Raw genomic sequence first — 57,671 nt, forward strand, 5'->3', positions numbered from 1 at the left:
GGCCCCTGCCGTCCGCTCCCGCCGCACCGTCGTGTGCGCACGGTCCATCACCGCTCGAGCCTTTCTCCGGCCCGCCGCCGGACCGTGGGGGAAGTATCCGGACAGCGGCCGGCCATCGCCGGCGCACACAGGACAAGGGAGGGGCGATGGCCGAGCAGAGCTTCCAGCTCTACGACACGACCCTGCGCGACGGCACTCAGCAGGAAGGCATGGTGCTGACGGTCGAGGACAAGCTCGCCGTCGCACGCCGGCTCGACGACCTCGGGGTGGGCTTCATCGAGGGGGGCTGGCCGGGGGCCGTACCGAAGGACACCGAGTTCTTCCGTCGCGCCCGCACCGAACTCGACCTGAAGAACGCCGTGCTCGCCGCCTTCGGCGCCACCCGCCGGCCCGGCGTACCCGCCTCCCTGGACCCGCAGGTACGCGCCCTGCTGGAGGCCGAGACCCCGGTGGTGACCCTGGTGGCCAAGAGCCACACAGGCCATGTGCGCAACGCGCTGCGCACCACGCTCGCCGAGAACCTCGCCATGATCAGCGGGACGGTACGCCACCTGGTGCACGCCGGCCGGCGGGTGTTCGTCGACGCCGAGCACTACTTCGACGGCTACCAGCTCAACCGCGAGTACGCGCTCGCCGTGGTCCGCGCCGCGGCCGAGGCCGGCGCCGAGACCGTCGTCCTCTGCGACACCAACGGCGGCTCACTGCCCGACGAGGTGCGGTCCGTCGTCGCCGAGACACTCGCCCTGACCGGCGTGCAGCTCGGCATCCACTGCCACAACGACACCGGCTGCGCCGTCGCCAACACCATGGCGGCGGTGGACGCGGGAGCCGTCCAGGCGCAGGGCACCGCACACGGCTACGGCGAACGGTGCGGCAACGCCGACCTGTTCACCGTCATCGCGAACCTCGTACTCAAGCGGGGCCGCGAGGTCGTCCCGCTGGAGAATCTGCGGGAACTGGCCGCGACCGGCCGGGCCGTCACCGAGCTGACCCAGGTGGCCGGCAACGTCGCCGCACCGTACATCGGCGGCTCGGCCTTCACCCACAAGGCCGGACTGCACGCCTCCGCGCTGCGGGTCGACCCCGACCTCTACCAGCACACCACCCCGGAGCTGGTCGGCAACACCATGCGCACCCTCGTCTCCGACATGGGCGGACGCTCGTCGATCGAACTCAAGGCGCGCGAACTCGGGTACGACGTGGAAGCGGGCTCCGACGCAGTGGCCCGCGCCGCGACCCGGGTGAAGGACCTGGAGAACAGCGGCTACAGCTTCGAGTCCGCCGACGCCTCGTTCGAACTGCTGCTGCGCGAGGAACTCGCCGGCGGCCCCGGGCCCCGCCCCTTCGAGGTCGAGTCCTGGTCCGTCGGGGTGTTCGGGGTGCTGAGCGGCGAGGTCCGCACCGAGGCCACCGTACGGCTCCTGGTGCAGGGCCGCAGCGTCACCGCGACCGGGCACGGCAACGGCCCCGTCAACGCCCTGGACACCGCCCTGCACACGGCCCTGGACCCCTGCTTCCCGGCCCTCGCCCGACTCGAACTGGTGGACTACCGGGTGCGGGTCCTCAGCGGGGAGACCGGCAGCGGCGCCGCGGCCCGGGTGCTCATCTCCTACCGGGACGGGGAGCGCCGCTGGGGCACCGTCGGCGTGGACGGCAACACGACCGCGGCCAGCTGGCAGGCGCTGCTGGACGCCGTCCACTACGTCCTGCTCGACGGACCGCCCGGCCTGGTCCACGACACCGCGCCCCTGGCCGCCGCCGCAACGGGCTAAGAGGCTGCCGGGTGACCTCGGACCGGGCGGCCACGCCCTGGCACGCACGCTTCCGGCGTTGTCGTCGGTCGGCGACGCTCCGCGTCGCCTCCCTCCTCCGCCTTGGAATCGCACGCACCAGACCGCGTCCGCTTTCCGGTCCGAGGTCCCCCGACAGCCTCTGCCCCGACCTTCCTTGGAGTGACAGTGCGTCTGGAAGACGTCTACATACGGGGGACCTCCACACGGCTTCCCTCCCGCATCCCGGTGGCCGACGCCGTCGCCTCCGGGGCGTGCCCGCCCCGGGTGGCAGCGGCCACCGGCATGGAATCGGTGGCGTACTCGCCCCACGAGTCGGCGGCCGAGATGGCAGCGGCCGCCGCCCGGACCGCCCTGGAGCGGGCCGGCACCCACGGCGGCGATGTCGATCTGCTGCTGCACGCGGACACCTACCACCAGGGCCAGGACCTGTGGCCCGTCGCCTCCTACATCCAGCGCGAAGCCCTCGGCAACACGTGCCAGGCCATCGAGATCCGCCAGATGTCCAACGGCGGGCTCGCCGCTCTCGACCTGGCCTCCGCCTACCTCACCGCGGGCCACGGGCACAGCGACGCGCTGCTCACCACCGCCGACCGCTTCTGCGCCCCCGGCATCGACCGCTGGAACACCGACCCCGGCACCCCGTACGCCGACGGCGCCACCTCGCTCGTGCTCTCCCGGCGCGGCGGCTTCGCCCGGCTGGTCTCGCTCGCGATGTACGCGGACCCCGAGCTGGAACCGCTGCACCGCGGCGACGACCCCTTCACCACCGCGCCGTTCGGCCACCGCATGCCCGTGGACTTCGAGGCCGCGAAACGGTCCTTCGTCGGCCGCGCCGGGATCTCGTACGCCATCACCCGGGCGCACAACGGCCAGCAGACGGTCATCAAACAGGCGCTCGCCGACGCCGGCAGCGAACTCTCCGAAGCCGACTGGGTGGTGCTGCCGCACTTCGGGAAGCGGCGCCTGACCTCCATCTACTACAAGCCGTTCGGCATCGATCCCGCGCGCACCACCTGGGACTTCAGCCGCACGGTCGGACACCTCGGCGCCGGCGACCAGTTCGCCGGCCTGGACCACCTGATGGTCTCCGGCCGGGCGGCGCCCGGCGACCGGTGCGTCCTGGTCAGCGTCGGCGCCGGATACAGCTGGGGCTGCGCCGTTTTGGACATCCTCGAACGCCCCGACTGGGCCGCCGCGTAGGCGGGTCCACCGGTTCTCCAGTTTCGCTTGAGCACTTCATGTCAGCCTTGTGATCCGCCTTGCTGCGGACTGTCGAAGGGAAGGTCTGCCGTGGCGCCGACCGCTACGTCCGAAACCGAAGCACTCCATGTCACGGAGCACTCCATCACCGTGGCGGCAGCACCTGAAGCCGTCTACGCGCTGGTGGCCGATGTCGCCGAGTGGCCCCAGGTGTTCGGCCCCACCGTCCACGTCGAGGTGCTGGAGGAGGCCCCCGCCGACGGCGGCGAGCAGCTCCTGCGCATCTGGGCCGTCGCCGGTGACAAGGTCCGCACGTGGACCTCGCGCCGGGTCCTGGACCCGGCGGCCCGCACCATCACCTTCCGCCAGGTCGTCACGGCCGCCCCCGTCGCCTCGATGGGCGGCGAGTGGCGTGTCCAGGAGCTCGAGGACGGCACCACGCGGGTCACGCTGCTGCACGACTACCGGGCCGTCGACGGCGACCCGGCCGCCGAGGAGCTCATCGAGAGCGCCGTCGACGGGAACAGCCGCGCCGAGCTCCTCGCCCTGAAGAACACCGCCGAGCAGGGCGACGCACGCGAGGAACTCCACTTCACCTTCAGTGACTCCGAGACCGTGTTCGGGGCGGCCGGCGACGTGTTCGCCTTCCTGGACCGCGCCGACCTGTGGCCCGAGCGGCTCCCGCACGTGGCACGCCTCGACCTCACCGAGGACGAGCCGGGCATCCAGCACATGGACATGGACACCCGCAGCCCGGACGGCTCCACCCACAACACGACTTCGGTCCGGGTCTGCTTCGCGGACCGCGACGTCATCGTCTACAAGCAGCTCCGGGTACCGGTCGCGATGGCCGGGCACACGGGCCGCTGGGTGATCGAGTCCCTGGGGGACGGTACGGTCAGGGCCACCTCGTGGCACACCGTGACCCTGGACCCCGCGGGCGTACGCACCGCGCTCGGCCCGCAGGCCACCCTTGCCGAGGCACGCGCACTGGTGCGCAAGGCACTCGGTACGAACAGCTCCACCACTTTGCGTCATGCCAAGCAGTTCGCGGAGGAAGCGCGTGCACAGTCGTAGTCAGGACACACCCGTCACCGTGGTCAACCGGTTCGAGGTGAAGGGCGACACCGAGCGGTTCGAGCGAGAGTTCAGGGATCACTCCCAGTACCTGCGCAGACGCCAGGACTTCGACTTCCTGGTGACCGTGCAGCTCGTCGAGAACCCCGCGGTGTTCGTCAACCTCGGACACTGGCGGACCATGCGGGGCTTCCTGAACACCGTCCACGACGACACCTTCCAGGCCCACGTCAAACAGCTCGGCCCGATGGTCGACACCGAGGTGGACCAGGCCGTCAGCGTGGCGCGGGTACTGAAGGAGGACGCCGTGGTCGGGGCGGAGAACGTCGTCCTGACCCGGGCCCGGATCCATCGCGACCCGGCGCTCTTCGAGCGGCGCTTCGCCGAGGCGGACGAGCACTTCGGCCGGCTCGGCGGCTTCGGCGGCAGCGATCTGCTGCGCTCCACCCTCCGCCCCGACGTGTACACGGGCATCCAGTGGTGGCGCGACACCGACGACTGCGAACGCGCCCTGGCCGACGCCGGATACACCGCCCTGACCCGGCAGATGCGGGAGAGCGCGGACGTCGTCGTGGAACGCACCCGTCACCTCGCGTACGAACGCGTCCTGGGCTGACACCCCGTACCGCCTCCACCCGCGCCGGAGCCGAGGGCCACCAGGTCCTCGGCTCCGGCGCGTCCCGGGCGCGAGCCCGCTTCGAGCAGGTGGGAGCAGGCTGTCGTCATGGCGAATCCGATGCGCATCACCGTGCTCCGTGGCCGGCCCGACGAGGCCGAGCTGGCGGCCGTGACCGCCGTACTGCTCGCCCTGGTCCGCCGCTCCGGCGAACCGGACGAGGAGACCAGGGCGGCCTACGCCGGATGGACCGTCAAGCGCGGCGGCTACCGGCCCCCGGTCACCTGGACCGCGCCGTGACGCGGAATTCGCCGTACATCCACGGGCGAGGTCGAGGACCCCTCAAGGGTCCACCCCTACCTTGCCCACAGCAGAGCCAGCCGTGGCCCGTCCCCGGGGACGGCGCCACGACATTGGGAGGGGGAGGCGTGAGAGGTCACCGGACCTTTACGGAACACATCCAAGCCCAGGCCGCCGAGACGCCGGACCGGGAGGCGCTGATCCTCCTCACCGAGCGCGACGGCAGCCTGTGGCCGCAGACGATCGCGTACGCGGAACTCGACCGCTCGGCCCGCACCCTGGCGACCGCACTGCGCCGTCATGTGGAGCCGGGGGAGCGGGTGCTGATCGCGCACCGCTCACGCGCCCTGTTCGTCACCGGCTTCCTGGCCTGCCTGTACGCGGGAGCCGTCGCCGTACCCGTCGCCCCGCCCGGCGGACGCGGCCACCACGACGACCGCATCGCCGGGATCGTCAAGGAGGCCGCCGCCGTGTGCGTGCTCACCTCCACCGACGAGGCCGCGGAGGTCTCCCAGCTCCTCGCCCGCACCGGACACGGCGACGTCGTCTGCCTCCTGGCCGACGGCCCCGCCGCCACCCACGCCCCCGAGCCCTGGCAGCCCTTCGTGCCCGGACCGGACACGGTCGCCTACCTCCAGTACACCTCCGGCTCCACCCGCGACCCACGCGGCGTGGTCGTCACCCACCGCAGTCTGCTCGCCAACCAGCGGGCCATCCAGGAAGCGCTCGGCACCCGCCCCGGCATCCGGATGGGCGGCTGGCTGCCGCTCCACCACGACATGGGACTCGTCGGCCAGCTCCTGCACGCCCTGTGGCTCGGCGGCACCGCCGTGCTCATGTCGCCGGCCGCGTTCGTCAAGCGGCCCGCGAACTGGCTGGAGGCCGTCTCGCGGTACGGGCTGACGGTCAGCGGAGCCCCGGACTTCGCGTACGAGCTGTGCGTGCGCAGGATCAACGACTCGCAGCTCGCGGGCCTGGACCTGTCCCGCTGGGAGGTCGCCGTCAACGGTGGCGAGCCCATCGACCCCGCCACCCTGACCCAGTTCGCCGAGCGCTTCGCCCCGGCCGGACTGCGCCCCGGTGCCCTGGCGCCCTGCTACGGCCTGGCCGAGGCGACCCTCCTCGTCTCCGGCACCCGCACCGCCCCGGCCGCCGCCGCCCGCACCGTCGACGCCGGCGCCCTGGAGGCCGGCCGGCTCACCGCTCCCACCGGACCCGGCCGCACCCTCGCGCACTGCGGTCCCGCCGCGTCCGCCGAGCTGCGCATCGTCGACCCGGAGACCTGCCGCGAGCTGCCGGACGGCCGGATCGGGGAGATCTGGGTCCGCGGCGAGAGCGTGGGACCCGGCTACTGGGCCCGGCCCGCGGAGACCGCGGCGGCCTTCGACTGCCGCATCGACGGCGGTGGCGGCGGCTATCTCCGCACCGGTGACCTCGGGGCCCTGCACGACGGCCTGCTGCACGTCACCGGCCGGCTCAAGGACATGATCGTCGTCGCCGGGCGCAATCTCTATCCGCAGGACCTGGAACGCACGGTTCAGCAGGTCAGCGGCCTCTTCGGGGCCGCCACCGCCTTCGCGGTGCCCGGCGCCCGCGAACGCATCGTCATCGTCCAGGAGCTGCGGGCCCGGAGCCGGTACGACATAGACCTCGCGGCCCTCGCCGCCGCCGTCCAGCAGCGACTCAGCGAGGAGTACGAGGTCCGTACCGCCGGGGTGCTGCTCGTACGGCCCGGCACGGTACGCCGGACGACGAGCGGCAAGGTGGAGCGGGCTGCCATGCGCCGGCTGTTCCTGCGCGGTGAGCTCACGCCGCTGCACCAGCGGATCGAGCCCGAGGTCGAGCTGCTGCTGGCAGCGGGGAGGCAGCGATGACCACGGCAGAGGAGCGGATCGACACCCTGGAGCGGGCGTTCGGTCCCCTCGACGATCCCGCGAACCCGCTCGGCACCGCCGCCCTGCTCGCCGCCGACGCGGCGGGGGAGGTGCTGCCCGAGGCCGAACAGGTGCTGGACGCGTTCGACCTCAACGCCGAGTTCGTGCCCGCCGACGTGGGCGGCCGGCTGGAGCGGATGGACGTGCTCGGACGGATCCTCCGCCCCGTCTTCCGCCGGGACGCCTCCCTCGGCTTCGGCTACGGGCTCAACTGCTTCTTCGCCACCACCCCGGTGTGGACCGCGGGCGACCCCGGACAGCGCAGCCACGCCGCCCGGCTGCTCCTCGGCGGCCGGCGCGTCGCCGTGGCCCGGCACGAGGTCGCGCACGGCAACGACTTCGTACGTGACGAGTTCACCGCACGCACCGTTCCCGGCGGTCTGGTCCTCGACGGCAGCAAGTCCGCCATCGCCAACGCCTCACGCGCCACCGGCCTCGTCATCTTCGCCCGCACGGAGGGCGCCGCCCGCGGGCGCAGCCACACGGTGCTGCTGCTCGACCGTGACGAACTGCCCGCCGACCGGGTCGAGGACCTGGCCCGCCGCACCACCACGGGCATGCGCAGCGCGGAGTTCGGCGGACTGCGGATCACCGACTGCCCCGTACCGGGGAGCGCCGTGCTCGGCGAGATCGGCGACGGCTACGAACTGTCGCTGCGCTCCTCGCTGCTCATCCGGGGACTGATCCCGTCCATCGTGCTGGCGGGCGCCGACACCGCGCTGCGCACCGTCGCCCGGTTCGCCAACCGGACCAGGGAGGACGGCCGTTCGTCCCTGGACGTGCAGCACGTGCGCGACGTGCTCACGGGCGGATTCCTCGACCTGCTGGTCATCGACTGCCTCGCCCTGGTCGCGACCAGGGCGCTGCACCTGCTGCCCCGGCAGATGAGCGCCTACGCGGCGGCCGCCGCCTATCTGGCACCCAAGCTCGTGGCCGAGAGCATGGACGAGATGTCGTCGGTGCTGGGAGAGGAAACGTTCGCCCAGGACGGCGCGTACGGAATGTTCCAGAAGCAGCGCCGCGACCTGCCGGTCACCTCGCTGGGCCACGCCGGCAGCGCCGGCCGGCAGGTCAGCATCCTGCCCCAGCTCCCGTACTTCGCACGGCACGCCTGGTTCGCGGATCCCGAGCCGCCCCCCGGCCTGTTCCGCCCGCACGAGCCGCTGCCGCCGCTGGACCTGTCCCAGCCGGTCCTGCTCGGCGACGGTGACCCGCTCGCCGCGACCCTCGTCGCCTGCACGGACCTGCTCGAAGCGGCAGGGGGGCAGGGCGAGGAGGGGGAGGGCGGCCCCACCCTGCGCTTCCTGGCCAGGGCGCTCACGGGGGAGCTCGTCGAGCTGAAGAAGGCGTTCGAGAAGGTGCAGCAGGGCGACCGGGACGCGCTCTCCAGCCCGTACAGCTTCGGTCTCGCGGACCGCTACACCCTGGTGCTCGCCGGGGCGGCGGCGCTCGGGGTGTGGCGCGAACAGCGGCATGCGCCCGCCGATCGTGTCGATTCCTTCCTGGCCGCCCCGGCCTGGGCCACCGCGGTGCTGTACCGGCTGGTCAGACGGCTCGGCCTGCCGCTGCCCGACCGCCCGGCCGACTGCGAGCGCCTCGCGCTCGACGAGGTCATGGCCCGGCTGCACAACCGCCGCAGCTACGACCTCTACAGCTCGCCGCTCGCCTGAACACCCCCGGCAGCCACCCCCCGTACCCCCGACCGCCCCGGGCGCCCCCCGCCCCAGAGCCCGACAGGGAGCAGACTCATGCAGGACCAACCGCCCCGCGCCCAGGACGACTTCGCGGTGGCCCACCGCGAGTGGCTGAGCGAACGGGTCGCGCACTACATCGGCCGTCCGGTCCAGGACACCGTGCCGCTGGCCGAGGAGGGTCTCGACTCGGTGGCCGCGCTCAGCCTCTACGGCGACATCGAGGAGGAGTTCGGACCCCTCATCGAGCCCGACGACATCTGGGCCTACCCCACCGTGCGCCAGCTCGCCGACTTCCTCGCGATGCGGGACGTGAACCAGGGCGGCAGCCAGGTCCGCGCTGCGTTCGTCTTCACCGGACAGGGCTCCCAGCACCCCGGGATGACCTCCGGGCTCTACCTGAACTCCACCGGCTACCGCGCCTTCCTCGACGAGGCCGACGCCGCGATCACGCCGTGGACCAAGCAGTCCGTCGTGAAGCTGATCCTCGCCGACGACCCGGCCGTCCACCGCACGGCGCTGACCCAGCCCGCCCTGTTCGCGGTCGAGTACGCCCTGGCCAGGACCCTGGAGGAGGCCGGAGTGCGTCCGGTGGCCGTACTCGGCCACGGCATCGGGGAGTTCGCGGCCGCCACGGTCGCCGGGGCGCTCACCCTGGCCGACGCCGCGAAGCTCGTGTCGATGCGCGGCGCCTTCATGCAATACCTGCCGCCGGGCGGCGGCATGATGGCCATCTGCATCACACCGTACGAGGCCGCAGAGCTCGTCGCCGCCGAACCCGCCGTGGGCATCAGCGCCATCAACGCGGCGAAGGCGATCGTCCTGTCCGGCGACCGTGCCGCCCTGGAGCGCATCGAGGTCCGGCTCGGCGAGCGCGGCATCCGCTGCCGCCACCTGGCCGTGTCGCACGCCTTCCACTCCCCGCTGATGGCCCCCGTGGTCCCCAAGTTCGAGGCGATCGTCCGACGGATGCCCGGCGGAGCCGCCCGGGTGCCGTTCTACTCGACGGTGTACGGCCGGCTGGCCACCGAGCCGCTCTACGCCCCGTACTGGACCGAGCAGATCACCGCACCCGTCCGGTTCGCCGACGCCGCGCGCAGCCTGCTGGCGCAGCAGGCACCGACGCATGTCGTCGAGATCGGGCCCCAGGCCGTGCTCACGCCGTACCTGCGCCGGATGGGCGGCGGACCGCGCGGTCCCGTCTGCCTGCCGGTGTGCCAGGGGCCGGCGAGTGACGCCGTGGACCTGGCAGGGGTGATCTCCGCCCTCGACGCCGGGCCGCTGGCCGCAGCCCTCTCCGGAGCCTGAGGTGAGGGAACGGGTGGGGCGCCCGTTGCTTGCCGAAGGCCCCGGCGGCCCCTGGGGCGACATCCACGGGGAACTGTCCCGTACGGGCAGCGTCGTGATGTACGCGACGATGCCCGCCTGGGTTCCGCGGGGAGACACCGAGGCCGAGCTGCGCCGGCAGCTGGGACGGGACTGGCGTCGCTACGAGAGCCTCTCCCAGCCCCGTATGCGCGAGAGGTTCGTCGCCTCCCGGCTGTTCCTGCGGCATGCCGCGGCCGCGGTCCTGCGCACGGGCCCCGACCTGGTGGACCTGGCCTACCAGCCGGGCGGGCGGCCGTACGTGCGCGGCTGCGACCAGATCGACGTCAGCCTCAGCCACACCGAGGAGATGATGGTCGTCGGCATCACCCGCAGGGGACGCATCGGCGTCGATGTGGAGCGCGCCGACCGGCGGCTCGCGCACACCGGTTCCGAGCGCCAGGCGTGCACTCCGTACGAGAAGGAGCGGCTGGACGCCGGCGGGGACGGGGCGCGCAACGACACCATGGTGCGGCTGTGGACGCTCAAGGAGGCGTACAGCAAGGCACTGGGCCAGGGACTGCGCTTCCGCTTCACCGAGTTCGGCTTCGCCCTGGACGGTCACAGGGGCGGCGACGGCGCCCAACTGGTCCGCCCGGACGGGTCACCCGTCCCGGGCTCGGAGTGGCAGTTCGGTACGTTCCGGGCAGGGGAGGGCTACGTCGTGAGCGTCGCGGTCTGCGACACCGGCTTCGGTGAGCTGGCGGACCTGTCGGTGGGCACCACGCTGGACGACGGCATGCTCGACACGCTGCTGGGCGCGCCCGGTGCGGACCGCCGGCCCGCGCGGGCACGGTCAGGGGAGCCAGCCGGCTTCCTCGGCGATCCGGATGGCGTCGATGCGGTTGCGCGCGCCGAGCTTGCCGACGATGGCCGTGAGGTAGTTGCGGACCGTGCCCTTGGACAGGTACAGACAGCCGGCGATCTCGGCGGCGTCGGCGCCGCGGGTGGCGAGCCGTAGGACCTCGAGCTCCCGCGGGGACAGCGGGTTCTCCGGCGAGTCCCAGGCGGTCAGCGCCAGTTGGGGGTCCACGACCCGGCGTCCGGTGGCCACCGACCGTACGGCGAGCGCGAGCTGGTCCGGCGGCGAGTCCTTGAGCAGGAAGCCCGAGACATGGGCGGACAGGGCGCGCCGCAGGGTGCCGGGGCGTCCCAGGCTCGTGAGGATCAGGGTGCGGCAGCTGGGCAGCTGCTCGTGCAGCTCGGCTGCCGCCGTCAGACCGTCGATGCCGGGGAGATCGATGTCGATCACCGCGACGTCCGGCTTGGACGCGAGCGCCGTAGCCACGATCGTGTCACCCCGGTCCACCGCGGCGACCACATGGAGATCCGGCTCCAGCTGGAGCAGCGCCACCAGCGCGCCACGGATCATGTGAACATCCTCGGCGAGGAGGATTCTCACGGACAGCATCGTTACCCCCGGTCAGATGATGAAGTCAGGCTACGGCGGATCTCTCCGGGGCCGCGGGCTCCAGCACCAGCAGTTCGTTCTCGTTGGTCTGGGGCCTGAGCGGTGCCCAGACCTCGAGATGGAACCGGCCGTCGCTCCGAAGCCCCGCGGTCAGCCCGCCGCCGATCGCGGCGAACCGGCACCTCAGGTTGTCCAGTCCGCTGCCGCCGCCGGCCCGCGCGGAGAAGACGTCCGTCTGTTCGTGCGGGTGGTCGTTGGTCAGGCCGAGACGGACCGTTTCTTCGTCCAGCTCCGCCTTGATGGTGCAGACCCGGACCCCGCTGTGCCGCAGGATGTTGGTGACCCCTTCGCGCAGGGCGGTGGCGAGCACCGTGTCGACGACCGGATGCAGCCGCCCGCACTCCACCGTGACATCCGCCCTGATGTCCGCGGCGGCGAGCACGGTTCCCGCCGATTCCGCCTCCTCGGACAGCGACATGTCGCGGTACCCACTGGACACCAGCCGTACGTCGGCCAGGGCCTGGCGCGCCACCCGCAGCACCGAGGCGGTCTCGTCGCGTGCCTTGTCCGGGCGGCTGCTGATGAGCCGCTGGATCAGTTCCCCCTTCAGCGTGATGGCGGAGAGGCTGTAGCCGAGCAGGTCGTGCAGATCCCGCGCGAACCTCAGCCGTTCCTGCGTCACGGCCATCCGGGCCAGTTCCTCCCGGGTGGCGTGCACCTCGTGCACGAGGTCGGTGAGACGGGTCAGGCCGTAGATGACGAGTCCGGTGAGGATGCCGGCGATCGTGAAGTACAGGATCAGGTCGACCGTCGCCCCGGCCATCAGGTTGTACACCGGGATGAAGGCGATCAGCAGCCCGTAGCTCGGCCAGGCCCAGCGCGCCGGAAGCGTGAGCAGCAGCGAGGCGGCGAGCGGCCCCTCCATGCTGCCCCAGTTCGTACCGAACCAGACGAGTGGTGCGAAGGTGAGCACCGCCTGCAGGATCAGAACAAGCGCTTTCCGGCCGGTCGGCCAACGACGGGCTTGCGGGGACGAGACGGCCAACTGCACGCCGAACACCGCGAGAACCAGTCCGACGCAGATGATGAGCTGAGTTGTTCCGGGCCGGGTCCGCACCACATTGAGCACCGTCATGGTGCCGTAACAAACAAGAGCCACCACGATAATCGCGCGGGCCAGCCGTGGGGCCGGCGCCTGCGACCGGGGTGAGAACGGAACGACGTTCCTCGTCGGCATCGCCGCCTCCTCGCCAAGGACCAACAGTGGCGGACGCATGCTATGTCTTCCTGTTGTCCGTGAGCTAGCGGATGCGGACGGCAGCCGGATTCAGACGAACAGCGGTACGGGGTTGATTTGTTCGTAAGGGACCGGGTGTTCAAGTCGTCCGAGTTTCAATGGTGTGTCGAAGAGGCGGCCCGGGGCGAATCGCGCCCAGAAGTGCCGCATCCCCGGAATGATCACCTTCACTACGGGAAGTCCCACGTCGGGCCGGGTTTGGTCGAGAATGAGCATCTCCATCCCATGACTCCGTACGAGGGTTTCGGCCAACTCGATGTCATCGCGCAGATCGCCTCGGGCGGTGAAGGAGTAGCAGCCGGGGGTGCGTGGGCTTTCGGCTGGATCCGCCAGGAGGTATGGCTGATTTTCCACCGTCGCCCCATGCCACCAGGCGTAGAGATCCCGGTCGGCGGAAAGGAGTTCGGGAGAGTTCTCTTCCGGAGGCAGCAACTGGGCCATCTCCGTCACCGCTCTGCGCAGTGCCAGCCGGGGATCGAAATGAGCCCCGAAACCGAAGGAAATTCCTTCGGCACTCCCGTCGGTGCGCCGGGACAATGCCGCCATCACGGGTATGCCGAAGTCCGCGGTGAGGTCGAGCACCCAGATGTCCCTGTGCAGCCGCCCGTACGCCTGCCGGGTCCGGGTCAGCCACGGCTCGTCGAACGCGTCGAGGTCCACCGCCGGCTGCCGGGTGCGGTTGTACCACCACAGGGCGACGGCGTCCCGCTCGACCACCTCCAGGAATCCCTGGACGACGGCGTCCTCCGGACTGCTGCCCGCCGCGTTGCCGTTGGAGTCGGCCCACGGAGCGGCCGGTACGCCATCCGGTCCGGGGCCGAAGTAGAGCATGGAGGTGGGCAGCAGCCGCTGGGTGCCCGACGTGAGTGACCAGACAGGGGTCCAGTCGGCCGGTGCCTGCGGGTCGAACGGTGGCGGGACCTGCTGGAAGCGGGAGTGCCGGGCGTTCCAGCGGTCCCTGTCCCGGAACTGCCGGCCGGCGAACAGCTGGCAGGAATTGGGGTGCAGGGCCGCGTCCCCGAGCCCGGTCAGGGTGTCGCGGACGGTGGGCTCATCGCCCTGACGGGTGCCGCAGTAACGTTCCAGCGCCTCGCACAGGGCGCCCACCTCGGCCTCCTGCGGCGTCGTACCCTTGCCGCCGCTCTGCCCCCGCAGGCCGCCCCGCAGACCGGCCAGTGAACGGCTGTCGCCCAGAGCCATGTTGCGCCCGGCGACGTACCGGTTCAGTCCCTCGGGCGAGCCGGGCGCCGGGCGGAGTCCGGAGACGATGCCGGTGACCGGATCGGCCAGGTGCCGGTAGCGCGCCAGTACCGTCTCCGCGCTCTGCGCCCGGTGGTTGCCCCCCACGGTGTGCACCTTCTGGCTGGACCTCGGTACGAAGGGTCTTCGTACCCGCTCGGGGACGAGCTCCGGATCCCCGCACGTCGAGCACTGCGGGCGGCGGGCCACCGGATGCCGGCTGGTGTGCAGGGTGCGGGTGTCCAGCGTGCAGACCGCCTGCTGGCCCTCGTACCGCATGCCGGCCACCCACTTCGTGGCCTCCAGCACCGCCGTGTGCAGCCCGAGGGCCCGCACGGTGGCGAACGACGCCTCCGGGACCTGGACCGTGCCCGCGAGCCCGAGGGCGTGCAGAACCGGTGCCCGGGAGGCCCGGTGGCCGCGCAGCCGGTGTGCCAGACACTCCCAGCAGGCACCCTGCTCCGACCCGAACACCGGGCCCACCCAGGTCTCCGCGCCGCTCGGCTTGGCCAGCAGCCAGGCCCTGCCCGACTCCCGGTGCCGGGCGCCGACCTCGGCCAGCCGGGGGTCCAGGTAGTCGTCGCACAGGACGAGGGAGAGTGCTGCCGGCTCCCCCTCGTCCGGTCCGGTCACCCGCAGTCCGGCGGCCAGGCACTCGGCCCTCGCCGCCCCGGGGTCGGCCCGTCCGAGGGTCACCAGCTCCACCGCCGTCGTGCGGAACGACGCGGAGGCGCTGGGACCGTCGATGCCGGCGAACTCCCAGTACGCCTCCGTACAGGCGTCGGTGGCCGGGTCGTGGTAGCCGATCAGATCGGCCCGCGCGAGTTCCGCGATCATGCGGGCCGCAGTGGCGGGAGACAGCGTCGGCGCTGCGTCCCGCAGCACCCCGGCCAAGGTCCTGGTGCCGTCCAGCAGGGCCGCGAGCTCCTGAACCTCACGCCCCTGCAAGGCTGTTGTCCCCTGTTCCGACAGCAGGTAGACGGCGTCCCCCTCGATCGCCTCCACCCGCAGATGCCTCTTGAACCCCACGGGCAGCTCGGTGCCCGTCCCCCCGGTCATGGTCATGCAAGCGCCGTCCCGGCCTCTTCCCCGGGCAGGGGCGCCATGCCGCTGTAGCACCCGTAGAGCGTGGCGGTACCCGGCCGGTCCAGGTGGTCGATCACCAGGTCCCGCCCCGAAGCACCGGCCGTGCCGTTCTTGAACGCGTCGCCGAACAGCTCCCCGAACATGTCCCCGTAGACCGGCTCCGTCGCCGGGAGGCCGAACTCCGCGAGTACGGAGACCGGGTCGCTCGTGTAACGCTGCGCCAGCTCGGGCTCGAGGCCGGCCCGTGCCGTCAGCAGGGCGAGGCGGTGGTCGGACGTGAGCGGCTGGGTGGCCGTAGCGGCCGGGGCGTCGTGCGCGGAGACGTGCATGGTGATGTTCATGGAGTTCCCCCTCCAGGGTCCGTGAATACGAGACCGGATGCGTTTCCGTCGTTCACTCGTTTCCCGAGTGCCAGGATTCTGCGTCCCGCCGCGTCGCACCGCACAGTGCGAGGCTCACCACCGGGGCATGACATTTTCATGTGCGCCCTCGTGACCACCTCACTGGGACTCGAACGTCGCAGGTGTCAGGCTCGGCCCAGACTCCGCAAGCTCATGCCGGTCCACCACCGGGCCGGCCGCGCAGCGCACGAAAGGGAGGGCGCAATCATGGAGATCAAAGTCCTGGGACCGCTGACAGCCCGTGAGAACGGGGTGTCCGTCGTCCCCACCGCGGCCAAGCCGCGCCAGATCCTGTCCCTGCTCGCCCTGCAGGCCGACCGCGTCGTGACCGTGGCGACGCTGATGGAGGAGATCTGGGGCGAGGACATCCCGCGCAGCGCGGCCACCACCCTGCAGACCTACATCCTCCAGCTCCGCCGCAAGATCGCGGCAGCGCTCGACGGGGACCCGGCCCGCCAGGCCAAGGACGTTTTGATCACCCAGCACGGCGGCTACCTGCTCCAGGTGCAGCCGGGCCAGGTGGACGCCCACGAGTTCAGCCAGCTCACGGCCTCCGGGCGGGCGGCGCACGAGGCGGGCGACCACTACGCCGCCTCCGACCTGCTGGGACGTGCCCTCAAGATGTGGCAGGGCTCCGCACTCGTCGACGTACGCATCGGCACGGTGCTCGAGCTCGAGGTGCTCCGCATGGAGGAGGACCGGATGGCCGCCCTGGAGCGGCGCATCGACGCCGACCTCATAATCGGCCGGCACACGGAGATCGTGCCCGAACTGCGGGTGCTGGTCGCCAGGCACCCGATGCACGAGAACTTCTGCGCCCAGCTGATGACCGCACTGCACCGCTCGGGCGGCGCCTGGCGGGCACTCGAGGCGTACCAGCGGCTGCGCGTCACGCTGGTCGACGAGCTCGGACTGGAGCCCTCGGCCCGGCTGCAACGCCTCCACCAGGCCGTTCTCTCCGCGGACCCCGCGCTCGACCTCCCCGTCCCGGCCTCCGGCTGACCTCCTGGCGCGAGCACTCCCGTACGTCCCTGTCAGGAGCTCTCCAGTAGGTCTCAAGCAGGCGTTCCTACGTTCGGCCGATGACGATCCTTGACGACCTGACGGTCGCACCGGCCGCACCCGACCTGCGACGCGCCGCCGCTGAACTGCGCCGGCTCAAGGAGGAAGTGAGCCGCGGGCCGGACCCCGCAGCCACCCGGCGGCAGCACGAGAAGAACAAACTCACCGCACACGAACGGCTGGAACTCCTCTTCGACGAGGACACGTTCACCGAGATCGAGCCGCTGCGCCGGCACCGGGCCTCCGGCTTCGGTCTCGAAGCCCGCAAACCGCACGGCGACGGCGTCGTGATCGGCTGGGGGCTGGTCCACGGCCGGACGGTGTTCGCCTACGCGCACGACTTCCGCGTCTTCGCCGGTGCCCTGGGCGAGGCGCACGCCGCGAAGGTCCACAAGGTGATGGACCTCGCGGAGGCGGCCGGCGCACCGCTGGTGAGCCTCAACGACGGGGCGGGCGCCCGGATCCAGGAGGGTGTGACGGCGCTCGCGGGCTACGGAGGGATCTTCCGCCGCAACGTCGCGGCCTCCGGGGTCATCCCGCAGATCAGTGTGATGCTCGGTCCGTGCGCCGGGGGAGCCGCCTACTCGCCGGCGCTCACCGACTACGTCTTCATGGTCCGTGACTCGGCGCAGATGTTCATCACGGGACCCGACGTCGTACAGGCGGTGACGGGCGAGAAGATCACCCACAACGGCCTGGGCGGCGCCGATGTGCACGCGAGCGTGTCGGGCGTCAGCCACTTCGCGTACGACGACGAGGCGACCTGCCTGGAGGACGTGCGGTTCCTCATCGCGCTGCTGCCGTCCAACAACCGCGAGATGCCCCCGGTGGTGGCCTGCGAGGACCCCGCCGACCGGCGCACCGACGCCCTCGCGGACCTCGTGCCTGCCGACCCGGGCCGCAGCTACGACATCCGTACGGTGATCGAGGAGATCGTCGACGACGGGGAGAGCTTCGAGGTCCACGAGGCGTGGGCGCCCAACATCGTGTGCGCGCTCGCACGTCTGGACGGCCACCCGGTGGGCATCGTCGCCAACCAGCCCGCGGCCCTGGCCGGCGTCCTGGACATCCATGCCAGCGAGAAGGCCGCCCGCTTCGTCTCGACGTGCGACTCCTTCAACATCCCGCTGGTCACCCTCGTCGACGTGCCCGGCTTCCTGCCCGGCGTCGACCAGGAGCACAACGGCATCATCCGGCACGGCGCCAAGCTCCTGTACGCGTACTGCAACGCGACCGTGCCGCGCATCTCCCTCGTCCTGCGCAAGGCCTACGGCGGCGCGTACATCGTCATGGACTCCCGGTCCATCGGCGCCGACCTGGCCTTCGCCTGGCCGACGAACGAGATCGCCGTGATGGGGGCGGAGGGCGCCGCCAACGTCATCTTCCGCCGGGAGATCGCCGCGTCCGACGACCCGGAGGCGCTGCGGGCGCAGCGCATCGACGAGTACAGGACCGAGCTGATGCACCCGTACTACGCGGCCGAACGAGGCCTCGTGGACGACGTGATCGACCCGGGGGACACCCGTCGGATCCTCATCCGTTCGCTGGCCATGCTGCGCTCCAAGCACGCCGAAGTGCCGTCCCGTAAGCACGGGAATATCCCCACATAGTGGGGCGATTCGACAGATCCACGCACACGCGAGTCCCGGTCTAGGGCACAGACGTTCCATGGCTGCACCGGAAACGGCGGCCCGCTACGAGCGAGCGGCCGACCGGTCCGGCCGGCCGGGGGGTTCCCAACCCGAACCGCCCCGGCCGCCGATATCGACTTGACGATCAGCAGTGACACGGACGAAGGGATCGACAGTGACCCCCACAGTGCCAACCGGCAGGTGCGCAGAGCCGCACCCGGCCCCGTCGAAGGCCAGGTAGACCATGCGCAGAGTCGCCATCACCGGCCTGGGCGTCGTGGCCCCCGGTGGGGTCGGTGTCAAGGAGTACTGGAACCTGCTCACGGCGGGCCGTACCGCCACCCGCAGGATCTCCTTCTACGACCCCTCGCCGTTCCGTTCGCAGGTCGCCGCGGAGTGCGACTTCGACCCCCTGGCCGCCGGACTCTCCCACCAGGAGATCCGCAGACTCGACCGGGCCTCCCAGTTCGCGGTCGTCTCCACCCGGGAGGCCCTGGCCGACAGCGGCCTCGACCTCTCCGCCCTCGACCCGGGCCGCATAGGCACCGCGGTGGGCAGCGCGGTCGGCTGCACCACCAGCCTGGAACGCGAGTACGCCGTCGTCAGCGACGGCGGCCGCAAGTGGAACGTGGACCACGAGTACGCCGTACCCGAGCTGTACCGCCACTTCGTACCCAGCTCCATCGCCGCCGAAGTCGGCCTGGCGGCAGGTGCGGAGGGCCCGGCAGCGGTCGTCTCCACCGGATGCACCTCCGGTCTCGACTCGCTGGGCCACGCGGTCGAACTCATCCGCGAAGGCACCACCGACATCATGATCGCCGGGGCCACCGAGGCCCCGATCTCGCCGATCACCTCGGCCTGCTTCGACGCCATCCACGCCACCACCCCTCGCAACGACACCCCGGAGAGCTCCTGCCGGCCCTTCGACCGGACCCGCAGCGGACTCGTCCTCGGCGAGGGCGCGGCGATCCTGGTCCTGGAGGAGCTGGAGAGCGCGCGGCGGCGCGGCGCCCACATCTACGCCGAGATCGCGGGCTTCGCCTCCCGCTGCAACGCGTACCACATGACCGGCCTCAAGCCGGAGGGCCTGGAGATGGCGGAAGCCATCGACGTCGCCCTGGCCGAGGCCCGTCTCGCACCGGACACCGTCGACTACATCAACGCACACGGCTCGGGCACCAAGATGAACGACCGCCACGAGACCGGTGCGTTCAAGCGCAGCCTCGGGGAGCACGCGTACCGCACCCCGATCAGCTCCATCAAGTCGATGATCGGGCACTCGCTCGGCGCCATCGGCTCCCTGGAGATCGCCGCCTGCGCCCTCGCGATGGAGCACAGCATCCTGCCGCCCACCGCGAACCTCCACGAGCCCGACCCCGAGCTCGACCTCGACTACATACCGCTGACCGCCCGCGAGAAGAAGACCGACGTGGTCCTCAGCGTGGGCAGCGGCTTCGGCGGATTCCAGAGCGCCATGGTGCTGGCCCGCCCGGAGAGGAGCACTTCATGACCACCGCAGTGGTGACCGGCCTGGGCATCACCGCCCCCAACGGCCTGGGAACCGAGGACTACTGGAAGGCGACGCTGGCCGGCGAGTCCGGTCTCGGACCCGTCACCCGCTTCGACGCCACCCAGTACCCCTCCCGGATCGCAGGGGAGGTCAGCGACTACGTCGCCGAGGACCACATCCCCAGCAGGCTGATGCCGCAGACCGACCACATGACGCGCCTCGCGCTGACCGCGGCCGACTGGGCACTGGCCGACGCGGGCATCGACACCACCGAACTGCCGGAGTACGGCATCGGCGTGGTCACGGCCGCGTCCGGCGGAGCCGTCGAGTTCGGCCAGCGGGAACTGCAGAACCTCTGGAGCAAGGGCAAGGAGTACGTCAGCGCCTACCAGTCGTTCGCCTGGTTCTACGCCGTCAACACCGGCCAGATCTCCATCCGGCACAAGCTGCGCGGACCCAGCGGCGTGCTGCTCACGGAACAGGCCGGCGGTATCGACGCCCTCGGCCACGCCCGCCGCCACATCCGCAAGGGCTTCCCGGCCGTCATCTCCGGCGGCATCGACGCGGCCATCTGCCCCTGGGGCTGGGTACCGCAGATCGCCTCCGGCCTGATGAGCACAGTCAACGACCCGGCCCGCGCCTATCTGCCCTTCTCCGAGGATGCCGGCGGATACGTACCCGGCGAGGGCGGAGCGATCCTCCTCGTCGAGGACGCCGAGTCGGCCCGTGCCCGCGGTGCCGCCACGGTCTACGGGGAGATCGCGGGATACGCGGCGACCCTCGACCCGGCCCCCGGAACGGGCAGACCGCCCGGTTTGCGCAGGGCCGCCGAGAACGCCCTCGCCGACGCGGGGATCACCGCCGCCGACATCGACGTCGTCTTCGCCGACGCCGCCGGCGTACCCGAGCTCGACCGGGCCGAGGCCCAGGCCCTCACCGAGATCTTCGGTCCGAACGGTGTCCCCGTCACCGCACCCAAGACCATGACGGGGCGGCTGCTCGCCGGGGGCGCCGCCCTCGACGCGGCAACCGCACTGCTCGCCCTGCGCGACGGTGTCATCCCGCCCACCGCCAACGTCGGCGCCGCCGCCGCGGGCTACACCATCGACCTGGTGACCGAGGCACGCGAGGCCGGACTGCGCAACGCGCTCGTCCTCGCGCGCGGCCACGGCGGCTTCAACGCGGCACTCGTCGTACGCCGCCCGGGCTGAACAGCCACACGAACCCCACGCACCACAGGCACCCCCACCAGCACCACCGGCACACCCGATCAACCCATACGCCCAACCGAGAGGACGGCACCGACCATGAGCACCACGACCGCCACAGTGACCCTGGCCGACCTGACCCGCATGCTGCGCGAGAGCGCAGGCGAGGAGGAGGGCATCGACCTCGACGGTGACGTCATCGACACCCCGTTCATGGAGCTCGGCTACGACTCCCTCGCCCTGCTCCAGGTCATCGGACAGATCCAGCGCGAGTACGGCATCGAGATCCCCGACGACGCCGTCGTCGACGCCGAGACCCCGGGTGCCCTCCTCGCCCTCATCAACTCCGGCCAGGCGTCCGCCGCCTGAGCCGGCCCCATACGGCCGCCCCGCCTTCCGTCCCCCCGGGGCGGGGCGGCCGTCACTGCGCCGAACCATCTGAATCACCCCTTCATTGCCCCCGTACTGCCCCCTTACGCACCGAATGGGGCCGGAGCCGCGGCCCACGAGGAGGGAACCATGTCGCTCACGAACCGGAGTGCGGTGGTCCGCCGGCTGATCGTCAGCCCAGGCTCCGCGCCCCAGCAGCACGCACGAGCCGTGGCCTCGGCCGCCGGCGTATCGGCGGTGCTGCGCGCCTTCGGCCGTCCTCCCGAGGACCTGCCCGCCCGTACCGTCGTCCTCCTCGGCGCGGCCGCCTTCGAACCCGGCATCAGGCCCGAACACGAGGGCTTCACCGTCCGCACCGCATCCACCCCCGGCCGCGCGCTGCGCCAGGCCCACCGGGAACTCCACGAGGGAACCGCCGACCTGGCCCTCGTCGCCGGCTTCGGTGAACCCGACCCCCAGACCATCACCGTGTACGCGGTCAAACGCGCCGCCGAAGCGGTGGCGGAGGGCGACTCGGTTCTCGGCGTACTCGATGTCACCGCCCCCGCCGACGAGGACACCGCCCCGGCGCTGCGCCCGATGCACCAGAACCCGCGAGGCACCGACCCCGACCGGCACCGCCTCATCCTCTGGTCGGGCCAAAACGCCGCCGACGAGGAGCGGGTACGCGGCGAACTCCTGCCGATGCTCAGCGGAGTGCACCGCGAGATCTTCCCCGCCCTGCCGACCACGGTGCCCTGCGGCACCGCCCCCGGCCCGGTTCGCGGAGCGGCCGTCACCGTCTCGGCCCTCGCCTCCCGTGCCGTGCACAAGGCCCGCACCACCGACGCCGCTCGGCCCCGGCCCATCGCCCTGCTCTTCCCGGGCCAGGGATCCCAGCACGCCGGGATGGCAGCGGGCCTCTACCGTCGCGAACCCGTCTTCACGGCGGCGGTCGACGCGGCCCTCTCCCACATGGGTGAGGAGGGCCCCCGCATCCGCGCCGACTGGCTCGACCCCGCACGTGCCTCCATCGGCATCGACGACGTACGCCGGGCCCAGCCCCTCCTGTTCGCGATCGACTACGCGCTCGGCCGCCTCGTACTCAGCTGGGGCGTCCGCCCGACGGCCTTCCTCGGCCACAGCGCGGGGGAGCTCGTCGCCGCGACCTTCGCCGGGGTCGTATCCCTGAGCGACGCGGCCCGGATGGTGCAGGCCCGGGTCCGGGAAGCCGTGAAGATACCGGCGGGCGGCATGCTCGCGGTCGCCGCGAGCGAGGAGCAGCTGCTCCCGTACCTGACCGAGGACGTCGGCATCGCAGCCGTCAACGCCAACCAGCAGGTGATGCTCGCGGGTTCGAAGGGACCTCTCACCGAGGTCGCCGCCCGTCTCAAGGCGGACGGCCACACCGTTGTCACGGTGCCCGCCACCAGCCCCTTCCACTCCCCGGCGATGGCTCCCGCCTCCGACGCGGTGGAGATCGCCTACCGAGACGTCCCACTGCGGGAGCCGAAGCTGCCCCTCTACTCCGGCTACACCGGGGCCCTGATGAGCCCCGACGAGGCGCGCAGCCCCCGCTTCTGGGCCCGCCAGATCACCGACACGGTCTACTTCCGCAACGCCCTGGACGAACTCCTGGCCGCCGACGACGTCCTGCTCGTCGAGGCGGGCCCCCGCCAGACACTCACCGCCTTCGCCCGCAGGCACCGCTCGCTCCGCCTGGGCGCCGGCGCGGTGACCCCGCTCCTCCCGGCCCGCGCCGGTACGCCCGAGGCCGACCGCCAGTCGGTGCTCACGGCGGCGGCCCGCATCTGGACCGAGGGCCACGACCTGGACCTGAACGCGGTGGCCAGGCTGTGGACCTGGAGCGAGGACGAGCAGTCCGCGGGCACCGCGGCACCCCGTATCCAGGCAGAGGCGGAGGTACAGCTCGCATGAAGTACGTGAAGAGAGCCCTGCGCGAGATCTACAGCTCGCTGACCGCGGCGGGCTGGATCTGGCTGGGCCTCCCCACGATGGGACCGCCGGTACCGATGGTGGCGACGCGCCTGCAGGAACCGCCCGAGGGCCATCCGGAAAGGCTCTGCCCGGATATACCGCTGACCCGTACCGAAATCGCTCTGCAAAAGCAGCTCATGGCACCGATCGGGGAGCGGGAGTGAACGAGATTCGCCGTCTGGACCGGGTGATCATCCGTTTCGCGGGTGACTCGGGTGATGGCATGCAGTTGACGGGTGACCGGTTCACGTCGGAGACGGCGTCGTTCGGGAACGACCTGTCGACGCTGCCGAACTTCCCGGCCGAGATCCGGGCGCCTGCCGGCACGCTGCCGGGTGTGTCGTCGTTCCAGCTGCACTTCGCGGACCACGACATCCTGACTCCCGGCGACGCGCCGAACGTCCTGGTCGCGATGAACCCCGCCGCACTCAAGGCCAATATGGAGGACGTGCCGCGGGGCGCCGAGATCATCGTGAACACCGATGAATTCACCAAGCGCCCCATGGCGAAGGTCGGTTACGACACCTCCCCGTTGGAGGACGGCTCTCTCGACGGTTACCACGTGCATCCGGTGCCGTTGACGACGTTGACGATCGAGGCTTTGAAGGAGTTCGGGCTTTCCCGTAAAGAGGCCGAGCGGTCGAAGAATATGTTTGCGCTCGGGTTGTTGTCGTGGATGTACAACCGTCCGACGGAGGGTACGGAGAAGTTTCTCCGGTCGAAGTTCGCGAAGAAGCCGGTCATTGCCGAGGCGAATGTGGCGGCGTTCCGGGCGGGCTGGAATTTCGGTGAGACGACGGAGGACTTCGCTGTCTCGTATGAGGTGGCTCCTGCGACGCAGGCGTTCCCGACGGGTACGTACCGCAATATTTCTGGGAATCTCGCGTTGTCGTACGGGTTGATCGCGGCGGGCCGGCTGGCGGATCTTCCGGTGTATCTGGGTTCGTATCCGATCACTCCCGCTTCGGACATCCTGCATGAGCTGTCGCGTCACAAGAACTTCGGTGTGCGCACGTTCCAGGCGGAGGACGAGATCGCGGGGATCGGGGCGGCGCTGGGTGCGGCGTTCGGTGGTTCCCTCGGGGTGACGACGACGTCGGGTCCGGGGGTGGCGCTGAAGTCGGAGACGATCGGCCTGGCGGTGTCTTTGGAGCTGCCGTTGCTGATCATCGACATCCAGCGGGGCGGCCCCTCGACGGGGCTGCCGACGAAGACGGAGCAGGCGGATCTGCTGCAGGCGATGTACGGGCGCAACGGTGAGGCGCCGGTGCCGATCGTGGCTCCCAGGACACCGGCGGACTGCTTCGACGCGACGCTGGACGCGGTGAGGATCGCGTTGACGTACCGGACTCCGGTGTTCCTGCTGTCGGACGGGTATCTGGCCAACGGTTCGGAGCCGTGGCGGATCCCGGAGACCGACAGCCTCCCGGACCTGCGGACACAGTTCGCGACCGGCCCGAACCATGAACTCGCCGACGGTACGGAGGTGTTCTGGCCCTACAAGCGGGATCCGCAGACGCTGGCCCGTCCGTGGGCGGTTCCCGGGACACCGGGGCTGGAGCACCGGATCGGCGGGATCGAGAAGCAGGACGGCACCGGGAACATCTCCTACGACCCGGCCAACCACGACTTCATGGTCCGCACCCGCCAGGCCAAGATCGACGGCATCACCGTCCCGGACCTCGAGGTCGATGACCCGGCGGGGGCCACCACCCTGGTCCTCGGGTGGGGTTCCACGTACGGGCCGATCACCGCTGCGGTGCGCCGGCTGCGGGCGGCCGGTGAGCCGATCGCGCAGGCCCATCTGCGTCACCTCAACCCGTTCCCGAAGAACCTCGGCGAGGTGCTGAAGGGCTACGACAAGGTCGTCGTCCCGGAGATGAACCTCGGCCAGCTCGCCATGCTCATCCGGGCCAAGTACCTGATCGACGCCCGCAGTTTCACCCAGGTCAACGGAATGCCCTTCAAGGCCGAGCAGCTCGCCACAGCCCTCAAGGAGACCATCGATGTCCAGTGAGGTCCTGTCGCTCGTCCCGAAGAGCGAAGCTTCCCTGAGCGCCCGTGATTTCAAGTCCGACCAGGAGGTGCGCTGGTGCCCGGGCTGCGGTGACTACGCGGTTCTCGCGGCGGTGCAGGGGTTCATGCCCGAACTCGGGCTGGCGAAGGAGAACATCACCTTCGTCTCCGGCATCGGCTGCTCATCACGCTTCCCGTACTACATGAACACCTACGGGATGCACTCCATCCACGGCCGCGCCCCCTCCATCGCGACCGGACTGGCCACCTCACGCCGTGACCTGTCGGTCTGGGTCGTCACCGGCGACGGAGACGCCCTGTCCATCGGCGGGAACCACCTCATCCACGCCCTGCGCCGCAACGTCAACCTCAAGATCCTCCTGTTCAACAACAGGATCTACGGACTGACCAAGGGCCAGTACAGCCCCACCTCCGAAGTCGGCAAGATCACCAAGTCCACGCCGATGGGCTCACTCGACGCCCCCTTCAACCCCGTCTCCCTCGCCCTGGGCGCCGAGGCGTCCTTCGTCGCCCGCACCGTCGACTCCGACCGCAAACACCTCACCAGCGTGCTGCGCGCCGCGGCCGACCACCCGGGCACCGCACTTGTGGAGATCTACCAGAACTGCAACATCTTCAACGACGGCGCCTTCGACGCCCTCAAGGACAAGGACCGGGCCGACGAAGCCGTCATCCGCCTCGAACACGGCCGGCCCATCCGCTTCGGCGCCGACGGCCACAAGGGCGTCGTACGCGACCCGATCACCGGCGACCTCGAAGTCGTCGCCGTCACCGAGGACAACCAGTCCCGCATCCTCGTCCACGACGCCCACAACCCCAGCCCCACCACCGCCTTCGCCCTCTCCCGCCTCGCCGACGCCGACACCCTCCACCACACCCCCATCGGCGTCCTGCGCAGCGTCGAACGACCCGTCTACGACACCCTCATGTCCGACCAGCTCGACACCGCCGTCGAACAACACGGCAAGGGGGAACTGGACATGCTCCTCGCCGGCAAGGACACCTGGACCGTCGTGGGCTGACCCGCTTCTCCGTATCGTGGGCCTCGGCGGCCAGTCGGCCTCCGCGAACAGAGAGGCCACGGAGTGCACCCGCTCACCGACGACCCGATGACTGTCGCGATGGCCGAGATCCCCGGCGGCACCGTCGACCTCCGGGACGACCGCCGGGGCACCCGCTGGCAGGCGGAGATCGCGCCCTTCCTGCTCGGCCGGTACCCGGTCACCGTCGGACAGCACGGCGCCGTCACCGGAACGGACCCCGCCCCCTCCGCGAGCAGTTCCGCGCCCGTCACGAACATCAGCTGGCTCGACGCCGTCGACGTGTGCAACCTGATCTCGGCGCGGGCCGGTCTCGGCCAGGCCTACTCCCATGACGTACGGAGCGGGGAAGTGACCTGGGACCGGACATCCGACGGTTACCGCCTGCCGACCGAGGCCGAGTGGCAGTACGCCTGCAAGGCGGGGACCACCGGATACCGGTACGGCGGGATCGACGAGATCGCCTGGTACGAGGCCAACTCCGAGGGCCGCGCCCACGACGTCGGCGGCCGGACGCCCAACGCATGGGGGCTGCACGACATGCTGGGCAACGTCTGGGAGTGGTGCTGGGACCTCTACGACGAGGAGATCTACGGCGCGTACCGCATCTTCCGCGGAGGCGGCTGGGCCGAGTCGGAGCGCGGCTGCGGCGCCACGGTACGCCGCCGCAGCCACCCCACGTTCACCATCGACGACCTCGGCTTCCGGCTGGCCCGCGGCGCGGCCTGAGGGCCGGTGGGCCGCACCGAAGGCGTTGTCGACCCGGAGTTCGTCCCCGATGTCTTCAGCCGCGACGCCCGCCTCCTCGTCCAGCCCTACGGCCTTGGTGAAGAAAGCGGCCTCGATCTCTGGGACACCGCCACTGGAGACGCACTGGGCAGCTGGAGCCTGGCGGGGCAGGGGGCAGCCGGGCCCGATGCGCCCGTCGACGTCGTCGAGGCCCCCGGCGGTGGCCTTCTCACGCGAGGCTGGGACGGATCGCTCGTCCGGCGCTCGCTGGGGGTCGCGGAGTGGCGGACGACCCTGTGCGGACTGGTCGCCGACCCTCTGCCGCAGGCCGACTACGACCGCTACCTCGGCGACCTGGACGCGGAGGTGCCCTGCAAGGCCCAAACGAAATACTGATCGTTCCGCGTTGCCGCGCGACCCCGACCCCTATCGCATTTTAAATGCCATAATGGGGTTCATGAGTGATCCCGATTTCTTGCCCGGCGACGGGCCCAGTAGCGGCATCTCCGTCACGCTGGCCGCAGGAACTCTGCAGGCGATTCGTGAGCGCGTCGGCAAGCGAGGTGTTTCTGCCTATCTGGAGAGAGCGGCGCAGCGCCAGATCGAGCGTGACAGCCTGGATGAGTTGATTGCGGACTTCGACGAGGTGAACGGGCCGGCCGACCCTGCGGCTGTGGCTGCCAAGCGGGCCAGGCTCACCGGTCAGCAGTCCGGTTCCGAGGCCGCCGCATGAGCGGAGCCTTGATCCTGGACAGCGAGGGCTTGGCCAAGGCGGTGCAGCGTGACCGGGAGGTTCATGAATGGCTGGCAGCGGCGCGCGAGGCCGACCTCCCGGCCGTCACGTCGGCCGCTGTTCTGGTCGAGGTCATTCATCCCAGGGTCAATGACTCCGCGCTGAAGTGGACGCTCTCCAGGCTGCGCGTGGAGCCGGTCACGCAGGCTCTGGCTCAATCCGCCGCAGCCCTGTTGCGGGCCGCTGGCCTGCACGGCCACAAGTACGCCATCGACGCCATGCTGTGTGCGACCGCGTTGGGGCTGCCTGGGCGGGTGACAATCCTGACATCCGATGTGGAGGACATCGCAATGCTCACCGCCGGGCATTCCCGTGTCCTTGTCGAGAAGGTCTGAGCTCAGCCTGCCGACGCGTGAGCCGGAGCGAACCGCTCTCGGGTAGTCAGCTGCCGCACCACCATCTCGTGCGCTACGGCAGGGCCGCACCGATCCGTCCGGTGGCGCGAATAACCGTGCGGACGATCGACACCCGGTGAGGTACGTTCCTCTGGTCCGAAGGGGGGCGAAGTGGCGAAGCTCAACCAGATCATCGCCGTGGAAAAGGGTGTCAAGAGCAAGTCGCTCCAGGACATCACCGCGGCACACCACAAGGTGCAGAAGCCCGTACAGCTGGCCGGCATCTCGCGTACGTACCAGCCGAAGGACGAGGAGGGCGAGCAGCTGCCGCCCGAGTCCACGCGCGTACAGGTCAAGACCGAGGACGTGCTGCGTGAGATGTCCGCGTCGCTGACCCGGCTGTTCGACGTGACCGCCACCAAGGACTGGGCCAACTGCTCCGCCCGCGCGGACGTCACCGTCGACGGACGGACGGTCGTCCGCGAAGTGCCGGTCAGCTACCTGCTCTTCCTGGAGAAGCAGCTCACCGACCTGCACACCTTCGTGAAGAAGCTCCCCGTACTCGACGCCTCCGAGTCCTGGTCGCTCGACCCGTCGACGGACTGGTGGAAGACCGACCCGGTCCGCACGATCCGGACGAAGAAGGTCCCGCGCAACCACGTCAAGGCCGAGGCGACCGAGAAGCACCCGGCGCAGGTCGACGTGTACTACGAGGACGTGCCGATCGGGTACTGGACGACCGTGAAGTTCTCCGGATCGCTTCCGGCGAAGCGGGTGAACGAGCTGCTGGAGCGGGTCGAGAAGCTGCAGCACGCGGTGAAGTTCGCCCGCGAGGAGGCCAACGGCGCCGAGGTCACCGACCAGCGGGTCGGCGACGCGGTGTTCGGCTACCTGTTCGGCTAGCACCGGACGCAGGTAGCATCCACAAACGCCCCCGCGCACTGTCGTGGGGGTGCGCACCATCACACGGCCGGTTGAGGTCCGGTCCGTGTGACGAGCGCAGACTGAAACTGACGTTCAGCCTGAAGACGCGGCACAGGTGAAGGTTCGAGTCCTTCCCCCGGCACCACTGGCCGGGGTGGCCCAACATGGCAGAGGCAACCGCGATCACACTCAGACTCTCGCTCAAGCTTCAGTATTGCCACCGACTGCCAGATCGACCGAGTACGGACGAACACCGTTGAATGCTGGTTCGAATCCGGCCTGCACCTCTTCATGGCGCGGTAGTTCAATGGAAGAACGCGACGGTCTGACGACTGATCCGCACTCTTAAACGGCGCTGGCAAGCGCAATTGGGTGGCATCCCCAGGGGCCCGGGAGCTGGATACGACTCCCGGGCTCCGCCACGTCCGGAACCTGATGGGTGTGGTGTTCCCGGCCCTAACAGGTGCGGGCCCGTGCATGTACTCGATGTATTCCGGTTGCCCGGCGTACACCGTCCCGCCGATGGCCTCGGGCGACCGCGTAGGTCACGGAGCCGGTGAGTGTGGTCATCCTTGCGGACTGGCGCCTTTCGCGCATCCGTCGGAGGATCCGACAGCGGCCATCTGTGGCCGTGCTCAGGCGGTCAGGCTGGTGAACCTCACGTGTTCACGCAGGGCTGCGGTCGCCCCGTCCATGTCCGCCATGCGCGCTGCGAGCGTCGCCTCGGCCAGATGCGGAGGAAGAGCCGCACTGAACTTCAGTCCGTTCAAGGCACGAGGGTCCACCGACGGCAAGCACAGGTGCTCTTCGGCGTCGGTCCTTGCCTGCTTCCACTCCTGCACGGTGAGATCTTCGCGGAGCCGCACATACATGTCCGTGGGTCGCTGCAAAGGGTCGGCCACCGAAGCGAGAGTGACTGCCAGCGTTGCATTGGCCTTGTAGCCGGCCCAGGTCCACCAGCGCACGTTCGTGTCGCGGCCGCCGCGAAGGAGCACGGCGCCGTCGGGGTCGACCAGTTCGCCTCCCTTCTCACGCAGCTGATCGAGCGCACCGGCGGCACGACGTGTAAGCAAAACACCAGGAGTCGAGCCGAGCACGACCTCTCGTGCAGCCCGGGTCAGTGCGTAGGAGGCCGTACGGGAGAGGCCGACGCCGCCCCAGCGTGCCTTTCCACCACCGTCGACCGGCTCTACGAAACATCGGCGGCGCGACCAGTCGATGTAGGTCACCTGCCAACTACGCCCGGCGAGCAAGAGGCGTCGCGGGCCCATGACCCTTTCGGTGAGCAGGGCAGGATCCGTCGTACCGATCTCCGTGCGGCCGGCCAGGACGGTGAACTCCGGAGCGGCGGTGAACACGGCGGTCAGGTCCATGAAGTGCCGGTAGCCGAAACGCTGTTCCGCCTCGGGGCCGATGAACATCAGGCCGGCTTCGCGGTTCAGGAACCCGGCTTCCAGTAGATGACGCACAAGAGGCTCGGACGCCGGGCCGAATGGCCCCAGTCCGCCCCACCAGTCCTGCCACAGCCGGTCCCCCACCCGGTGCTCCTGCAGACAGAGTGCAAGGATCTGCTGCGCGACGATATGGCGCGGTTCCGGCGGAGCGACGACAGGCTACGGCATCACCCGTCCCGGCTCTCACACGGACGACGGTGTGGGGATGATCCGGCAGCCTTCGAGGATGAACCCGGCTGGTGCAGATCACTGAGCGCCAGGGAGATCGCAGCCCAGGACTACGACGTTCTGCAGTGGAGACCGTGGAGAAGAAGTCGGCAGTCAACACACGCATCGCGGAGTGCGCTATGTCGTTGAGCGACGCATTGTTCGACGTCGAGGCACAGGGCAGGAGTGTCTGGCCTGAACGATCTTTCGGAGAATTGGCCCTACTGCGTGCGGGGCATGCGTCGCGCTCTCGCGGGGAGGACGCCCCCCGAAGGGCAGGGCTGCTCCCTGGGAACGGCGTCCCGTACGTTGCGCCTGCGGACGTACTGCGCAAGGGGCTGCCGTACGTTTCCCGGACAGGTGCGTGGTTCGTCTCTCCCAAACAAGACGCGGTGTGCGCTGCGCAGTCTCTTCTGTTGGCGACCAGGGAGGACGGTGTGCATGCCATTGTGAACGAGGTGCCCGTGGCACCCGGGCGGGGCGTCCTCGTCATGCAGCCTGAGGAATCGGCCGACCGCTACTGGTTGCTGCACGAAGTCCGCTCCCGAAGTGGCGAGCTGACTGCCGCGGCCCAAGGCCCGGGCGGGCGTGAACTGAGCCGGAACGCGGTAGAGGCCACGGCTGTCCGATGGCCCCCGTCCTCCGTGCGTGAGCGGTTCGGGCAACTCGTCGGCAGGCTCCACAAGCGAGCTGTAGCCGCTCATGTGGAGAACGCGATGCTCGACCGGTTGAGAGATAGCCTTTTGGGGGACTTCCTCGACGGCCCGCCTGGCACCGTAAGCGCCGAGCGGTCTCCCTAGGTCGCCGAGAAGGTGGCTTTCTTACGGAGAATGCACGATGCCTGGAAGCCCGTGGCGGTGGCCCCGCCAGCACCTGACGTGTGCGCAGTGTCGGTATGTCCAGTTCTGAGGTCGCGACTTCGAATCGTCCTGAAGGCAAGTCCGTTGTTAGTGCGGCTAGTTAGCCTGACAGTATGAAGATGGAAAGTGTTGTCACGCTTCCTGGCATGGGGGACGCAGATTTTCGGGGCCTGGGTGGAAGCAGCGCCCGCTTCTCCGGGGATGTAGGGGCGCAGTGGGTGCTCCAGCCGAGAGGCACGGCTCGGGTGCGGGGGCCGCAACATTTCAGGCACTCGGTACGTGAAGGTGTTCGGCTCTCCGAGTACGAGCATGTCCTGGGCTCGGACAGGGACGCACTCAAGCAGCTCTTCCCTGCAGGCGTGGCACGACTCTGGGGATCCACACCCCCCGTCCGGGAGAGGTCGGCGAAAGTCACAGCCTTGGAGGAGCGCCGGGTGGGCGACGAAGTGCTGTTCTACGCCGGCAAGAAGTTCGTCGCCAAGGCCAGGATTCTCGGCCTCCTCCGTAACCGTCCACTCGCCAAGGCTGTCTGGGGCGTGGATGAGGACCACAAGACCTGGGAACACATCATGGCGCTCGGTGATGTAGCCGAGTTCGAGGTGCCCGCAGAACCCATTCTTCGAGGCCTTCGAATCCCCGTACCGCTGCGCTCGCTCACTCTTGTACATGCGGAAGAGAGGCGCCGGCTTTTGGGCATGGCCGATCTCGCGGAGTCCTCGCGGCCGGAGCGGGACAGCACCCGCCCAGAACGAGGGCCGACCCTGAATAGGGAGGGGCTGTTCCGTTCCCTGTCCAGCTTGAAGACTCACATCAAGGAGCGCCGCCCTTCACGGCACAAGCCGATCACACTTTTGTGGGCTATCGGGCGCCTAGCCGCCCAGCAGGAGCGCATGGTGGGGTGGGAGACATTCAGGAGTGAGGTCGCACCTCTGCTACAGGACTTTGGGCTGTCGGGCTCCAAGGTCACTCCTGAGTACCCCTTCTGGCATCTGCGCAGCAGCGGGCTGTGGAGTGTCGAAGGGATTGATCAACCGTCTACACCTACTCCGTCACAGTTGGCCGCTTCGCGTGCCAGAGCTGGTCTCACCACGGATGCGGCGAAGGTCCTCCGCCGTTCCCTGGCCCGTGCCGAGGCCATCGGCCTGCTGTGCTCGAGATATCTCGGCGACGTGGATCGGGACGAGCTCCTTGAACGTGTGGGGCTCGCCGGATATACGAGAGCGAGTGGCGAACAGCCGGACAGTGGCCGTAGCGGAGGCAGGGCGCCACGCCGACCGGTCACCTCGTCGCAGCCTGACCGTGATCAGAGGCTCGTCGAGCAGATAAAGGTGATGTACGGGCACGAGTGTCAGGTCTGCGGATCCCGAGTTGAGACCAGATACAGCCACTACAGCGAAGCGGCGCATATCAGGGGTGTGGGAAGGCCTCACGAGGGACCCGACGAACTGGCCAACCTACTGTGCCTCTGCCCCAATCATCATGTCGAGTTCGACAGGCTCGCCATCTACATCGACGAGAACTGGGCAGTCAGGCGAAACTCTACGGGCGCTGTCGAGTACCAGCTGAAGCTGCACGCCGACCACGATATCGAGCAGGAGTATCTGCGTTATCACCGTGGGCTGTGCGGACGCCTTTGAGCCGGTCTCGCTGCCGACTGCCAGATCGACCGGGTACGGACGAACACCGTTGAATGCTGGTTCGTATCCGGCCTGCACCTCTTCATGGCGCGGTAGTTCAATGGAAGAACGCGACGGTCTGACGACTGATCCGCACTCTTAAACGGCGCTGGCAAGCGCAATTGGGTGGCATCCCCAGGGGCCCGGGAGCTGGATACGACTCCCGGGCTCCGCCACGTCCGGTGGGTTGTGGCTCTACGCTCTGCCCAGCCGGGCGATGATCCCGTCCAGGTCTCTTCGGAACAGGTCGGGGCGCACGAAGTGCCCGCCGGGTACCTCGTGCCACTCGTGCGGGATGCCGGCTGCGGCGAGGCCGGCCCGGAACTCCCGCTGGCCCGCGAGCACTTGCGTCTCGTTGACCGTGTCGAACCAGTTGACCGGGTCGGGACTGGTGCCGGCGACCAGGAGGACCCGCTTGTTCCGGTAGCTCTCGATGCGCTGCACGGGATTGTCGGCGGTGACCCTCGCCTCGTCCCAGAGCGGAGCCCCGTAGACGGTGCCCCCACCCAGTTCCACGGCTGCGGAGGAGGCGTTGGCCCAGTGGGTGACCAGGCCGAAGTCGCGGCGCAGGCTGGCCGGTCCGGAGTGGGCGCTCACCGAGGCGAAATGGCCGTAGTACTTGGCCGCGTACTTCAGCGCCCCGAAGCCTCCCATCGAGAAGCCCGAGACGGCTCGGCCGTTGTACTCGGCGTACGTCCGGAAGTTGGCGTCGATCCACGGGAGCAGCTGGGCGATGTGGAACGTCTCCCAGTTGCGGGGGCCGGTGTTGGAGCTGACCGGGTTGGAGTACCAGCCCGCGTGGCCACCGTCGGGCATCACGACGATGACCGGCTTTCCGGCGGTCCAGGCGCGGATGCCCATGCGGTCGAACGTGATGAAGTCCTGGTCGGTGCCTCCGCCGTGGAAGAGGTAGAGGACCGGATAGGAGCGTCCGCCGGTGTGGTAGCCGTCGGGGAGCAGGACGTTGACGCCCGGATCCCAGCCGATCGCGTCTGTCGCGAAGCGGTAGTACCACATACGGGGGTCGCTCTCGTTGCGGTCCACGATGCGTAACCCGAAGCCGTCGCCCGCAGCAGCGGCCGCCGATGCGGACGCCAGGACGCTCCCTGCGCCGAGGGCTGTCGCCGTGGTGAGTCCGGCGACGGCCTTGATGACGCTTCTGCGGGTGGGGCGGTGCGTACTCAACATGATCTCCTGGGGGGAAGTGGGACAGGCCGAGTCACGCGGAGTACCCCTTCGGCGGGATCAGCGTGGCGAGCTGGTCGAAGGAGATCCAGTAGATCTGGTTGCCGCTGAAGGAAGCGGGGTCGGCGATGAGGACGGTGCGGTCCACCTCGTCGTAGCCGAAGACCGTGAAGTAGTGGTAGATCGTCTGGTCAGACGGGTACCCGGGCGGCTGGTTGCCCGGCGGGGCGACGATGTTGGCCACCAGCGGATAGTTGCGGTCGATGTCGAACACGATGTCGTACCAGAGCAGGTCCCGCTGTCCCTGGGTGGGCGGATCGTTCGGCATCTCCTTGGTCTCGTACCAGCCCCCGCCCAGGTTCGCGTTGAGGACGCGCGTCACCTGGCCGATGTGGTCGGTGCCCGCCTCGGTGGTGCCGAGCTGCCAGGCGAGATCGCCCTGGCTGGGCGGGGCGGTCCGGGCGGAGAGCGCGATGCGGGTGGCGGCCGGACCGCACCAGTAGCCGGTCTCCTGGACCTGGTAGTCGATCTGGAGCCAGTGCGCGCTCCGGGTGCGCCCGGAGTCGACCTTCAGCCGGCTGCCCGGCTCGTTGAACCCGCTGACGACGGCCGTACCGGCCTTCGAACCGTGGGCGAGTACGGACACCTGAGGGACGGACGGTGCGGGCGACGCGTGCGCCATGCCGGGCTGCAGGAGAGCTCCGACGGCGACGGCTGCGATCGCTGCGGACACAAGTCTCTTACGCATGAAGGCTCCTGGGGGGACGGGCCCTTGCGGGAAGTGGCGATGTGGGGGAATTCCCGGTTCGTGTGCGAGAGCGGGGACCAGCGTGATTCCTGACCGCTGCGGGCGCAAGCGTCGAAAGTTCAGGCTTACCGGGGGACTTGGGCGCCCCCGGCGCACAGCCTCAGGGCCTCGGCCCGCCCCGCTCTTCGGTGGCGAGCAGGGCGCGGCCCTCCGCGGTCGCGACGTGGAAGGACCGGCCGGCCCTGCGGACCGTGGTGATCAGACCGGCCGCGCGCAGCACGTTCACGTGCTGGCTGACGGCGGGGTGGGTCACCTGCAGGAGGCGGGCGGCCTCGCCGGTGGAACAGCCGGTGCGGGCCGCGCGCAGAATGCCGGCACGGGTGTGCCCCAGCAGCGGCCCCAGAGGGCCGGAGCCTTGAGAGGGGCGGGCATCGGGAGCGGGCTCGGCCCAGTCGGCGGCGTGGTGGATGGGGTACACGAGAACGGGCGGCAATTCACCGTCCGCCAGGGTGGTCGGCGTGGGCCAGCAGAAGAACGACGGCTGCAGCACGAGGCCCCGGCCGCCCAGATGAAGCTGCTGATCCACCGGGTACGTGACCTCCAGTACGGGCGCCCGCCAGCGGATGTGCGGACCCAGTCCGGCCAGCAGACCCTCGGTGCCCCGGTCGAGGAGGCTGTCCAGCCGGACCGCACGGTCGGCCTCGATGTGTGCGCGGACACGCGGCCAGTACGGTGCGAGCGCCTCCAGCTGATAGGTGTGGAGGGCGTCGCCGAGACGGCGGAGGGCATCGCTGTCGCCCGAGGCCAGGGAGCTGACCCAGCCGGGCACGTGCGGCGAGGACGCCAGATGCGCCAGATCGGTGCGCAGCCGTGGGTGCGGAGTGCTCATCAGGGTGTCGAGGGACGCCTGCAAGGTGGTGCGGTCGCCCGACGTGGGGGTGAGGAAGTCAGGGGAGTAGCCGCGGGGCGGCAGCAGGCCGGCCAGCAGTGTGCGGCTGCCGGAGAGCCTCGGCCGCGCCCAGTGGCGCCACGCGCCGAACACGCTCTCGCCGTCGCGGCGCTGCAGGGTCTGGACGCTGTTGCTGATCTCCCAGAGGAAGTCAGGTCCTGGGGCCACCCGAACCCGCGCCAGGTCCTCGGATGTGAAGTACACCCGCAACATGGTTTCTCCAGCGAGAGATGAAGGTGCGCCGATGCTGACCGCGGGCACGTCCGGCGGGTCAACAGGCTTGTGGGCGCCGGTAGTTCGCGAACCGTCGCCGCACCCCGCCGGGTGCCTCCGGGCAGCGTACCCTCGCGCGATCGCCGCGTGGCCCGGGGCGGGGGAGTGACCGTTCGCACGTGACGTCCGCCATGTGTCGGCTCCGGCCCGGGCAGGGTCAGACCGGTCGGCCCGGCCGGCGTGCCCAGCGCAGGGACCCGGCCTCCTCGGGAGGCAGGAGGCCCGTGGCGACCAGCGCCGCCCGGCCTGCCTGCCGGCCCGCGATCCGGTAGCCGTACTCGGACGAGTCGACCTCGCTGAACGAGCCTTCCGTGATCAGGACCGCCGCCGCCACCCCGTCCAGCCCTTCAAGCAGCCCCGCCCGCAGGGCAGGCAGGTACTCCGCCGGCAGCTGCCTCTCCGGGGCCACGCTGACCAGCTCGAACTCGCCGCCCGGGCCGGGCGGTTCGAAGTGCGCCACGACGTGCGCGTACGGCCCGCAGGCGCCGATGCTCATCAGCACGCGGACGCAGACGTCGGGTACGGGGGAGGGGAGGCCGGTCATCGGCACGCACCGTGCCGCTTACGCGACGCCGTCCCGCCACACGGGGTTGTGGTGGCCCGAGGAGTCGGACTTGTAGATGTACATCCGGATGGGGGTCCCTTCGGGCAGGTCGAGGTACTTCCACGGGGTGCAGTAGGGCGCGTAGTTCCCCTTGGTGGTGGCCGAGGAGTCGAAGTCGCCGTCCCGGCCTATGTCGATACGGACGTAGATGGCGTAGCCGTCGGATTTGATGTCGCAAGCCTGGAAGGAGTCGCCCAGGAGGTCGCCGGACGGATCCTGCTGCCACTCGCCGTACCCGCCGCCCTCGTAGGCGCCGTAGGTCCAGGCGCTCGCGGGGCTGGACATCGCGAGGGTGAGACCCAGTGAGGCGAGCATGACAGCTGCGGCCTTGGTCTTGCGCAGACGCATGTGAGTCCTTCGAGGGAGGCGGCAAAGCCCCGTGCCGGGGCGGCGATCCGGCGAGCTGCCGTGATCACCGAGCAGCCTAGTACGCCACTCACCGCTCACTCGCGATCAATGGGGTAAACGACAAAGAACCGGACCCAGTGAGACTGGGTCCGGCTCTTGAAGTCTGGCACTTCGCCTGCGCAGCGAGTTGATCGCTTCGCTCCGACGGAAGTGCCCCCGGCAGGATTCGAACCTGCGCACCCGGCTCCGGAGGCCGATGCTCTATCCCCTGAGCTACGGGGGCGACATCGCTGCACTTGGCGGCGACGAGTGAAACCCTACCAGCTTCGGTGGGGTGTCCGGGAACAGGTATTTCCGCGTCGGCGCACCGGTTCTCCGACGGCCGCGACGCCGGCTCGGGGGGAGCGACGCGGAGACCGGGCGTCGCCTCCCGAGGACCGTGCGCCGAATTCGGGCCGTGGGTCGCCGGGCCATCACTCCGGGGCGGAAGTGGGCAAAACCCGGACGCAGCCCCTCCGGCGGACCTACTCTCGAAGGGTGTCAGGGGCGTACGGCCGCGTGCTTGTTGTGGACGACAACAAGGTCATCCGGCAGCTGATCAGGGTCAATCTCGAGCTGGAGGGCTTCGAGGTCGTGACCGCGGCCGATGGTGTCGAGTGTCTGGATCTGGTCCACCGGGTCTGCCCGGATGTGATCACGCTCGATGTGGTGATGCCCCGGCTCGACGGAATCCAGACCGCCGTCCGGCTGCGCGCCGATCCGCGGACCCGCCACCTGCCCGTCGCCGTTGTCAGTGCCTGCACGCCGTACGAGGTGGACTCGGGGGTGGCCGCCGGGATCGACGCCTTCCTGGCGAAGCCGTTCGAGCCGAGCGACCTGGTGCGGATCGTCCACAGCCTGATGCGCAGGAAGGACTCGCCGTCGGTCGACGGCAGACACGGCGCCGGGAGGGCCGGGAGTACGGCCGGATGACGGCATGACCGACCACTGCCCGCCCGCATCCCGGGCCGCGCGGGTGACCGGATGGCGAAACGGGGTCGCGAAGTGCCCCCCTCCCTCCCATACGCTTGTCCCGTGACCCCCGCAGAGCTCTCCCGAACCGTGCTGCGCGCTGTGCGCCGCGCGGTCGACGAGGACGTCCTGCACGCGCCCGTCCCCGCGCGCGTGCGGGTGGAGCGGACACGGCCCGGCGGCAGCGGCGACTACGCCTGCGCCGTCGCCCTCGAGCTGGCCGGTCCCGCCGCGCTCCCGGCCCGGGAGGTCGCGAGCATCCTGCGCGACCGGGTGGCGGTGGCCCCCGGCATCGGACGGGTGGACATCACCGGCCCCGGTTTTCTGAACTTCACGCTCGACGCGTCCGCCGACACGGCCGCCCGCGCCGCGCTCGTACGCGACGTACGGGAGCAGGGCCTCCGGTACGGACGGTGCACCACCGACGCCGGGCGGCTCCACCGGCTCCACCACCCTTCCGAGGTCCGGGCCGCGGTCCACGCCCAGGCAGTCGGGCGCCTCCTGAGGACGCAGGGCGGCCAGGTGCTCATCGGCTGCACCGGAGCGACCGACCCCGGCTGGGAACGGCTGGGCATCGTGGTCGGCCCCCGCCACGGGCCGGAGGAGAGCCTCGAGATCCGTCCCGTACCCGCCCGTGCCACCGCCGCCGAGCTGCTGGAGCGCCTCGGGCGGGACGCCGCGCTGTGGGGTCTGCTGCGGCCCGCGGCCCATGACCACGCCCCGCTGGGCGCCGAGCTCCTCGTACAGGGCGAGGCCAATCCGCTCTTCCTGGTCCGCTACGCCCACGCGCGCGCCCGCGCCCTCACAAGGAGCGCGGAGCAGCTCGGCTTCGCCGGCGCGTACGACGAGGACGTGGACGCGCCCGCACTGCACGCCGCGCTCGCCGACCACCCCGGCGCACTCGCCTCCGCCGCCCGCCACCACGCTCCCGACCGGGTCGCCCGGCACCTGGAGACGGTGGCGCGCGCCTTCTTCGACCTCCACGACACGAACCCGCCGCTCCCCGTCGGCGACGAGAAACCCTCGGCCGCCCACCGCTCCCGGCTGGCTCTTGCCGAAGCCGCCGGGAGGGTGCTGGCAGGCGGCCTGTTCCTGCTCGGCATCAGCGCGCCCGAACACCTCTGAGACCTGAGAGAACAGAACGATGAGCCGATCCGCACACCCCGCCGGGCCCCGTCACGCCGATGTCCTCACCGAGGGGCACTACAGCGCCCCCGCGAAGGACCTGAACGTGCTGGACGAGAAGGTCTGGGCCCGCACCGTCACCCGCGACACGGACGGTGCGCTCACCGTCGGCGGCATCGAAGTCGCGCGGCTGGCCGAGGAGTTCGGCACCCCTGCGTACTTCCTCGACGAAAGTGACTTCCGGGCGCGCTGCCGCGCCTGGGCCGAGGCCTTCGGGCCGGACGCCGATGTGTTCTACGCCGGGAAGGCCTTCCTGTCGCGTGCCGTCGTGCGCTGGCTCCAGGAAGAGGGACTGAACCTCGACGTGTGCTCCGGCGGCGAGCTCGTCACCGCGCTGGACGCAGGGATGCCCGCCGAGCGCATCGCCTTCCACGGCAACAACAAGAGCGTCGCCGAGATCGAGCGTGCCGTCGAAGCCGGTGTCGGGCGGATCGTGCTCGACTCCTTCCAGGAGATCGTCCGCGTCTCGCACGTCGCCCAGCAGCTGGGGAAGCGCCAGCGCGTGCAGATCCGCGTGACGGTCGGCGTCGAGGCCCACACCCACGAGTTCATCGCGACCGCGCACGAGGACCAGAAGTTCGGTATCGCGCTGGCCGACGGACAGGCCGCCGAGGCGGTGCGCAGGGCGCTCACCCTCGACGGGCTCGAGCTCATCGGCATCCACTCGCACATCGGCTCGCAGATCTTCGACATGGCCGGATTCGAGGTCTCCGCCCGGCGCGTGGTGCAGCTGCTCGCCGAGATCCGCGACGAGCACGGCATCGAGCTCCCCGAGATCGACCTCGGCGGCGGCCTCGGCATCGCGTACACCTCCGAGGACGACCCCCGCGAGCCGCACGAGATCGCCAAGGCGCTCAGCGACATCGTGACCCGCGAGTGCGAGTCGGCGAAGCTGCGGACCCCGCGCATCTCCGTCGAGCCGGGGCGCGCCATCGTCGGACCCACCGCGTTCACGCTGTACGAGGTCGGCACCATCAAGCCCCTCGAGGGGCTGCGCACCTACGTCAGTGTCGACGGCGGCATGTCGGACAACATCCGCACCGCGCTGTACGACGCCGAGTACAGCGTCTCCCTCGTCTCGCGCAGCTCGGACGCCGAGCCCATGCTCGTGCGCGTCGTCGGCAAGCACTGCGAGAGCGGCGACATCGTGGTCAAGGACGCCTTCCTGCCCTCGGACCTGGCCCCCGGCGACCTGATCGCCGTGCCGGCCACCGGGGCGTACTGCCGCTCCATGGCGAGCAACTACAACCACGCCCTGCGCCCCCCGGTCGTCGCCGTGCGCGACGGCGAGGCGCGGGTGATCGTCCGGCGCGAGACGGAGGAAGATCTTCTGCGTCTCGATGTCGGCTGATGAAATAAGGGTCTCAGGATCCGGACGGGTGACAGAAACTCCCGTCCGGTGAGTGAGACTGTTCCACACATCTGAAGTATGAGAAACGAGGTCGGATGATGCGTACGCGTCCGCTGAAGGTGGCGCTGCTGGGCTGTGGAGTGGTCGGCTCAGAGGTGGCTCGCATCATGACGACGCACGCCGACGACCTTGCCGCGCGCATCGGTGCGCCGGTCGAGCTCGCGGGTGTCGCCGTCCGCCGTCCCTCCAAGGTGCGGGAGGGCATCGACCCCGCGCTCATCACCACCGATGCGACCGCCCTGGTCAAACGGGGTGACATCGACGTCGTCGTCGAGGTCATCGGGGGCATCGAGCCCGCCAGGTCGCTCATCACCACCGCCTTCGAGCACGGTGCGAGCGTCGTCTCCGCGAACAAGGCACTGCTCGCCGAGGACGGCGCCGCCCTCCACGCCACCGCGGGGAAGTACGGCCGGGACCTCTACTACGAGGCCGCCGTGGCCGGTGCCATTCCGCTCGTACGTCCGCTGCGCGAGTCGCTCGCCGGGGACAAGGTCAACCGGGTGCTCGGCATCGTCAACGGCACGACCAACTTCATCCTCGACAAGATGGACACGAGCGGAGCGGGCTACTCCGAGGCGCTCGACGAGGCCACCGCGCTCGGCTACGCCGAGGCCGACCCGACCGCGGACGTCGAGGGCTTCGACGCCGCGGCCAAGGCCGCGATCCTCGCGGGGATCGCCTTCCACACCCGGGTGAAGATCGGCGAGGTGCACCGCGAGGGCATCACCGAGGTCACCGCCGCCGACATCGCCTCCGCCCGACGCATGGGCTGCACCGTCAAGCTCCTCGCCATCTGCGAGCGCGCCGCCGACGGCAGGTCCGTCACCGCCCGCGTGCACCCCGCGATGATCCCGCTCAGCCACCCGCTGGCCTCCGTCCGCGAGGCGTACAACGCGGTCTTCGTCGAGGCCGAGGCGGCCGGGCAGCTGATGTTCTACGGTCCCGGCGCCGGTGGCGCCCCGACCGCGTCCGCGGTCCTCGGCGACCTGGTCGCCGTCTGCCGCAACAAGATCGGCGGGACCACCGGCCCCGGTGAGTCCGCGTACACGCGTCTGCCGGTCAGCCCCATGGGCGAGGTCGTCACGCGGTACCACATCAGTCTCGACGTGGCCGACAAGCCTGGCGTACTCGCCCAGGTGGCAACGGTCTTCGCCGAACAGGGCGTATCCATCGATACGGTCCGCCAGCAGAGCCGACAGGACGGAGACGGCGAGGCATCCCTCGTCGTCGTCACCCACCGCGCGCCCGACGCAGCCCTCTCCGGGACCGTCGAAGCGCTGCGCAAGCTGGACACCGTGCGCGGTGTCGCCAGCATCATGCGTGTTGAAGGGGAGTAAGGACCCATGACCAGCAAGGGCACCCACCAGTGGCGCGGCATCATCGAGGAGTACCGGGACCGTCTTCCCGTCACGAGCACGACGCCGGTCGTCACACTCCGTGAGGGTGGCACGCCGCTCGTTCCGGCGCAGGTCCTCTCCGAGCGCACGGGCTGCGAGGTGCACCTCAAGGTCGAGGGCGCCAACCCCACGGGGTCGTTCAAGGACCGCGGCATGACGATGGCGATCACCCGGGCCAAGGAGGAGGGCGCGCAGGCCGTCATCTGCGCCTCCACCGGCAACACCTCCGCGTCCGCCGCGGCGTACGCGGTGCGGGCCGGCATGGTCTGCGCCGTGCTCGTACCGCAGGGCAAGATCGCGCTCGGCAAGATGGGGCAGGCCCTCGTCCACGGCGCGAAGATCCTCCAGGTCGACGGCAACTTCGACGACTGCCTGACCCTGGCCCGCAGCCTCTCGGACAACTACCCGGTGGCGCTGGTCAATTCGGTCAACCCGGTCCGGATCGAGGGCCAGAAGACCGCCGCGTTCGAGATCGTCGACGCGCTCGGCGACGCCCCCGACATCCATGTCCTGCCGGTCGGCAACGCGGGCAACATCACGGCCTACTGGAAGGGCTACAAGGAGTACGCGGGGGACGGGCTGTCCACGCACACCCCGCGCATGTGGGGCTTCCAGGCGTCCGGCTCCGCGCCCATCGTGCGCGGCGAGATCGTCAAGGACCCGGCGACCATCGCCACCGCGATCCGCATCGGGAACCCGGCCTCCTGGCAGTTCGCCCTGGACGCCCGGGACGAATCGGGTGGTTTCATCGATGAGGTGACGGACCGGCAGATTCTGTCCGCCTACCGCCTGTTGGCCTCCCAGGAGGGTGTGTTCGTCGAGCCCGCGTCCGCCGCCTCCGTGGCCGGTCTGCTCAAGGCCGCCGAAGAGGGCAAGGTCGATCCCGGCCAGAAGATCGTCTGCACCGTCACGGGGAACGGCCTCAAGGACCCCGACTGGGCCGTCGCGGGCGCACCGCAGCCGGTCACGGTCCCTGTGGACGCGGTCACCGCCGCCCAGAAGCTGGGTCTGGTGTAACCGGCACTTCGCAGCTCAGCCGCCCTTTTCGGGCGGAGAGCGCATAGGAGGCGTGCGACACGCATCGTGCGCCTCCTGTGCGCCCTATGTCGCCACAGAACCTTCCTTCGATAAGCTGTAGTCAACCCGCCCCGCGCATGCGCCGCGGTGCAGTCGCCGTAGTGGCTGCCGGGTACCCCATTCCGGCACTTCGGCACCCCACGCACGCCGAGGGCCCCGCCCCCCGCATCACCCCGCACGACATCCCCGCCGCCGTACAGGAAGAGTCGTCCAACCGATGGCCGGTCCCGCGTTCCGAGCTGCCGCCGTCCGGGTGCGCGTCCCCGCAACCAGCGCCAACCTCGGCCCCGGTTTCGACGCCCTGGGCCTCTCGCTGGGGCTCTACGACGACGTCGTCGTCCGGGTCGCCGACTCCGGGCTGCACATCGATATCGCGGGTGAGGGCGCCGAGACGCTGCCCCGCGACGAGAGCCACCTGCTCGTACGCTCCCTGCGCACGGCCTTCGACCTGCTCGGCGGACAGCCCCGCGGCCTCGAGATCGTCTGCGCCAACCGCATCCCGCACGGCCGGGGCATGGGCTCCTCGTCCGCCGCGATCTGCGCCGGCATCGTCGCCGCGCGTGCGGTGACGACGGGCGGCGACGCCCGACTCGACGACGCGGCCCTGCTGGAGCTGGCCACCGAGATCGAAGGGCACCCCGACAACGTCGCGGCCTGCCTCCTCGGCGGTTTCACGCTCGCGTGGATGGACGGCGGAGCGGCCAGGGCCATCAGGATGGATCCCGCGGATTCCGTCGTTCCGGTGGTTTTCGTCCCGGCCACGCCGGTACTCACCGAGACGGCACGCGGTCTGCTGCCGCGCACGGTTCCGCACGTGGACGCCGCTGCCAACGCCGGTCGTGCGGCCCTCCTCGTGGAGGCCCTGACCCGGCGCCCCGAGCTGCTGCTCGCCGCCACCGAGGACCGGATCCACCAGGAGTACCGGGCGCCCGCGATGCCGCAGAGCGTGGAACTCGTGAACCGGCTGCGCGCCGACGGCGTCCCTGCTGTCATCTCCGGAGCGGGGCCGACCGTGCTCGCTCTGACGGAGGAAGGCTCGGCCGACAAGGTCACCCGCCTGGCGGGTGAGGGATGGGCCGCGAACCGGCTCGCGCTCGACACCACGGGCGCGAGCGTGTTGCCGCTCGCTGCGTAAGCGCACGTGATTGCCGGTGCATGAGAGGGGGAATGTTTGTTGGAGCCGGTAGTGTTAACCTCAAGTCAGCAATCGACGTCTTTGTGGCGCGTTGCTTCGTGTCCCCCTTCGGGACCACCACTCTTCCGGGAGCCTCCCCGACTGCCTGAGCAGCCTGCCTGAGCAGTTTCGAGCACGCTCCGGAACCGGCACGACACCCTCTTGCTCGTCCAGGAGTGGGCCGAGCAGGGGGATCTCGAGCCGGAACCCCGCACATTCATCTCTCCGCCGTACCCGGCGGACCACCGCCCCGGCAAGGTCCGCGATCGAAAAGATCAACAGACCGTAGTCGGACAGCACAACCGGTCGCCGAGCCAGAAGGCCGACGTCCGCTCCAGGGAAGGACCCTTCGTGAGCGACACCACCGATCTGATGGGCGTGACTGCCGACAAGAGCGTCGACAGCTCTGCGCCCGCCGAAGGTGCTGCCACTGGCACCACCGCACGGCGCCGCCGCTCCGGCACCGGCCTCGAGGGCATGGTCCTGGCCGAGCTGCAGCAGGTCGCGTCCGGCCTCGGCATCAGGGGAACTGCGCGGATGCGCAAGAGCCAGCTGATCGAGGTCATCAAGGAGGCGCAGGCCGGGAGCTCCTCCGCACCCAAGACTTCCTCCAAGGCTGCTGCCGCCCCCGCTGCTACGGACGCCGAGAGCAAGCCCAAGCGGCGTGCCACGTCCAAGTCGCGTACGGGTGACGAGTCCGCCGCCGCGGCCGAGAAGCCCGCGGCCCAGCAGCAGATCGACATCCCCGGTCAGCCGGCCAGTGACGACCAGCCCACGGGCGAGCGTCGTCGTCGCCGGGCGACCGCGCAGGCGGGCAGCCCCGACACCAAGGGCGACGTCAAGGCCGAGGCCAGGACGGAGCCGCAGGCCGAGCCGAAGACCGAGGGCCGTCAGGACCGCGGCGACGAGCGCGGCGAGGCGAAGGGTGACGCGAAGGCCGAGTCCGCCGCCGACACCGCCGAGGGCCGCCGCGGCGACCGCCAGGACCGCGGCCAGCGCGGTGAGCGTGGCGAGCGCGGTGACCGCCGTGACCGCCAGCGCGACCGGCGCGGCAAGGGCGACGACCAGGGCCAGCAGGGCGGCGGTCAGCGCCGTCAGGGTCAGGGCCAGAGCCAGAGCCAGGGCCAGGGTGGTCAGGGCCAGAGCCAGGGCCAGCAGGGCGGCGGCGGTCAGCAGGACGACGCCTACGACGACGAGGGCGGCCGGCGTGGCCGTCGGGGCCGTTACCGCGACCGCCGTGGCCGTCGTGGCCGCGACGACTTCGCGACCGACGTCCAGGTGGCCGACGACGACGTCCTGATCCCTGTCGCGGGCATCCTGGACATCCTCGACAACTACGCGTTCATCAGGACCTCCGGCTACCTGCCGGGACCGAACGACGTGTACGTCTCGCTCGCCCAGGTCCGCAAGAACGGCCTGCGCAAGGGTGACCACGTCACCGGTGCGGTGCGCCAGCCCAAGGACGGCGAGCGCCGCGAGAAGTTCAACGCGCTCGTCCGCCTCGACTCGGTGAACGGCATGGCGCCCGAGAGCGGCCGCGGCCGTCCCGAGTTCCAGAAGCTGACCCCGCTGTACCCGCAGGACAGGCTCCGTCTGGAGACCGACTCCAACGTCCTGACCACCCGGATCATCGACCTGGTCGCCCCGATCGGCAAGGGCCAGCGAGGCCTGATCGTGGCCCCGCCGAAGACCGGTAAGACCATGATCCTGCAGGCCATCGCCAACGCGATCACGGTCAACAGTCCCGAGTGCCACCTGATGGTCGTCCTCGTCGACGAGCGTCCGGAAGAGGTCACGGACATGCAGCGGTCGGTGAAGGGCGAGGTCATCTCCTCGACCTTCGACCGTCCCGCCGAGGACCACACCACGGTCGCCGAGCTGGCCATCGAGCGCGCGAAGCGTCTCGTGGAGCTGGGTCACGACGTGGTCGTCCTGCTGGACTCGATCACCCGTCTGGGCCGTGCGTACAACCTGGCGGCGCCCGCCTCGGGCCGCATCCTGTCCGGTGGTGTCGACTCGACCGCGCTGTACCCGCCGAAGCGCTTCTTCGGTGCCGCGCGGAACATCGAGGACGGCGGTTCGCTGACGATCCTGGCCACCGCGCTCGTCGAGACCGGCTCGCGCATGGACGAGGTGATCTTCGAGGAGTTCAAGGGCACCGGCAACATGGAGCTCAAGCTCGACCGGAAGCTCTCGGACAAGCGCATCTTCCCGGCGGTGGACGTGGACGCGTCCAGCACCCGTAAGGAAGAGATCCTGCTCGGCAGCGACGAGCTGGCGGTTGTCTGGAAGCTGCGCCGGGTGCTGCACGCACTCGACCAGCAGCAGGCGATCGAGCTTCTCCTGGACCGCATGAAGAAGACGCAGTCCAACGCGGAGTTCCTGCTCCAGATCCAGAAGACCACGCCCGGCAACGGGAATGACTGACTGAACACCTGAATCAGGACAGTTCAACCACCCCTGGAATCCGCCTCGTTACTTCGGTGACGGGGCGGATTTCTACGTGTAATATCAACGGGCCGTCACTCTCCCCCCACAAACGGCACAAATTCTTCGAATGCCCTTGAACAAACGGGAGACTTGCGTGCGCATATCGCGTCATGCCGGACCGGTACGAAAGCTTCGCAGACTGATAGCCACCGGCGCAGCGACGCTGGCACTGATCGGTGGCGGTCTGGTGGTAAATGCCCAGGCCGACGATGGCGGCGAAAGGTTCCTGCCGCCCAAGGGCGCCGATGTGGTCAGCCCGCAGAAGGCGTCCTCGCGCATCATCGGCGGCACCAGCACAGCATTCACCAGTGCGCCCTGGATGGTCCAGCTCCTCTTCGAGTTCGACAACGACGGTCTGTACTACTTCACTTGTGGCGGCACGCTTGTCGCGCCCAACAAGGTGATGACGGCGGCGCATTGCGTGACCGACGAAAACGGCAATGCGCTGAACATGGTCGGGCAGGGTCTCGTGCTCGCCGGAACGGCCAAGCTCGGCGGCGGCCCCAACGACGAGGGCACCGCGGTCAGCATTACCCGCTCCTATTTCGCGGGTACGTACAACGCGGACGCCATCGACAATGATGTCGCCCTCCTGACGCTCTCCAAGCCGCTGTCGTACACGCCGGCCCAGCCCGCCTCGTACGGCGACAACGCGCGCTACACCGCGGGCACCGTCGCCACCACGTACGGCTGGGGAATGACCGGCTCCGACTGGGACAACTCGACGTTGTCGGACACGCTGATGCGTCTCGACCAGCCGCTGCGTTCGGACGCCGAGTGCTCCGAGAACCTCGACACCGCCGTCAACATCCCCGGTGCATACAAGCCCGGCCACATGATCTGCGCGGGCGTGGGCGGAACCGGCAACGACAGCACGGGCAAGGGCACATGCCCCGGTGACTCGGGCAGCCCGATGTTCGTCTCGGGTCGCGTCATCGGCATCACCTCCTGGGGTGTCGCCAGCGACTTCGAGGCCTGCAACATGCAGGGCACGTACGACGTCTACACCAAGGTCGCGACGTACTACCGTTCGATCCAGCCCCGGATCGACGACACCAGCTTCAGCCGTGACCACCGTGCGGACCTGTTCGCCCGGACCACCGGCGCCACCGGTTACACCTTCAACTCCACCGGCGAGAAGCTGGCCGCGCGCACGACCTTCGCCGGCTCGTACAGCGCGTACAACCTGATCGTGCAGACGGACATCAACCGCGACGGTTACGAGGACCTGATCGCCCGTGAGTCCGCGACGGGCGACGTGTACTGGCTGCACCGCTCCGCGACCAGCTCGACCTACGCGAAGACGAAGATGTTCAGCGGCTGGAAGACCGTGCGGGCGATCGTCGCCCCGGGTGACGTCAACAACGACGGCAAGGGCGACGTCCTGGCCGTCACCTCGGCCGGCGACCTGATGGTGTACCCGAGCTACGGCAACGGCAAGTTCAACACCGCGGTCAAGGCGGCGGCCGGATACCAGGTCTACAACCAGGTCCGCGGCCACGGTGACTTCACCTACGACGGCAAGAACGACCTGCTCCTGCGCCGCGGCGGCGACAACGACCTGTACCTCGCCAAGGGCACCGGCAAGTCCACCGCCCCGTTCGAGACCCCGGTCAAGGTCCGCAGCAACTGGTCCGCCTACAACCTCCTGGTCACGCCGGGTGACGTCAACGGCGACGCCAAGTCCGACCTCGTGGCGCGCTCCACCGCGGGCGACCTGTACCTCCTCAAGGGGACGGGTCAGGCCACCTCGGAGATCTTCGCCACACAGGTGAAGCTCGGAACCGGCTGGAACAGCTACTACACCGTCGGCTGAAACCCCAGGTGAGCGCCGGGTGACCGGACAGCCGCCCACCCTTGCTGTGGCCCCCGTCCCCGGACGGGGGCCACAGCTCGTTGTGCAACGCTTCTCGCTGCTCCGGCGTCCCACCGAGTGACGCCGGACCGTGCCGGTGAGTCACGGCAGGGGGTAGCAGCGAGCAACAACGAGGGAGCCGTATGAGCGAGCAGAGCAGGAGCGCCGGCCGAATACGTGGCACCGGCAGCCGCCGCAGGAAACCCTCGCGGGGCCGCCGGGTGAAGACCGTGGCGCTGTGGACCGCCGCAGCGGTGGTCGTGGCCGGAGGATCCGGGCTCGGTTACGCGTACTTCACGCTCAACGGCAACCTCAAGGGCGTCAACATCAACGCCGCACTCGGTACGCAGCGCCCCGACGACGTGGACAACGGTTCGCAGGACATCCTGGTGCTGGGATCGGACTCCCGCTCCGGCGCGAACTCCGGGTACGGCGCCGACGAAGGCTCCGCGCGGGCGGACACCGCGATGATCGTCCACGTCAACGAGGGGCACACCTCCGCGAGCGTGGTCTCGGTCCCGCGGGACACCCTCGTCGACCGTCCCGCCTGCACGAGCGACACGACCGGGAAGCAGGTCGGCGCGGAGCACGGGACGATGTTCAACTCCGCCTACCAGGTCGGCGGACCCGCCTGCGCGGTGAAGACCGTCGAGTCGATGTCGGGCATCCGCATGGACCACTACGTCGAGGTCGACTTCACCGGGTTCAAGAAGCTCGTCGACGAGCTCGGCGGCGTCAGGATCACCACCTCGCAGGCGATCGACGACCCCGACAGCCATCTCGCGCTGAAGCCCGGTGCGCACACCCTGAGCGGGGAGCAGTCGCTCGGCCTCGTCCGTACGCGCCACGACGTCGGCGACGGCAGCGACCTGGGCCGCATCCAGCTCCAGCAGGCCTTCGTGAAGGCGCTGATGGACCAGGCGAAGAGCGTCGGGGTGTTCTCGAACCCCAAGACGCTCTTCGGCCTCGCCGACACCGCGACGAAGGCCGTCACCACCGACTCGGAGCTGGCGTCGGTCAAGAAGCTCACGGGCTTCGCGAACGGACTGAAGGGCCTCGGCTCCGAAAACGTCCACATGGTCACGCTGCCCGTCGAGTACGACCCGGCCGACCCGAACCGTGTGCTGCCGCAGGAGAAGGCGGACCAACAGGTGTGGGCGGCCCTCAAGCAGGACCTGCCGATCCCCGCGTCCGCCCTCGCGAAGTCGGCCGGCGACAAGGGCGAAGCGGGAGACGTCGTACGGTAACGGCGCTTTCCGTCACCGGCCGGTCGCGGAGTGTTCCCGGAAAGCGTGGGGAATATGCGCGGCCGGTCCTCCGTTTTGGGAGATACGGCCGGTCCTGGCAGACTGGTACGTCGGCCCCGGTTCACGGACGCGCAATCCGCGCGTACGACCCGGCGCCCTCCCGAAACTAGGAGACACCTTGAAGCGCGACATTCACCCCCAGTACGTCGAGACCCAGGTCAGCTGTACCTGCGGTGCGTCGTTCACCACCCGGAGCACCATCGACAACGGTGCGATCCGCGCCGACGTCTGCTCCGAGTGCCACCCGTTCTACACGGGCAAGCAGAAGATCCTCGACACCGGTGGCCGTGTGGCCCGCTTCGAGGCCCGCTTCGGCAAGGCTGCCGGCTCCGCCGCCAAGTAGCGAGCCATTGCGCCGGTTCCCGGCGCCCTCTTGCGGGGGCGCCGGGGCCGGCGTTTTTTCCGGCTGTGCGGTCCCGGGGCGTCCTCGGGACGCACGGCCGGCAGCACGCCGTCCAGCAGGCCCGCAGACGTATGACGCACGGAACCAGGAGCCCGAAGATGTTCGAGGCGGTCGAGGAACTGATCGGCGAACACGCCGATCTCGAGAAGAAGCTCGCCGACCCGTCGGTCCACGCCGACCAGGCCAACGCGCGCAAGCTCAACAAGCGCTACGCGGAGCTGACCCCGATCGTCTCCACGTACAGGTCCTGGAAGCGGACCGGTGACGACATCGGAACCGCCCGCGAGTTCGCCGCCGACGACCCCGACTTCGCCGCCGAGGTCAAGGTCCTGGAGAAGCAGCGCGAAGAGATCACCGAGAAGCTCCGGCTCCTCCTGGTCCCGCGCGACCCCAGCGACGACAAGGACGTGCTCCTGGAGATCAAGGCGGGCGCGGGCGGCGACGAGTCGGCCCTGTTCGCCGGCGATCTGCTGCGCATGTACCTGCGGTACGCGGAGCGCGTCGGCTGGAAGACGGAGATCATCGACTCCACCGAGTCCGAGCTCGGCGGTTACAAGGACGTCCAGGTCGCCGTGAAGACCAAGGGCGGCAACGGTGCGACCGAGCCCGGCCAGGGTGTCTGGGCCCGGATGAAGTACGAGGGCGGCGTGCACCGCGTGCAGCGCGTGCCCTCCACCGAGTCGCAGGGCCGTATCCACACCTCCGCCGCCGGTGTGCTCGTCACGCCCGAGGCGGAGGAGGTCGACGTCGAGATCCTCGCCAACGACCTGCGCATCGACGTCTACCGCTCCTCGGGACCCGGCGGCCAGTCCGTCAACACCACCGACTCCGCGGTCCGCATCACGCACCTGCCGACCGGCGTCGTCGCCTCCTGCCAGAACGAGAAGAGCCAGCTCCAGAACAAGGAGCAGGCCATGCGCATCCTGCGGTCCCGGCTGCTGGCCGCGGCCCAGGAAGCGGCCGAGCAGGAAGCCTCCGACGTCCGCCGCAGCCAGGTCCGTACCGTCGACCGGTCCGAGAAGATCCGCACGTACAACTTCCCGGAAAACCGGATCTCGGACCACCGCGTCGGCTTCAAGGCGTACAACTTGGACCAGGTGCTCGACGGCGAGCTCGACGCCGTCATCCAGGCCTGTGTGGACGCCGACTCCGCCGCCAAGCTCGCCGCCGCATAAGCTGCGCCCCGCCCCGCACGTGAACCTGTACGGAGAACCGCGATGAACCTGCTGCTCGCCGAGGTGGCCCAGGCCACCCAGCGGCTGGCCGACGCCGGTGTCCCCTCGCCGCGTTTCGATGCCGAGGAACTCGCCGCATTCGTGCACGACGTCAAGCGGGGCGAGCTGCACCATGTGCCGGACGCCGACTTCGACGCCCGCTACTGGGAGACGATCGCCCGCCGCGAGGCCCGCGAGCCGCTCCAGCACATCACCGGCCGCGCCTTCTTCCGCTACCTGGAACTCCAGGTCGGCCCCGGCGTCTTCGTGCCCCGCCCGGAGACCGAGTCGGTCGTCGGCTGGGCGATAGACGCCGTCCGCGCGATGGACGTCGTCGAACCGCTGATCGTCGACCTCTGCACGGGATCGGGCGCCATCGCCCTCGCCATGGCCCAGGAGGTGCCGCGCTCGCGCGTGCACGGCGTGGAGCTGTCCGAGGACGCCCTGCGCTGGACGCGGAAGAACGCCGAGGGGTCCAGGGTCACCGTCCACCGCGGAGACGCTCTGAGCGCCCTCCCCGAGCTCGACGGCCAGGTCGACCTGGTGATCTCCAACCCGCCGTACATCCCGCTCACCGAGTGGGAGTACGTGGCGCCCGAGGCCCGCGACCACGACCCGCAGATGGCGCTCTTCTCCGGCGAGGACGGCCTCGACACCATCCGGGGCATCGAACGCACCGCGCACCGCCTGCTGCGGCCCGGCGGTCTCGTCGTCATCGAGCACGCCGACACCCAGGGCGGCCAGGTGCCGTGGATCTTCACCGAGGAGCGGGGCTGGGCCGACGCGGCCGACCACCCCGACCTGAATAACCGGCCCCGGTTCGCCACGGCGCGCAAGGCCATGCCGTGACCACCGGGACACCGGAAGCGCACCACCCCTACCCGCCAGACCCGTACATGTCCGAGGAGGCCGGCTGATGGCACGGCGATACGACTGCAACGACGCGACCGACCGTACGACCGGCCTGCGTGAAGCCGCGTCCGCCGTCCGCCGCGGCGAACTGGTCGTGCTGCCCACGGACACCGTGTACGGGATCGGCGCGGACGCCTTCAGCTCCGAGGGCGTCGCCGATCTGCTCGACGCCAAGGGCCGTGGCCGCAACATGCCCACGCCCGTGCTGATCGGCTCCCCGAACACCCTGCACGGCCTGGTCACCGACTTCTCCGAGCAGGCGTGGGAGCTCGTCGACGCCTTCTGGCCCGGCGCCCTCACCCTCGTCGCCAAGCACCAGCCCTCACTGCAGTGGGACCTCGGCGACACCCGGGGCACCGTCGCCATCCGGATGCCGCTGCACCCGGTCGCGATCGAGCTCCTCACGGAGGTCGGCCCGATGGCCGTCTCCAGCGCCAACCTCACCGGACACCCCTCGCCCGAGGACTGCGACGCGGCCCAGGAGATGCTCGGCGACTCCGTGTCCGTCTACCTCGACGGCGGTCCGACCCCCGGCATCGTCCCGTCCTCCATCGTCGACGTCACCGGCAAGGTCCCGGTGCTGCTGCGGGCCGGCGCGCTGTCCGTCGAGGACCTCCGGAAGGTAGTACCTGACCTCGAGGTGGCCAATTGACCGCCCCTGAGGGGCGTGGCATAGCGGGGCGGCACGACACTTTCCGCATCCTCCACGTCAGCACCGGCAACGTCTGCCGCTCGCCCATCACCGAGCGGCTGACCCGCCATGCCCTGGTGGACCGCCTCGGCGATCCGCTCAGCGGCGGCCTGATCGTGGAGAGCGCGGGCACCTGGGGGCACGAAGGCGCGCCCATGGAGGCCAACGCGGAGGTCGTTCTCGCCGACTTCGGCGCCGACGCCACCGGCTTCGTCGGCCGCGAACTGCTCGACGAGCACGTGATCCGCGCCGACCTGGTCCTCACCGCCACCCGCGACCACCGCGCGCAGGTGATCTCCATGGGCCACTCGGCGGGCCTGCGGACCTTCACCCTGAAGGAGTTCACCCGGCTCGTCCGGGCGATCGACCCCGCGACGCTGCCCGACGCCCGCGAAGAGGGTGTCGTCGAGCGCGCCCGCGCACTGGTGCGCGCCGCGGCGGCGCTGCGCGGCTGGCTGCTGGCGCCCACCGCCGAGGCGGACGAGGTCTACGACCCGTACGGCGCCCCGATCACGTTCTTCCGCTCCATCGGCGACGAGATCAACCAGGCGCTCGATCCCGTGGTGACCGCGCTGACGGGCGTGCGCGACCCGCACTGACACCGCCGGGCGCCGCGGGATCCGCCCGAGCCGGCCCTCGGCCGACGGGTCCGCGGACCCTCACCGGCGGGCCCCCGGGCCCCGAGTGCGCCCGACCGGCGTACGGGGCCGCACGGCGGCAGGCAAGGGGCGCGCAGCGGGCCTACATTGGATCTGAAGCCAGCGCCCCCTTCCCAGGCCCGGAGCCGTCAGATGCCGGTCACCACTCCAGCCGCACCCGCAGCCGTGCCCCCGTCCGACACCGCGCTGCCGCAGGACTTCGGCGCGCTGGCCCGACAGGATCCGGAGATCGCCGGCATCCTCCAGGGGGAGGTCCTGCGCCAGTCGAGCACGCTGCAGCTCATCGCCGCCGAGAACTTCAGCTCACCCGCGGTCCTCGCCGCCCTCGGCTCCCCGCTCGCCAACAAGTACGCCGAGGGCTACCCCGGCGCCCGCCACCACGGCGGCTGCGAACAGGCCGACGAGGCCGAACGCGTCGCTGTCAGGCGGGCCATGTCGCTCTTCGGCGCGGAGCACGCCAACGTGCAGCCCCACTCCGGCTCCTCGGCGGTCCTGGCCGCCTACGCGGCGCTGCTGCGCCCCGGCGACGCGGTACTGGCCATGGGACTCCCGTACGGCGGGCACCTCACCCACGGCGCCCCCGGCAACTTCTCCGGCCGCTGGTTCGACTTCACCGGATACGGCGTCGACCCCGACAGCGGGCTCATCGACTACGCGCAGGTCCGCGCCCTGGCCCGCGCCCGCCGCCCCAAGGCGATCGTCTGCGGCTCCATCTCGTACCCGCGCCATCCCGACTACGAGACGTTCCGGGAGATCGCCGACGAGGTCGGTGCGTATCTGATCGCCGACGCCGCCCACCCGATGGGCCTGATCGCCGGGGGAGCGGCGCCCAGCCCCGTCCCGTACGCGGACGTGGTGTGCGCCACGACGCACAAGGTGCTGCGCGGGCCCCGCGGCGGCATGATCCTGTGCGGCGCGGAGCTGGCCGAGCGGATCGACCGCGCGGTGTTCCCGTTCACCCAGGGCGGCGCCCAGATGCACACCGTCGCGGCCAAGGCCGTCGCGTTCGGGGAGGCGGCGACCCCGGCCTTCGCGCTCTACGCCCACCAGGTGGTCGCCCATGCCCGGGTGCTCGCCGCCGGACTGGAGGCCGAGGGCTTCGAGATCACCACGGGCGGTACGGACACCCACATCGTCGTCGCCGACCCCGGCCCGCTGGGCGTCGACGGCCGCACCGCCCGGGAGCGGCTCGTCGCGGCGGGAATGGTCCTCGACACCTGCGCCCTGCCGTACGGGGACGCCCGCGGGATCCGGCTCGGTACCGCGTCCGTCACCACCCAGGGCATGGACGAGTCCGACATGGCGAGGATCGCCGCGCTGTTCGGTGCGGCCGTACGGGACGGGGCCGACGTGGAACGCCTGCGCGCCGAGGTGCGCCAACTCACAGAGCGGAATCCGCCGTACCCGGGGTAGGCGATGTCTGTGCAACCATCACCCGTACCTTGGAGTCCTTGCTCATGAGACTAGGGTGTGGGGCTGAGATGGCCGGCGAAATCTGTGGGGCAGCCCGTGCGTGATTACCTGCTGACGCTCTGTGTCACGGCCGCAGTTACCTATCTGCTGACCGGGCCGGTGCGGAAGTTCGCCATCGCGGTCGGGGCGATGCCCGCGATCCGTGCGCGCGACGTACACCGAGAACCGACACCGCGGCTCGGTGGCATCGCCATGTTCGGCGGACTGTGTGCGGGACTGATCGTCGCGGACCACCTGTTCAACCTGAACGGTGTCTTCGAGCTCTCCAACGAACCGCGTGCGCTGCTGTCCGGCGCGGCGCTGATCTGGCTGATCGGCGTCCTGGACGACAAGTTCGAGATCGACGCGCTGATCAAGCTCGGCGGACAGATGATCGCCGCGGCGGTCATGGTCATCCAGGGTCTGACGATCCTGTGGCTGCCCATCCCCGGCGTCGGCACGGTCGCCCTCACCCAGTGGCAGGGCACGCTGCTCACGGTCGCGCTCGTCGTGATCACCATCAACGCGGTCAACTTCGTCGACGGCCTGGACGGCCTCGCGGCCGGCATGGTCTGCATCGCGTCCGCGGCGTTCTTCCTGTACACCTACCGCCTCTGGTACGGGTACGGAATCGAGGCGGCGGCCCCCGCGACGCTCTTCGCCGCGATCCTGATGGGCATGTGCCTGGGCTTCCTGCCGCACAACATGCACCCGGCCAGGATCTTCATGGGCGACTCGGGATCGATGCTGATCGGCCTGGTGCTGGCCGCGGGAGCGATCTCCGTCACCGGGCAGGTCGACCCGGACGCCATGAAGCTCTTCGAGGGCAGTGAGCGGCAGGCGACCCACGCGATGCTGCCCGTCTTCATCCCGCTGCTGCTGCCGCTGACGATCATCGCGATCCCGGCCGCCGACCTGGTGCTCGCGATCGTGCGGCGCACCTGGAACGGACAGTCGCCGTTCGCGGCAGACCGCGGTCACCTGCACCACCGGCTGCTGGAGATCGGGCACTCGCACAGCAGGTCCGTGCTGATCATGTACTTCTGGTCCGCGCTGATCGCGTTCGGCGCGGTCGGCTACTCCGTGCACTCGGCGTCGCTGTGGATCGTCCTGGTGATCGTGGGCCTCAGCGCCGTGGGCTTGGTGCTCCTGCTCATGCCGCGCTTCACCCCGCGCGCACCCCGCTGGGCGGAGGCCTTCGTGCCGCCGCGCTACCGGCGCCGCGGCGCCGGCGCGGCGGAGGAGCAGGGCTCGCACACCGTTGCGGGGGAGGCCCCGAAGGACCAACAGGGGCCCGCAGGCTCGCAGATGGCCTCCGGGACCCCGGAACAGGTCCCGGTGGCGGTGGGTGTCTCCGGCGTCAACGGAGCGACCGCGGTCGGCGCCCGTTCTCGGTTCACCAGTCGTGACCGCGCCGATTCGTCGCGTTGACGATTCGGACGCCGACGCTCATTACCAGGCAATGTGCCGTGTTGTCCTGCACACACGCGCGGAGTAACTCTCATGTGTGACAGTTGGCACACTTTCCAGGTAAAGACCTCATCAAATAGTTTGTGATACCGTTCACTAAGCCCGGTGACGGAGCCGAAGGACCCTAGTGAGACGGTCCATTGGCCCGAGGCATCGACTCGGACCGGGCCTACGCTCGTCCATGACGACACCACTGCCCACCCCCTGCACAAGCGGAGTTGCCGCCATGCCGTCCAACGACGTCCGGACTCTCCTCCAGGCCGCCGTGCCCACCGCTGTCGCCGGCGCTGTCGCCGCTGCGATCAGCGCAGGCATCGCCGGTGGCAAGGGAGCCCTGGGCGCGGTCGTTGCGACGCTGGTGGTGATCCTCTTCATGGGGATCGGACTCATCGTCCTGCAACGGACCGCGAAGTCCCTGCCGCACTTGTTCCAGGCGATGGGGCTGATGCTGTATACGGCACAGCTCCTGCTGCTGTTCATTTTCGTCGCCGTGTTCAAGGACACCTCGCTGTTCAACCCGAAGGCCTTCGCGATCACGCTGGTTGCGACGACTCTCGTGTGGATCGGCGCACAGGCGCGTGCGCACATGAAGGCCAAGATCCTCTACGTCGAA

Annotated in this window: 50 protein-coding genes, 1 tRNA gene and 2 pseudogenes (1 of these 53 running past the window's edge); 42 read left to right on the plus strand and 11 right to left on the minus strand. The window is 70.0% G+C overall.

Annotated features, from left to right (window positions below; genetic code table 11):
• Window positions 1-146 precede the first annotated feature (146 nt).
• The 9 genes and pseudogenes from cimA to ACFW9O_RS29170 form a co-directional block, all read left to right on the plus strand.
• Window positions 147-1,772, plus strand: coding sequence for a citramalate synthase (cimA, locus tag ACFW9O_RS29130; protein ID WP_384613434.1), 1,626 nt, complete (start codon window positions 147-149; stop codon window positions 1,770-1,772).
• 186 nt (window positions 1,773-1,958) lie between these two features.
• Window positions 1,959-2,993, plus strand: coding sequence for a ketoacyl-ACP synthase III family protein (locus ACFW9O_RS29135; RefSeq protein WP_384613595.1), 1,035 nt, complete (start codon window positions 1,959-1,961; stop codon window positions 2,991-2,993).
• 90 nt (window positions 2,994-3,083) lie between these two features.
• Entirely contained in the window at window positions 3,084-4,070 is a 987-nt protein-coding gene (locus ACFW9O_RS29140; RefSeq protein ID WP_351182003.1) for an aromatase/cyclase, read from the plus strand.
• Window positions 4,057-4,686, plus strand: coding sequence for a hypothetical protein (locus ACFW9O_RS29145; protein WP_384613435.1), 630 nt, complete (start codon window positions 4,057-4,059; stop codon window positions 4,684-4,686). The genes ACFW9O_RS29140 and ACFW9O_RS29145 overlap by 14 nt, the downstream gene beginning before the upstream one ends.
• A gap of 108 nt (window positions 4,687-4,794) precedes the next feature.
• Window positions 4,795-4,986 carry an acyl-CoA carboxylase subunit epsilon gene (locus tag ACFW9O_RS29150; RefSeq protein WP_356429599.1) on the plus strand — a complete coding sequence of 64 codons (192 nt, stop codon included), beginning with the start codon at window positions 4,795-4,797 and terminating at the stop codon, window positions 4,984-4,986.
• A gap of 128 nt (window positions 4,987-5,114) precedes the next feature.
• Window positions 5,115-6,860 (plus strand): fatty acyl-AMP ligase, encoded by a 1,746-nt coding sequence (locus ACFW9O_RS29155; protein ID WP_384613436.1) that lies wholly within the window; start codon window positions 5,115-5,117, stop codon window positions 6,858-6,860.
• Window positions 6,857-8,590: an acyl-CoA dehydrogenase gene (locus ACFW9O_RS29160; RefSeq protein WP_351178538.1), complete on the plus strand. Its 1,734-nt coding sequence runs from the start codon at window positions 6,857-6,859 to the stop codon at window positions 8,588-8,590. Before ACFW9O_RS29155 ends, ACFW9O_RS29160 begins: the two co-directional genes overlap by 4 nt.
• 78 nt (window positions 8,591-8,668) lie before the next feature.
• Window positions 8,669-9,919 carry an acyltransferase domain-containing protein gene (locus ACFW9O_RS29165; RefSeq protein ID WP_351178535.1) on the plus strand — a complete coding sequence of 417 codons (1,251 nt, stop codon included), beginning with the start codon at window positions 8,669-8,671 and terminating at the stop codon, window positions 9,917-9,919.
• Between the two features lie 370 nt (window positions 9,920-10,289).
• Window positions 10,290-10,637 (plus strand): annotated as a pseudogene (locus ACFW9O_RS29170) (4'-phosphopantetheinyl transferase family protein); the annotation flags it as partial.
• A gap of 135 nt (window positions 10,638-10,772) precedes the next feature.
• Here the strand turns inward: ACFW9O_RS29170 and ACFW9O_RS29175 are convergent.
• The 4 genes from ACFW9O_RS29175 to ACFW9O_RS29190 form a co-directional block, all read right to left on the minus strand.
• Window positions 10,773-11,387 (minus strand): response regulator transcription factor, encoded by a 615-nt coding sequence (locus ACFW9O_RS29175; protein WP_329207379.1) that lies wholly within the window; start codon window positions 11,385-11,387, stop codon window positions 10,773-10,775.
• A 25-nt stretch (window positions 11,388-11,412) separates the two neighbouring features.
• Window positions 11,413-12,522: a sensor histidine kinase gene (locus ACFW9O_RS29180; RefSeq protein ID WP_384613438.1), complete on the minus strand. Its 1,110-nt coding sequence runs from the start codon at window positions 12,520-12,522 to the stop codon at window positions 11,413-11,415.
• Window positions 12,523-12,714: 192 nt separating this feature from the next.
• Complete coding sequence (locus ACFW9O_RS29185; protein ID WP_384613440.1) at window positions 12,715-14,988, minus strand: TOMM precursor leader peptide-binding protein; 2,274 nt, start codon at window positions 14,986-14,988, stop codon at window positions 12,715-12,717.
• Entirely contained in the window at window positions 14,985-15,350 is a 366-nt protein-coding gene (locus ACFW9O_RS29190; protein ID WP_384613441.1) for a hypothetical protein, read from the minus strand. The genes ACFW9O_RS29185 and ACFW9O_RS29190 overlap by 4 nt, the downstream gene beginning before the upstream one ends.
• Window positions 15,351-15,617: 267 nt before the next feature.
• Here ACFW9O_RS29190 and ACFW9O_RS29195 point away from each other — a divergent pair, with 267 nt between their 5' ends.
• From ACFW9O_RS29195 to ACFW9O_RS29265, 15 genes are all read left to right on the plus strand, one after another.
• Complete coding sequence (locus ACFW9O_RS29195; RefSeq protein ID WP_351178522.1) at window positions 15,618-16,412, plus strand: AfsR/SARP family transcriptional regulator; 795 nt, start codon at window positions 15,618-15,620, stop codon at window positions 16,410-16,412.
• 80 nt (window positions 16,413-16,492) lie between these two features.
• Entirely contained in the window at window positions 16,493-18,082 is a 1,590-nt protein-coding gene (locus tag ACFW9O_RS29200) for an acyl-CoA carboxylase subunit beta (RefSeq protein ID WP_351178519.1), read from the plus strand.
• A 265-nt stretch (window positions 18,083-18,347) separates the two neighbouring features.
• Window positions 18,348-19,613 carry a beta-ketoacyl-[acyl-carrier-protein] synthase family protein gene (locus ACFW9O_RS29205; protein ID WP_329207372.1) on the plus strand — a complete coding sequence of 422 codons (1,266 nt, stop codon included), beginning with the start codon at window positions 18,348-18,350 and terminating at the stop codon, window positions 19,611-19,613.
• Window positions 19,610-20,824 carry a ketosynthase chain-length factor gene (locus tag ACFW9O_RS29210; RefSeq protein ID WP_384613444.1) on the plus strand — a complete coding sequence of 405 codons (1,215 nt, stop codon included), beginning with the start codon at window positions 19,610-19,612 and terminating at the stop codon, window positions 20,822-20,824. Before ACFW9O_RS29205 ends, ACFW9O_RS29210 begins: the two co-directional genes overlap by 4 nt.
• Before the next feature lie 96 nt (window positions 20,825-20,920).
• Complete coding sequence (locus ACFW9O_RS29215) at window positions 20,921-21,190, plus strand: acyl carrier protein (protein ID WP_351178514.1); 270 nt, start codon at window positions 20,921-20,923, stop codon at window positions 21,188-21,190.
• Between the two features lie 150 nt (window positions 21,191-21,340).
• Window positions 21,341-23,128 carry an acyltransferase domain-containing protein gene (locus ACFW9O_RS29220; protein WP_384613446.1) on the plus strand — a complete coding sequence of 596 codons (1,788 nt, stop codon included), beginning with the start codon at window positions 21,341-21,343 and terminating at the stop codon, window positions 23,126-23,128.
• On the plus strand, window positions 23,125-23,352 hold the full coding sequence (locus ACFW9O_RS29225) for a DUF6059 family protein (RefSeq protein ID WP_351178508.1): 228 nt from the start codon (window positions 23,125-23,127) through the stop codon (window positions 23,350-23,352). The genes ACFW9O_RS29220 and ACFW9O_RS29225 overlap by 4 nt, the downstream gene beginning before the upstream one ends.
• A complete protein-coding gene (locus tag ACFW9O_RS29230) occupies window positions 23,349-25,205 on the plus strand; it encodes a 2-oxoacid:acceptor oxidoreductase subunit alpha (protein WP_384613447.1) in 1,857 nt (618 codons plus the stop codon). Before ACFW9O_RS29225 ends, ACFW9O_RS29230 begins: the two co-directional genes overlap by 4 nt.
• Window positions 25,195-26,247, plus strand: coding sequence for a 2-oxoacid:ferredoxin oxidoreductase subunit beta (locus ACFW9O_RS29235; protein ID WP_384613449.1), 1,053 nt, complete (start codon window positions 25,195-25,197; stop codon window positions 26,245-26,247). Before ACFW9O_RS29230 ends, ACFW9O_RS29235 begins: the two co-directional genes overlap by 11 nt.
• Window positions 26,248-26,334: 87 nt before the next feature.
• Window positions 26,335-26,994 carry a formylglycine-generating enzyme family protein gene (locus ACFW9O_RS29240; RefSeq protein WP_384613451.1) on the plus strand — a complete coding sequence of 220 codons (660 nt, stop codon included), beginning with the start codon at window positions 26,335-26,337 and terminating at the stop codon, window positions 26,992-26,994.
• A 6-nt stretch (window positions 26,995-27,000) separates the two neighbouring features.
• Entirely contained in the window at window positions 27,001-27,390 is a 390-nt protein-coding gene (locus ACFW9O_RS29245) for a hypothetical protein (RefSeq protein ID WP_384613453.1), read from the plus strand.
• Between the two features lie 61 nt (window positions 27,391-27,451).
• Complete coding sequence (locus ACFW9O_RS29250; RefSeq protein WP_384613455.1) at window positions 27,452-27,727, plus strand: hypothetical protein; 276 nt, start codon at window positions 27,452-27,454, stop codon at window positions 27,725-27,727.
• The gene (locus tag ACFW9O_RS29255; RefSeq protein WP_384613457.1) at window positions 27,724-28,122 is read left to right on the plus strand and encodes a PIN domain-containing protein; all 399 of its coding nucleotides are present in this window, start codon (window positions 27,724-27,726) and stop codon (window positions 28,120-28,122) included. The genes ACFW9O_RS29250 and ACFW9O_RS29255 overlap by 4 nt, the downstream gene beginning before the upstream one ends.
• 17 nt (window positions 28,123-28,139) lie before the next feature.
• A complete protein-coding gene (locus ACFW9O_RS29260) occupies window positions 28,140-28,262 on the plus strand; it encodes a hypothetical protein (protein WP_384613460.1) in 123 nt (40 codons plus the stop codon).
• Between the two features lie 31 nt (window positions 28,263-28,293).
• The gene (locus ACFW9O_RS29265; protein WP_384613462.1) at window positions 28,294-29,025 is read left to right on the plus strand and encodes a hypothetical protein; all 732 of its coding nucleotides are present in this window, start codon (window positions 28,294-28,296) and stop codon (window positions 29,023-29,025) included.
• Between the two features lie 656 nt (window positions 29,026-29,681).
• On the opposite strand, the pseudogene ACFW9O_RS29270 reads toward ACFW9O_RS29265, so the two are convergent.
• Window positions 29,682-30,659 (minus strand): annotated as a pseudogene (locus tag ACFW9O_RS29270) (ATP-dependent helicase); the annotation flags it as partial.
• 1,021 nt (window positions 30,660-31,680) lie between these two features.
• On the opposite strand from ACFW9O_RS29270, the gene ACFW9O_RS29275 reads away from it, so the two are divergent.
• Entirely contained in the window at window positions 31,681-33,204 is a 1,524-nt protein-coding gene (locus tag ACFW9O_RS29275; protein WP_384613464.1) for an HNH endonuclease, read from the plus strand.
• A gap of 234 nt (window positions 33,205-33,438) precedes the next feature.
• Here the strand turns inward: ACFW9O_RS29275 and ACFW9O_RS29280 are convergent, their stop codons facing one another.
• The 6 genes from ACFW9O_RS29280 to ACFW9O_RS29305 form a co-directional block, all read right to left on the minus strand.
• Window positions 33,439-34,431, minus strand: coding sequence for an alpha/beta hydrolase (locus ACFW9O_RS29280; RefSeq protein WP_384613466.1), 993 nt, complete (start codon window positions 34,429-34,431; stop codon window positions 33,439-33,441).
• Window positions 34,432-34,462: 31 nt separating this feature from the next.
• A complete protein-coding gene (locus ACFW9O_RS29285; RefSeq protein WP_351165971.1) occupies window positions 34,463-35,176 on the minus strand; it encodes a C39 family peptidase in 714 nt (237 codons plus the stop codon).
• A 160-nt stretch (window positions 35,177-35,336) separates the two neighbouring features.
• Window positions 35,337-36,338, minus strand: coding sequence for a winged helix-turn-helix domain-containing protein (locus tag ACFW9O_RS29290; RefSeq protein ID WP_329207350.1), 1,002 nt, complete (start codon window positions 36,336-36,338; stop codon window positions 35,337-35,339).
• Window positions 36,339-36,555: 217 nt separating this feature from the next.
• The gene (locus ACFW9O_RS29295; RefSeq protein WP_384613469.1) at window positions 36,556-36,942 is read right to left on the minus strand and encodes a hypothetical protein; all 387 of its coding nucleotides are present in this window, start codon (window positions 36,940-36,942) and stop codon (window positions 36,556-36,558) included.
• A gap of 18 nt (window positions 36,943-36,960) precedes the next feature.
• Entirely contained in the window at window positions 36,961-37,350 is a 390-nt protein-coding gene (locus tag ACFW9O_RS29300) for a hypothetical protein (protein WP_384613471.1), read from the minus strand.
• Window positions 37,351-37,561: 211 nt separating this feature from the next.
• Window positions 37,562-37,633: transfer RNA gene (locus ACFW9O_RS29305), tRNA-Arg, on the minus strand.
• A gap of 206 nt (window positions 37,634-37,839) precedes the next feature.
• Between ACFW9O_RS29305 and ACFW9O_RS29310 the strand changes: the two genes are divergently transcribed.
• The 17 genes from ACFW9O_RS29310 to ACFW9O_RS29390 form a co-directional block, all read left to right on the plus strand.
• Window positions 37,840-38,322 carry a response regulator gene (locus ACFW9O_RS29310; RefSeq protein ID WP_351165928.1) on the plus strand — a complete coding sequence of 161 codons (483 nt, stop codon included), beginning with the start codon at window positions 37,840-37,842 and terminating at the stop codon, window positions 38,320-38,322.
• 102 nt (window positions 38,323-38,424) lie between these two features.
• Window positions 38,425-39,486: an ArgS-related anticodon-binding protein NrtL gene (nrtL, locus tag ACFW9O_RS29315; RefSeq protein ID WP_384613473.1), complete on the plus strand. Its 1,062-nt coding sequence runs from the start codon at window positions 38,425-38,427 to the stop codon at window positions 39,484-39,486.
• 19 nt (window positions 39,487-39,505) lie between these two features.
• Window positions 39,506-40,897: a diaminopimelate decarboxylase gene (gene lysA, locus ACFW9O_RS29320; RefSeq protein WP_384613474.1), complete on the plus strand. Its 1,392-nt coding sequence runs from the start codon at window positions 39,506-39,508 to the stop codon at window positions 40,895-40,897.
• Window positions 40,898-40,992: 95 nt separating this feature from the next.
• Complete coding sequence (locus ACFW9O_RS29325; protein ID WP_351165922.1) at window positions 40,993-42,294, plus strand: homoserine dehydrogenase; 1,302 nt, start codon at window positions 40,993-40,995, stop codon at window positions 42,292-42,294.
• Between the two features lie 6 nt (window positions 42,295-42,300).
• Window positions 42,301-43,371 carry a threonine synthase gene (gene thrC, locus ACFW9O_RS29330; RefSeq protein ID WP_329207338.1) on the plus strand — a complete coding sequence of 357 codons (1,071 nt, stop codon included), beginning with the start codon at window positions 42,301-42,303 and terminating at the stop codon, window positions 43,369-43,371.
• A 277-nt stretch (window positions 43,372-43,648) separates the two neighbouring features.
• Complete coding sequence (thrB, locus tag ACFW9O_RS29335) at window positions 43,649-44,566, plus strand: homoserine kinase (protein ID WP_384613476.1); 918 nt, start codon at window positions 43,649-43,651, stop codon at window positions 44,564-44,566.
• Between the two features lie 390 nt (window positions 44,567-44,956).
• Window positions 44,957-47,032 carry a transcription termination factor Rho gene (rho, locus tag ACFW9O_RS29340; RefSeq protein WP_384613478.1) on the plus strand — a complete coding sequence of 692 codons (2,076 nt, stop codon included), beginning with the start codon at window positions 44,957-44,959 and terminating at the stop codon, window positions 47,030-47,032.
• A gap of 157 nt (window positions 47,033-47,189) precedes the next feature.
• Window positions 47,190-48,911 (plus strand): trypsin-like serine protease, encoded by a 1,722-nt coding sequence (locus tag ACFW9O_RS29345; RefSeq protein ID WP_384613480.1) that lies wholly within the window; start codon window positions 47,190-47,192, stop codon window positions 48,909-48,911.
• 182 nt (window positions 48,912-49,093) lie between these two features.
• Window positions 49,094-50,197, plus strand: coding sequence for an LCP family protein (locus tag ACFW9O_RS29350; RefSeq protein ID WP_384613482.1), 1,104 nt, complete (start codon window positions 49,094-49,096; stop codon window positions 50,195-50,197).
• A gap of 178 nt (window positions 50,198-50,375) precedes the next feature.
• Complete coding sequence (gene rpmE, locus ACFW9O_RS29355) at window positions 50,376-50,600, plus strand: 50S ribosomal protein L31 (RefSeq protein ID WP_328905900.1); 225 nt, start codon at window positions 50,376-50,378, stop codon at window positions 50,598-50,600.
• A 158-nt stretch (window positions 50,601-50,758) separates the two neighbouring features.
• Window positions 50,759-51,835, plus strand: coding sequence for a peptide chain release factor 1 (prfA, locus tag ACFW9O_RS29360; protein WP_384613484.1), 1,077 nt, complete (start codon window positions 50,759-50,761; stop codon window positions 51,833-51,835).
• 42 nt (window positions 51,836-51,877) lie between these two features.
• Entirely contained in the window at window positions 51,878-52,723 is an 846-nt protein-coding gene (prmC, locus tag ACFW9O_RS29365) for a peptide chain release factor N(5)-glutamine methyltransferase (RefSeq protein ID WP_351165906.1), read from the plus strand.
• 67 nt (window positions 52,724-52,790) lie between these two features.
• Window positions 52,791-53,438 carry an L-threonylcarbamoyladenylate synthase gene (locus ACFW9O_RS29370; RefSeq protein WP_329207325.1) on the plus strand — a complete coding sequence of 216 codons (648 nt, stop codon included), beginning with the start codon at window positions 52,791-52,793 and terminating at the stop codon, window positions 53,436-53,438.
• The gene (locus ACFW9O_RS29375) at window positions 53,435-54,076 is read left to right on the plus strand and encodes a protein-tyrosine-phosphatase (RefSeq protein WP_351165903.1); all 642 of its coding nucleotides are present in this window, start codon (window positions 53,435-53,437) and stop codon (window positions 54,074-54,076) included. The genes ACFW9O_RS29370 and ACFW9O_RS29375 overlap by 4 nt, the downstream gene beginning before the upstream one ends.
• A 192-nt stretch (window positions 54,077-54,268) precedes the next feature.
• Complete coding sequence (gene glyA / locus ACFW9O_RS29380) at window positions 54,269-55,549, plus strand: serine hydroxymethyltransferase (RefSeq protein WP_351165901.1); 1,281 nt, start codon at window positions 54,269-54,271, stop codon at window positions 55,547-55,549.
• A gap of 84 nt (window positions 55,550-55,633) precedes the next feature.
• Window positions 55,634-57,019: an MraY family glycosyltransferase gene (locus ACFW9O_RS29385; RefSeq protein WP_384613488.1), complete on the plus strand. Its 1,386-nt coding sequence runs from the start codon at window positions 55,634-55,636 to the stop codon at window positions 57,017-57,019.
• Between the two features lie 265 nt (window positions 57,020-57,284).
• Window positions 57,285-57,671, plus strand: partial view of a hypothetical protein gene (locus ACFW9O_RS29390; RefSeq protein WP_384613490.1) — the 5' portion only. The gene runs 51 nt beyond the window's last position; 387 of the gene's 438 nt are visible here — the first part of the coding sequence; it begins with the start codon at window positions 57,285-57,287; the stop codon falls past the right edge of the window.

It is taken from the genome of Streptomyces sp. NPDC059499 (assembly GCF_042749285.1).
GTDB lineage: Bacteria > Actinomycetota > Actinomycetes > Streptomycetales > Streptomycetaceae > Streptomyces.

Bases quoted from the DNA above. Each gene is read 5' to 3' on its own strand.
- cimA (WP_384613434.1), top strand. From the start codon at position 147: ATGGCCGAGCAGAGCTTCCAGCTCTACGACACGACCCTGCGCGACGGC.
- ACFW9O_RS29150 (WP_356429599.1), top strand. From the start codon at position 4,795: ATGGCGAATCCGATGCGCATCACCGTGCTCCGTGGCCGGCCCGACGAG.
- ACFW9O_RS29160 (WP_351178538.1), top strand. From the start codon at position 6,857: ATGACCACGGCAGAGGAGCGGATCGACACCCTGGAGCGGGCGTTCGGT.
- ACFW9O_RS29165 (WP_351178535.1), top strand. From the start codon at position 8,669: ATGCAGGACCAACCGCCCCGCGCCCAGGACGACTTCGCGGTGGCCCAC.
- ACFW9O_RS29175 (WP_329207379.1), bottom strand. From the start codon at position 11,387: ATGCTGTCCGTGAGAATCCTCCTCGCCGAGGATGTTCACATGATCCGT.
- ACFW9O_RS29180 (WP_384613438.1), bottom strand. From the start codon at position 12,522: ATGACGGTGCTCAATGTGGTGCGGACCCGGCCCGGAACAACTCAGCTC.
- ACFW9O_RS29185 (WP_384613440.1), bottom strand. From the start codon at position 14,988: ATGACCATGACCGGGGGGACGGGCACCGAGCTGCCCGTGGGGTTCAAG.
- ACFW9O_RS29190 (WP_384613441.1), bottom strand. From the start codon at position 15,350: ATGAACATCACCATGCACGTCTCCGCGCACGACGCCCCGGCCGCTACG.
- ACFW9O_RS29195 (WP_351178522.1), top strand. From the start codon at position 15,618: ATGGAGATCAAAGTCCTGGGACCGCTGACAGCCCGTGAGAACGGGGTG.
- ACFW9O_RS29200 (WP_351178519.1), top strand. From the start codon at position 16,493: ATGACGATCCTTGACGACCTGACGGTCGCACCGGCCGCACCCGACCTG.
- ACFW9O_RS29205 (WP_329207372.1), top strand. From the start codon at position 18,348: ATGCGCAGAGTCGCCATCACCGGCCTGGGCGTCGTGGCCCCCGGTGGG.
- ACFW9O_RS29210 (WP_384613444.1), top strand. From the start codon at position 19,610: ATGACCACCGCAGTGGTGACCGGCCTGGGCATCACCGCCCCCAACGGC.
- ACFW9O_RS29215 (WP_351178514.1), top strand. From the start codon at position 20,921: ATGAGCACCACGACCGCCACAGTGACCCTGGCCGACCTGACCCGCATG.
- ACFW9O_RS29220 (WP_384613446.1), top strand. From the start codon at position 21,341: ATGTCGCTCACGAACCGGAGTGCGGTGGTCCGCCGGCTGATCGTCAGC.
- ACFW9O_RS29225 (WP_351178508.1), top strand. From the start codon at position 23,125: ATGAAGTACGTGAAGAGAGCCCTGCGCGAGATCTACAGCTCGCTGACC.
- ACFW9O_RS29235 (WP_384613449.1), top strand. From the start codon at position 25,195: ATGTCCAGTGAGGTCCTGTCGCTCGTCCCGAAGAGCGAAGCTTCCCTG.
- ACFW9O_RS29240 (WP_384613451.1), top strand. From the start codon at position 26,335: ATGACTGTCGCGATGGCCGAGATCCCCGGCGGCACCGTCGACCTCCGG.
- ACFW9O_RS29250 (WP_384613455.1), top strand. From the start codon at position 27,452: ATGAGTGATCCCGATTTCTTGCCCGGCGACGGGCCCAGTAGCGGCATC.
- ACFW9O_RS29255 (WP_384613457.1), top strand. From the start codon at position 27,724: ATGAGCGGAGCCTTGATCCTGGACAGCGAGGGCTTGGCCAAGGCGGTG.
- ACFW9O_RS29275 (WP_384613464.1), top strand. From the start codon at position 31,681: ATGAAGATGGAAAGTGTTGTCACGCTTCCTGGCATGGGGGACGCAGAT.
- ACFW9O_RS29280 (WP_384613466.1), bottom strand. From the start codon at position 34,431: ATGTTGAGTACGCACCGCCCCACCCGCAGAAGCGTCATCAAGGCCGTC.
- ACFW9O_RS29285 (WP_351165971.1), bottom strand. From the start codon at position 35,176: ATGCGTAAGAGACTTGTGTCCGCAGCGATCGCAGCCGTCGCCGTCGGA.
- ACFW9O_RS29290 (WP_329207350.1), bottom strand. From the start codon at position 36,338: ATGTTGCGGGTGTACTTCACATCCGAGGACCTGGCGCGGGTTCGGGTG.
- ACFW9O_RS29295 (WP_384613469.1), bottom strand. From the start codon at position 36,942: ATGACCGGCCTCCCCTCCCCCGTACCCGACGTCTGCGTCCGCGTGCTG.
- ACFW9O_RS29300 (WP_384613471.1), bottom strand. From the start codon at position 37,350: ATGCGTCTGCGCAAGACCAAGGCCGCAGCTGTCATGCTCGCCTCACTG.
- lysA (WP_384613474.1), top strand. From the start codon at position 39,506: ATGAGCCGATCCGCACACCCCGCCGGGCCCCGTCACGCCGATGTCCTC.
- ACFW9O_RS29325 (WP_351165922.1), top strand. From the start codon at position 40,993: ATGATGCGTACGCGTCCGCTGAAGGTGGCGCTGCTGGGCTGTGGAGTG.
- thrC (WP_329207338.1), top strand. From the start codon at position 42,301: ATGACCAGCAAGGGCACCCACCAGTGGCGCGGCATCATCGAGGAGTAC.
- thrB (WP_384613476.1), top strand. From the start codon at position 43,649: ATGGCCGGTCCCGCGTTCCGAGCTGCCGCCGTCCGGGTGCGCGTCCCC.
- ACFW9O_RS29350 (WP_384613482.1), top strand. From the start codon at position 49,094: ATGAGCGAGCAGAGCAGGAGCGCCGGCCGAATACGTGGCACCGGCAGC.
- prfA (WP_384613484.1), top strand. From the start codon at position 50,759: ATGTTCGAGGCGGTCGAGGAACTGATCGGCGAACACGCCGATCTCGAG.
- prmC (WP_351165906.1), top strand. From the start codon at position 51,878: ATGAACCTGCTGCTCGCCGAGGTGGCCCAGGCCACCCAGCGGCTGGCC.
- ACFW9O_RS29370 (WP_329207325.1), top strand. From the start codon at position 52,791: ATGGCACGGCGATACGACTGCAACGACGCGACCGACCGTACGACCGGC.
- glyA (WP_351165901.1), top strand. From the start codon at position 54,269: ATGCCGGTCACCACTCCAGCCGCACCCGCAGCCGTGCCCCCGTCCGAC.